This window comes from Saccharibacillus sp. O23 (genome assembly GCF_002205895.1).
Classification (GTDB): Bacteria; Bacillota; Bacilli; order Paenibacillales; family Paenibacillaceae; genus Saccharibacillus.
The window spans coordinates 1-57,671 of sequence record NZ_NJDE01000024.1 but is presented as its reverse complement, the minus strand read 5'-3'; the positions used below and the strand labels follow the sequence as shown (position 1 = coordinate 57,671).

General features: G+C 59.2%; 49 protein-coding genes, 1 pseudogene and 1 CRISPR repeat array (1 of these 51 running past the window's edge). Of the genes and pseudogenes, 17 read left to right on the top strand and 33 right to left on the bottom strand.

Annotated elements, in window-relative coordinates; all coding sequences use genetic code 11:
- From pgmB to CDO73_RS22445, 6 genes and pseudogenes are all read right to left on the bottom strand, one after another.
- Window positions 1–151, bottom strand: the 5' end (the start) of a protein-coding gene (pgmB, locus tag CDO73_RS22470) for a beta-phosphoglucomutase (RefSeq protein ID WP_088490765.1). Its footprint begins 2,843 nt before the window's first position; only the first 151 of its 2,994 coding nucleotides appear in the window; the start codon lies at window positions 149–151; its stop codon lies off the left edge, out of view.
- 1,754 nt (window positions 152–1,905) lie between these two features.
- A pseudogene (locus CDO73_RS27505) lies at window positions 1,906–3,339 on the bottom strand (glycosyltransferase family 2 protein); the annotation flags it as partial.
- Window positions 3,320–4,420 carry a HEAT repeat domain-containing protein gene (locus CDO73_RS22460; protein WP_143536170.1) on the bottom strand — a complete coding sequence of 367 codons (1,101 nt, stop codon included), beginning with the start codon at window positions 4,418–4,420 and terminating at the stop codon, window positions 3,320–3,322. The pseudogene CDO73_RS27505 and the gene CDO73_RS22460, both read right to left, overlap by 20 nt.
- A complete protein-coding gene (locus tag CDO73_RS22455) occupies window positions 4,417–6,303 on the bottom strand; it encodes a response regulator (protein WP_088490763.1) in 1,887 nt (628 codons plus the stop codon). Before CDO73_RS22455 ends, CDO73_RS22460 begins: the two co-directional genes overlap by 4 nt.
- A gap of 118 nt (window positions 6,304–6,421) precedes the next feature.
- Window positions 6,422–9,622 carry an ATP-binding protein gene (locus CDO73_RS22450; protein ID WP_088490762.1) on the bottom strand — a complete coding sequence of 1,067 codons (3,201 nt, stop codon included), beginning with the start codon at window positions 9,620–9,622 and terminating at the stop codon, window positions 6,422–6,424.
- Window positions 9,619–10,002 carry a response regulator transcription factor gene (locus tag CDO73_RS22445; RefSeq protein ID WP_088490761.1) on the bottom strand — a complete coding sequence of 128 codons (384 nt, stop codon included), beginning with the start codon at window positions 10,000–10,002 and terminating at the stop codon, window positions 9,619–9,621. The genes CDO73_RS22450 and CDO73_RS22445 overlap by 4 nt, the downstream gene beginning before the upstream one ends.
- Window positions 10,003–10,218: 216 nt before the next feature.
- Between CDO73_RS22445 and CDO73_RS22440 the strand changes: the two genes are divergently transcribed.
- Window positions 10,219–10,770, top strand: a complete 552-nt coding sequence (locus CDO73_RS22440) for a CcdC family protein (protein WP_088490760.1) — start codon at window positions 10,219–10,221, stop codon at window positions 10,768–10,770.
- Between the two features lie 593 nt (window positions 10,771–11,363).
- Here the strand turns inward: CDO73_RS22440 and CDO73_RS22435 are convergent.
- Window positions 11,364–12,803, bottom strand: a complete 1,440-nt coding sequence (locus CDO73_RS22435) for a glycoside hydrolase family 1 protein (protein WP_088490759.1) — start codon at window positions 12,801–12,803, stop codon at window positions 11,364–11,366.
- Between the two features lie 142 nt (window positions 12,804–12,945).
- Between CDO73_RS22435 and CDO73_RS27270 the strand changes: the two genes are divergently transcribed.
- Together CDO73_RS27270 and nagZ (CDO73_RS22425) are read left to right on the top strand one after the other, a co-directional pair.
- Window positions 12,946–14,205, top strand: coding sequence for a LacI family DNA-binding transcriptional regulator (locus CDO73_RS27270; protein ID WP_088490758.1), 1,260 nt, complete (start codon window positions 12,946–12,948; stop codon window positions 14,203–14,205).
- A 194-nt stretch (window positions 14,206–14,399) separates the two neighbouring features.
- Entirely contained in the window at window positions 14,400–16,310 is a 1,911-nt protein-coding gene (gene nagZ / locus CDO73_RS22425; RefSeq protein WP_088490757.1) for a beta-N-acetylhexosaminidase, read from the top strand.
- Window positions 16,311–16,553: 243 nt separating this feature from the next.
- Here nagZ (CDO73_RS22425) and CDO73_RS22420 read toward each other — a convergent pair whose 3' ends face one another.
- The gene (locus CDO73_RS22420; protein WP_088490756.1) at window positions 16,554–17,552 is read right to left on the bottom strand and encodes an NADP-dependent oxidoreductase; all 999 of its coding nucleotides are present in this window, start codon (window positions 17,550–17,552) and stop codon (window positions 16,554–16,556) included.
- A gap of 325 nt (window positions 17,553–17,877) precedes the next feature.
- Here CDO73_RS22420 and CDO73_RS22415 point away from each other — a divergent pair, with 325 nt between their 5' ends.
- Window positions 17,878–18,843, top strand: a complete 966-nt coding sequence (locus CDO73_RS22415) for an L-lactate dehydrogenase (RefSeq protein WP_088490755.1) — start codon at window positions 17,878–17,880, stop codon at window positions 18,841–18,843.
- A gap of 90 nt (window positions 18,844–18,933) precedes the next feature.
- Here the strand turns inward: CDO73_RS22415 and CDO73_RS22410 are convergent, their stop codons facing one another.
- From CDO73_RS22410 to CDO73_RS22390, 5 genes are all read right to left on the bottom strand, one after another.
- A complete protein-coding gene (locus CDO73_RS22410) occupies window positions 18,934–19,290 on the bottom strand; it encodes a hypothetical protein (protein ID WP_088490754.1) in 357 nt (118 codons plus the stop codon).
- A gap of 228 nt (window positions 19,291–19,518) precedes the next feature.
- On the bottom strand, window positions 19,519–20,268 hold the full coding sequence (locus CDO73_RS22405; RefSeq protein WP_088490753.1) for an ABC transporter permease: 750 nt from the start codon (window positions 20,266–20,268) through the stop codon (window positions 19,519–19,521).
- 1 nt (window position 20,269) lies between these two features.
- Window positions 20,270–20,989 (bottom strand): ABC transporter permease, encoded by a 720-nt coding sequence (locus CDO73_RS22400; protein ID WP_088490752.1) that lies wholly within the window; start codon window positions 20,987–20,989, stop codon window positions 20,270–20,272.
- Window positions 20,986–21,969 (bottom strand): ABC transporter ATP-binding protein, encoded by a 984-nt coding sequence (locus CDO73_RS22395; RefSeq protein WP_088490751.1) that lies wholly within the window; start codon window positions 21,967–21,969, stop codon window positions 20,986–20,988. Before CDO73_RS22395 ends, CDO73_RS22400 begins: the two co-directional genes overlap by 4 nt.
- A gap of 266 nt (window positions 21,970–22,235) precedes the next feature.
- Window positions 22,236–22,592, bottom strand: a complete 357-nt coding sequence (locus CDO73_RS22390) for a MerR family transcriptional regulator (protein WP_088490750.1) — start codon at window positions 22,590–22,592, stop codon at window positions 22,236–22,238.
- Window positions 22,593–22,703: 111 nt separating this feature from the next.
- On the opposite strand from CDO73_RS22390, the gene CDO73_RS22385 reads away from it, so the two are divergent.
- Window positions 22,704–23,480, top strand: a complete 777-nt coding sequence (locus tag CDO73_RS22385) for an SDR family NAD(P)-dependent oxidoreductase (RefSeq protein ID WP_088490749.1) — start codon at window positions 22,704–22,706, stop codon at window positions 23,478–23,480.
- Between the two features lie 110 nt (window positions 23,481–23,590).
- Here CDO73_RS22385 and CDO73_RS22380 read toward each other — a convergent pair whose 3' ends face one another.
- From CDO73_RS22380 to CDO73_RS22365, 4 genes are all read right to left on the bottom strand, one after another.
- Entirely contained in the window at window positions 23,591–23,782 is a 192-nt protein-coding gene (locus CDO73_RS22380) for a DUF4177 domain-containing protein (RefSeq protein WP_088490748.1), read from the bottom strand.
- 43 nt (window positions 23,783–23,825) lie between these two features.
- On the bottom strand, window positions 23,826–24,971 hold the full coding sequence (locus CDO73_RS22375) for a M50 family metallopeptidase (RefSeq protein ID WP_088490747.1): 1,146 nt from the start codon (window positions 24,969–24,971) through the stop codon (window positions 23,826–23,828).
- Window positions 24,972–25,032: 61 nt separating this feature from the next.
- Window positions 25,033–26,328 carry an ABC transporter permease gene (locus CDO73_RS22370; RefSeq protein WP_088490746.1) on the bottom strand — a complete coding sequence of 432 codons (1,296 nt, stop codon included), beginning with the start codon at window positions 26,326–26,328 and terminating at the stop codon, window positions 25,033–25,035.
- Window positions 26,325–27,221, bottom strand: coding sequence for an ABC transporter ATP-binding protein (locus CDO73_RS22365; RefSeq protein WP_088490745.1), 897 nt, complete (start codon window positions 27,219–27,221; stop codon window positions 26,325–26,327). Before CDO73_RS22365 ends, CDO73_RS22370 begins: the two co-directional genes overlap by 4 nt.
- A gap of 394 nt (window positions 27,222–27,615) precedes the next feature.
- Between CDO73_RS22365 and CDO73_RS26870 the strand changes: the two genes are divergently transcribed.
- Entirely contained in the window at window positions 27,616–27,759 is a 144-nt protein-coding gene (locus tag CDO73_RS26870) for a hypothetical protein (RefSeq protein ID WP_179218796.1), read from the top strand.
- Between the two features lie 385 nt (window positions 27,760–28,144).
- Window positions 28,145–28,710: a CRISPR direct-repeat array (repeat unit 32 nt; unit sequence GTTTCAATCCACGCTCCCGCACGGAGAGCGAC).
- A gap of 200 nt (window positions 28,711–28,910) precedes the next feature.
- On the opposite strand, the gene CDO73_RS22355 is transcribed toward CDO73_RS26870, so the two are convergent.
- Both CDO73_RS22355 and CDO73_RS22350 read right to left on the bottom strand, forming a co-directional pair.
- Complete coding sequence (locus CDO73_RS22355) at window positions 28,911–30,575, bottom strand: sensor histidine kinase (protein ID WP_088490743.1); 1,665 nt, start codon at window positions 30,573–30,575, stop codon at window positions 28,911–28,913.
- Window positions 30,572–31,249: a response regulator transcription factor gene (locus tag CDO73_RS22350; protein ID WP_088490742.1), complete on the bottom strand. Its 678-nt coding sequence runs from the start codon at window positions 31,247–31,249 to the stop codon at window positions 30,572–30,574. Before CDO73_RS22350 ends, CDO73_RS22355 begins: the two co-directional genes overlap by 4 nt.
- 270 nt (window positions 31,250–31,519) lie before the next feature.
- Here CDO73_RS22350 and CDO73_RS22345 point away from each other — a divergent pair, with 270 nt between their 5' ends.
- From CDO73_RS22345 to CDO73_RS22335, 3 genes are all read left to right on the top strand, one after another.
- Complete coding sequence (locus CDO73_RS22345) at window positions 31,520–31,909, top strand: hypothetical protein (RefSeq protein ID WP_088490741.1); 390 nt, start codon at window positions 31,520–31,522, stop codon at window positions 31,907–31,909.
- Between the two features lie 294 nt (window positions 31,910–32,203).
- On the top strand, window positions 32,204–33,970 hold the full coding sequence (locus CDO73_RS22340) for an alpha-glycosidase (RefSeq protein ID WP_088490740.1): 1,767 nt from the start codon (window positions 32,204–32,206) through the stop codon (window positions 33,968–33,970).
- Between the two features lie 168 nt (window positions 33,971–34,138).
- A complete protein-coding gene (locus tag CDO73_RS22335) occupies window positions 34,139–34,567 on the top strand; it encodes a hypothetical protein (RefSeq protein ID WP_088490739.1) in 429 nt (142 codons plus the stop codon).
- Between the two features lie 8 nt (window positions 34,568–34,575).
- Here CDO73_RS22335 and CDO73_RS22330 read toward each other — a convergent pair whose 3' ends face one another.
- Window positions 34,576–35,064 carry a GNAT family N-acetyltransferase gene (locus tag CDO73_RS22330; RefSeq protein WP_088490738.1) on the bottom strand — a complete coding sequence of 163 codons (489 nt, stop codon included), beginning with the start codon at window positions 35,062–35,064 and terminating at the stop codon, window positions 34,576–34,578.
- A 51-nt stretch (window positions 35,065–35,115) separates the two neighbouring features.
- Window positions 35,116–35,649, bottom strand: coding sequence for a GNAT family N-acetyltransferase (locus tag CDO73_RS22325; RefSeq protein ID WP_256972813.1), 534 nt, complete (start codon window positions 35,647–35,649; stop codon window positions 35,116–35,118).
- A gap of 215 nt (window positions 35,650–35,864) precedes the next feature.
- Here CDO73_RS22325 and CDO73_RS22320 point away from each other — a divergent pair, with 215 nt between their 5' ends.
- The 4 genes from CDO73_RS22320 to CDO73_RS22305 all read left to right on the top strand — a co-directional run bounded on the left by CDO73_RS22320 (window position 35,865) and on the right by CDO73_RS22305 (window position 38,538).
- Window positions 35,865–36,578 carry a serine/threonine-protein kinase gene (locus CDO73_RS22320; protein ID WP_088490737.1) on the top strand — a complete coding sequence of 238 codons (714 nt, stop codon included), beginning with the start codon at window positions 35,865–35,867 and terminating at the stop codon, window positions 36,576–36,578.
- 136 nt (window positions 36,579–36,714) lie between these two features.
- Window positions 36,715–37,251: a MarR family winged helix-turn-helix transcriptional regulator gene (locus tag CDO73_RS22315; protein ID WP_088490736.1), complete on the top strand. Its 537-nt coding sequence runs from the start codon at window positions 36,715–36,717 to the stop codon at window positions 37,249–37,251.
- Window positions 37,248–37,898 carry a hypothetical protein gene (locus CDO73_RS22310; protein ID WP_088490735.1) on the top strand — a complete coding sequence of 217 codons (651 nt, stop codon included), beginning with the start codon at window positions 37,248–37,250 and terminating at the stop codon, window positions 37,896–37,898. The genes CDO73_RS22315 and CDO73_RS22310 overlap by 4 nt, the downstream gene beginning before the upstream one ends.
- On the top strand, window positions 37,891–38,538 hold the full coding sequence (locus tag CDO73_RS22305) for a hypothetical protein (protein ID WP_088490734.1): 648 nt from the start codon (window positions 37,891–37,893) through the stop codon (window positions 38,536–38,538). Before CDO73_RS22310 ends, CDO73_RS22305 begins: the two co-directional genes overlap by 8 nt.
- A 107-nt stretch (window positions 38,539–38,645) precedes the next feature.
- Here CDO73_RS22305 and CDO73_RS22300 read toward each other — a convergent pair whose 3' ends face one another.
- Window positions 38,646–39,374 (bottom strand): amino acid ABC transporter ATP-binding protein, encoded by a 729-nt coding sequence (locus CDO73_RS22300; protein ID WP_088490733.1) that lies wholly within the window; start codon window positions 39,372–39,374, stop codon window positions 38,646–38,648.
- On the bottom strand, window positions 39,367–40,806 hold the full coding sequence (locus CDO73_RS22295) for an amino acid ABC transporter substrate-binding protein/permease (RefSeq protein ID WP_088490732.1): 1,440 nt from the start codon (window positions 40,804–40,806) through the stop codon (window positions 39,367–39,369). The genes CDO73_RS22300 and CDO73_RS22295 overlap by 8 nt, the downstream gene beginning before the upstream one ends.
- Window positions 40,807–41,338: 532 nt before the next feature.
- Between CDO73_RS22295 and CDO73_RS22290 the strand changes: the two genes are divergently transcribed.
- Window positions 41,339–42,469, top strand: a complete 1,131-nt coding sequence (locus tag CDO73_RS22290; protein WP_088490731.1) for an NADH-dependent flavin oxidoreductase — start codon at window positions 41,339–41,341, stop codon at window positions 42,467–42,469.
- A gap of 120 nt (window positions 42,470–42,589) precedes the next feature.
- Here the strand turns inward: CDO73_RS22290 and CDO73_RS22285 are convergent, their stop codons facing one another.
- A complete protein-coding gene (locus CDO73_RS22285; RefSeq protein ID WP_088490730.1) occupies window positions 42,590–43,435 on the bottom strand; it encodes an AraC family transcriptional regulator in 846 nt (281 codons plus the stop codon).
- 325 nt (window positions 43,436–43,760) lie between these two features.
- On the opposite strand from CDO73_RS22285, the gene CDO73_RS22275 reads away from it, so the two are divergent.
- Together CDO73_RS22275 and CDO73_RS22270 are read left to right on the top strand one after the other, a co-directional pair.
- Complete coding sequence (locus tag CDO73_RS22275; RefSeq protein ID WP_087798994.1) at window positions 43,761–44,135, top strand: BlaI/MecI/CopY family transcriptional regulator; 375 nt, start codon at window positions 43,761–43,763, stop codon at window positions 44,133–44,135.
- A gap of 9 nt (window positions 44,136–44,144) precedes the next feature.
- Complete coding sequence (locus CDO73_RS22270; RefSeq protein WP_088490728.1) at window positions 44,145–45,695, top strand: M56 family metallopeptidase; 1,551 nt, start codon at window positions 44,145–44,147, stop codon at window positions 45,693–45,695.
- 186 nt (window positions 45,696–45,881) lie between these two features.
- Here CDO73_RS22270 and CDO73_RS26995 read toward each other — a convergent pair whose 3' ends face one another.
- From CDO73_RS26995 to CDO73_RS22225, 9 genes are all read right to left on the bottom strand, one after another.
- Window positions 45,882–47,198, bottom strand: coding sequence for an anhydro-N-acetylmuramic acid kinase (locus CDO73_RS26995; RefSeq protein WP_373446998.1), 1,317 nt, complete (start codon window positions 47,196–47,198; stop codon window positions 45,882–45,884).
- The gene (nagZ, locus tag CDO73_RS22260; protein WP_306437542.1) at window positions 47,198–49,165 is read right to left on the bottom strand and encodes a beta-N-acetylhexosaminidase; all 1,968 of its coding nucleotides are present in this window, start codon (window positions 49,163–49,165) and stop codon (window positions 47,198–47,200) included. The genes CDO73_RS26995 and nagZ (CDO73_RS22260) overlap by 1 nt, the downstream gene beginning before the upstream one ends.
- A complete protein-coding gene (locus tag CDO73_RS22255) occupies window positions 49,162–50,394 on the bottom strand; it encodes an exo-beta-N-acetylmuramidase NamZ family protein (RefSeq protein WP_088490726.1) in 1,233 nt (410 codons plus the stop codon). The genes nagZ (CDO73_RS22260) and CDO73_RS22255 overlap by 4 nt, the downstream gene beginning before the upstream one ends.
- Window positions 50,391–51,092 (bottom strand): hypothetical protein, encoded by a 702-nt coding sequence (locus CDO73_RS22250; protein WP_179218795.1) that lies wholly within the window; start codon window positions 51,090–51,092, stop codon window positions 50,391–50,393. The genes CDO73_RS22255 and CDO73_RS22250 overlap by 4 nt, the downstream gene beginning before the upstream one ends.
- Before the next feature lie 40 nt (window positions 51,093–51,132).
- Entirely contained in the window at window positions 51,133–52,242 is a 1,110-nt protein-coding gene (locus tag CDO73_RS22245; RefSeq protein ID WP_088490725.1) for an ABC transporter ATP-binding protein, read from the bottom strand.
- Between the two features lie 180 nt (window positions 52,243–52,422).
- Window positions 52,423–53,235: a carbohydrate ABC transporter permease gene (locus CDO73_RS22240; RefSeq protein WP_088490724.1), complete on the bottom strand. Its 813-nt coding sequence runs from the start codon at window positions 53,233–53,235 to the stop codon at window positions 52,423–52,425.
- A 97-nt stretch (window positions 53,236–53,332) separates the two neighbouring features.
- Entirely contained in the window at window positions 53,333–54,247 is a 915-nt protein-coding gene (locus CDO73_RS22235) for a carbohydrate ABC transporter permease (protein WP_256972812.1), read from the bottom strand.
- A 277-nt stretch (window positions 54,248–54,524) separates the two neighbouring features.
- On the bottom strand, window positions 54,525–55,877 hold the full coding sequence (locus tag CDO73_RS22230) for an ABC transporter substrate-binding protein (protein ID WP_088490722.1): 1,353 nt from the start codon (window positions 55,875–55,877) through the stop codon (window positions 54,525–54,527).
- 103 nt (window positions 55,878–55,980) lie between these two features.
- Window positions 55,981–56,820, bottom strand: a complete 840-nt coding sequence (locus CDO73_RS22225) for a MurR/RpiR family transcriptional regulator (protein WP_088490721.1) — start codon at window positions 56,818–56,820, stop codon at window positions 55,981–55,983.
- A 251-nt stretch (window positions 56,821–57,071) separates the two neighbouring features.
- Between CDO73_RS22225 and CDO73_RS22220 the strand changes: the two genes are divergently transcribed.
- Window positions 57,072–57,671: BadF/BadG/BcrA/BcrD ATPase family protein (locus CDO73_RS22220; protein ID WP_306437541.1), on the top strand; the 600-nt coding region annotated here is incomplete at its 3' end.

Below are 57,671 nucleotides of genomic sequence, written 5' to 3'. Positions count from 1 at the left end.
ACCCTTCTTCGAAATTGGCCCGGACGCCGATATACCCGTTCGCCACCGCAAAGATCGTCTCGTCGCGCAGATTCTGTTCGGTATCCAGCGTATGTTCGGTTACCGTCCACGGTTCGTACGCATAGATCGGTCCGTCGGATGAATGCTTCATATCTTTTCCTCCCATTCCCATCGGTTCTCGATTGCACAGACTCCCGTTTTATTACCCACTCGGCTCGGGGTAAGTAACTCCGGCAGGGAAAAGACCGGATGCACGGGCGCACGAAAGCATAAAAAGAGAGCCTCCACCAAGGTGAAGACTCCAAGTCAGGGTTGTATTGAAAGGGCTTACACTTGCATTATAAGGGCCTTTCGCCGTTTTGTGAATCCCTATTTTACCAAAACGAGGACGAACTTTTACGCGTTGACGGAAAAACGCAAAAAAGAATGTCTTTTTCGATATTCGTTTGGAAATTACCTGTATTAAAAGGCTCGCGCACCCGTGCCTTGCGGACGCGGGGCGGCCTTACCATAACCAACCTACTCCGCCTCGACCTTGAGATCGGCCGCTTCGGCTAAGACTTTATCCATCATCGGCACATAGACATGCCAATAGAAAGCATCTTCGCTGTTGCGCGTATCGAGCGTGAACCAGCTCTTGAACGTCGGCCAACCGGCGTAACGCCGCCAAAACGGATAACTGGTACGGTCGGCGTAGTCTCCGGCGAAATAGTAGCTGACCTGCCCGGCCGCAGGCGAAGCGGTCGCCCCGAACGGTAGCGAAGCCTCTGCCGCTTCCGCCGAGGCTTCCCGGCGAATAACGGCCGGGAACTGCTCGGGCACGCCTCGCTCGGCAAGCACCGCGCGGCCGTTGGCCGTCAGCGGCAGATCGTATTCCGCCAACACCTCGCTGCCGCCCGACGCCGTCACGATATCGAACCAATAATTATATCGAGTCTTCGCGTCGAGGCCGAAGCGTTCGCGTCCGGCTTCCGTGAACGAGATCCGCGCGCCTCCGTCGGACTCTTCGCCGTCGCGCAGCACGAACACGTCGCCCGATTCGTGAACGAACAAGAATCCGCCTCCCGTATAATCCCAAGTCTGCCCGGTAATCTCGCGGTAGCGGCTCGGAACCCAGTCGGGAATCTCCCCGCCCTGCGCCAAGTTCGGGAAATATCTGGCCGTCCAGCCGGTCCATTTCATACCGAGCAGCGCGCCCGCGCGGTTGCGCACCGGCTCTTCGGTCGGCGCGGCCACGGAATTGAACTCCGCCACCAGCATCGAGCCGCGCGAAGCGGCCGTTTCCAACACGTTGACGTCGAGCGTCTTCATGCCGCCCTGCCGCGCCGTCGGTTCCTGTCCGCCCGCGTTGGTCGGAACTCCGGCATCGGGATCGTCCGCGATGCCGGTCTCGGCCGGGCCGTAGGTGTCCGCGACATAGATCAACTGCGTGTCCGGGCTGAGGTTAGCCATCGTTCGTTCCTCCGGACGTTCGCCCATCACGGCCGGATCGTATCCGTAATAATCGCGGTCGTACAAATATTTGCCGCCGCCGGGCATCCGGTATTTCTGTTGATTCAAGATCCAAAACAATCCTTTGTGCTCGCGGTAGCCGTCGTCGTTGACCGTCTTGTCCAGCACGGCGATCGACAGCGTTTTGGCCGGAGAAGCTTCCCAGACGATCCAAGGCGTCAAGAGAAGCAGCATCGAAGCGGCAAGTCCGGCCCAGAAACGCGGAACGGGCTTTTTGGCTTTGGCCGGAGCTTTAAGCGGAAGCTGCGGCGTTTCGGCCGTCGGAGCCGCCGCTTTTTTTTCGCTTTCCGCGGTTTGCTCGGCCGGGTTCTCCGGCTGCGCCGACACGACTTCCGCGGGAACGGCGATCGGGCTTGCGCCCGGACCGATCGCCGGCTTTTTGTTCGCGCCCAGCACGTTGACGCGGGTCATTTCGCCCCAGCCGTGCTTTTTGCCGCGAATCGCTTGGAACAAGCCGACCGTCCGCCACCATGTCATGAGCGGACGATACCAGAACGATTCGGACAGCGCGTAGAAGAACAGCCGGAACGTATCCGAGATCCGATTGTAGTTATGGAACCGCCATTCTTCGAACAGAACGCTCATCGTGGACATCAGCGAACCGAACAGCAGCATGACGAGCGCCAGCATCAGCGAGATCTCCACGTTGATCCGGTCGAGGAAAAATCCCAGCAGGACCGTGGCGTATCCCAACAATTCCACCAACGGCCCGAGCAGCTCGATGAACAAGAAGAAGGGCATCGAACCCAGTCCCACCCGTCCGTACCGGGGATTCAAAATCATGTTTTTGTGCGACCGCAGGCTCTCGTACAAGCCCCGATGCCATCTCGTCCGCTGCCTTTTCAAGATCGTCAGGCTCTCGGGCGCTTCCGTCCAGCAGACCGGCTCGGGCACGTAGACGATTCTCGCTTTGCTTTTCTTGCGGCGGATCAGCTCGTGCAGGCGCACCGTCAGCTCCATGTCTTCGCCGATCGTTCCCGTCTCGTAACCGCCGGCTTCGACGACCCAACTCTTCTTGAACACGCCGAACGCGCCCGAGACGAGCAGCAGCATGTTGTAGCGGCTGAGACCGATTCTCCCCATCAGGAAGGCCCGCAGATACTCCACGACCTGCATCACGACCAGCGGTTTGTTCGACAAGCGGACGCTGGCGCTGTTCAGGTAGCCGCTGTCCACGGTGCTTCCGTTGGCGATTCCGACGCTGCCGCCGGTCGCCACGATCTCTTCGCCGGGACGCGCATCCATGATCGGTTTGACGACTTTGATAAACGCGTCCGTATCGAGCACCGTATCGCCGTCGAGCGAAACGAAATACGGATAACGGCAGACGTTGATCCCCACGTTGAGCGCGTCGGCTTTGCCGCCGTTTTCTTTGTCGACCAGAACCAGATTGGGATGGCGCAGCGAACGGTACACGGCGCGGATCGGTTTGGTTTCTTTTTTGAGTCCGGAAAAAGGCACCCGCCCTTTCACTTCCGTCATGTCGAACTCCTGCAGCATGATGTCTACCGTCTTGTCTTTGGACCCGTCGTTGACGACGACGATCTCGAACTGCTTGTAGTTGATGCTCAGAAGGGAGCGTACGCTGCCGACGATATTGATCTCTTCGTTGTAGGCAGGCACGATAATGCTGAGCGGCGGAACAAGTTCCGTCTCCAGCACGGCGCTGTATTGAATCTCGCTCAAGTCCCGGTCGCGCCATAAGCTGAACGCTGCGGCAGCGGTCAAGAATAAGTATACGGCAGCCGACATCGCCACGTAGACGATGATGACTATGCCGAAAACACGGTGGATTTCCACCAATGCGTCAACCCACGTTCCGCTCATATGCCCTCCTTTCCAGCGTTTCCACCGCCATGTCCCGCGCGAAGCGGTCCGGATGTTCCTTCGCGATTCCGGCGATCCGATCCATGCCGCCGCGATACTGCGCCAAGGCAGAAGCCGCTTCGCGGCGCACTTCGTAAGAAGGGTCCGCCATCAGGCGTTCGAGATGCGGAGCGAATCGTTCTTCGCGTACCGCTCCGGCCAAACGGGCATGCATCAGGCGCTCGGGCCATTCGAATTCCGCGCTTCGGGCCATCGAAGACTCCAGCCAATCGGCGGCTTCCTCGGTCATATAGCCGAAATTCGCCAACGCCTTGAATGCCCGGATCCGCGTCTCGCGGTCTTCCGAACGGATGCAGCGCTCGAACAGCGCCAAGACTTCGGTCGTACGCACGTTGCCGATTCTCAGCGTGTCCAGCAAGCAGCGGCGAATCCGGATCGGAAGTCGATCGAAATCGCGCAGCAACCGTTCCAGCATCTCTCCGTCCAGCGGACGCAGCATCTGCAGCAGCTGAAGTTCGGAGAACCTTCGCGACGCGACTTCCAGATAGTCGAGCGCTTCTTCCGCATGCAGAGATGCCAGCGTACGAATCAGCAGAAAACGCTCGTCGTCGTGCTTGGGGCTTTCCGGAAGCCGCTCAAGCCTGCGCAGAAGCGAATCTTTGGCTCCGGACATCTTGAATTTCTCGATGTGCAGCAGCACGTTCATCCGATCGCTCCAACGGCGCTTGTTCAACAAACCTTCGTACTCTTCGCCGAAATAGTCCGCCGCGAACGCATAGATCCGTTCGCGTTCGGTCTGCGAAGCGCTGACCGTCAGGCGCTTCAACAGCGCTTCTTCCAGCGCTTCCCGGCGCAGCCCGTCGCCCGAAGCTTGCAGCCGTCGGGTCCGTTCGCCGCTGCCGAGATAATCCGACAGCGGCGAATCCGGCAGCGCGAACCATTCGACCGCTTGAGCCACTTCCTGCCGATAGCGGGCGCGCAGAAGCTTGCGTTCGACCAGATAGAACAAGATGAGCGCGATCAGCAGGATCAAGACCGCGGCTGCCGTCGCGAGCAGGCGAGCCATACCGGCGTCACTCATGTCGGGCCGCCCGCCTTTCCGAGCAGGCGGCGAACCCGCGCTTCGAGTTCGACCAGACTGAAAGGTTTGGTCATATAATCGTCGGTACCCGCTCGCATCGCTTCCGCGATTCCTCGTTCGTCGCCGACGCCGGTCAGCATCAGCACCGTATAGATCGATTCGTACCCGCCGCCGTGAAGTCGCGTCAGCACTTCCATTCCGTTCATTCTCGGCATCATCCGATCAAGGATGAGCAGATATCGGGCTCCCCCCGTATGCCAAGGATCGCTCAAGAACTCTTCGCCGTCCGCGAAAGAACGGATCTCCAACTCGTATTCTTCTTCCAGACTCTGAAGCTGGTTCTCCAAAATGCTGCGAATCAACGGGTCGTCGTCCACGATCGCCAGCCGGAGTTGACGCGAAGCCTCGGAAACCGGCGCTTCTGCCGTTTCGGCTGCTCTTCTTGCGCCGGCGATCGAGCGGACCGCCCCGGCCAGCACCTGCTGCCGGGACATGCCGGGCCCGGCGTCCGTTACGCCGTACACGCAGCTTACGTCTTCGGCATCGAGCGCGGCCCGCAGTTCCGGATTTTCCAGAATTCCGCTCAACCACGCCCTGCTTCGCGCCTGATCGATTCCAGGCTGAAGAAGGAAAAATTGATTGGCCCGGTCGCGCGCCCAAATATCCTGCGGACGCAGCCGCTTGCGCACTTCGTCCGAGAAAGTCTTCAGCAGCCGGTCTCCTTTGCGATAGCCCGTGCGCTCGTTGAGGCGCCGCAGGCCGTCCAGTTGGACCGCCGCGACCGCAAGCTTCTCTTCCCGACCGTCCAGAAGTTCGATCTGCCGGGACAATTCGCGCTCCAGAAAAGGCATGCCGTAAGCGCCCGTCGTCTGATCGAGCAGCAGCTGTCCGGTAAGCCGGCGGCGGCGGCGGATCAAACGGCGAATCCGCACGACGAATTCGTCGGGATTCACCGGCTTGGTCAGAAAATCGTCGACGCCGCTCTCGTAAGCGCGAATGCGGGTCGCGCTGTCGGTCTTGCCCGTCATCAACGCGACCGGAATCATGTAACGGTCGCACAATTCGCGGATACGCTCCATCAGATCGAAGCCGCTCTGTTCCGGCATCAACACGTCCAACACCGCGCAATCCGGCAGTCTTTCGTAGAACCATTCGACCGCTTTGTCGAAGCGGGGCGTCGCCAGCACGGTAAATCCTCGTTCTTCCAGCACGTCTTTGAGCCACGCGAGCAGCCCGACATCGTCGTCGAGCAGCAGCACGGTGCCTTCGGATTCCGAACTCTCCGTTCTCGGATTCATCGGATTCGCATCAGGCGCCGCGAGATCGGGGCGGGTCCCGCCGACCTGAGCGGCGCCGCCTGCCGATCCCGGCTGCGCCGCAGGCGCAGCGGCAGCGGACGAAGCGGCAGCCGCTTCTCCATCGCTCGGCGTCTGCGGACGATCCGACGCTCCGAGGCGCCTGCTCAACGATTCGCGCAGGCTGACGGCCGGCCGGCGCTCTTCGTCCGTTCCTGCCGCCGTATCCGGCTTCGAAGCGGCCGTTCCGGCGGCAGGACTGGTATCCGGACGGTCGGCGCGAAGCGGCAGCAATCCCCCGTCTTCCCGAGCGCGCTCTTGCCTGGCCTTCTCCAACAGTACCTCGAATTCATGCAGCTCCCGGTGTAAGTCTTCCCCCGCGAAAACGCGATCGCCGTGTTCGTCGAATCGCTCCAACAATCTCAGGGAAGCTTGATACCATTCATGCAGATCGATCGTTCCCGACGTGCCTTTGATCGAATGGATCATGCGATATACCGTCCGCTCGTCCGTCCGAACGCCGGGACGCAAAATGCGCTCCAGATTTTCTCCCGTCTGGTCGATAAACATCTTCTGGTATTTATTCATAAGGGTCCTCCCTAGTACTCTGTATCAGGTCAAATAATAGGCTTACGTTTGGACGAAATGCGCACGGGTCTAGCGCGTTTTGGACGAGCGTAACCTTACCTTTGCTTGGTACAGAGTACTACTCGTCCGTTCGGACTTCTATAATCGCGAAGTCCGGTCTTACTTCGATCTGCTGCGCATCCAGTCCGTTCGTTCGAAGCGCGGCTCTTGCCAACGATTCGCTCGGCACGGGGAGCGCAAGCGACAAAGCCTCGGTCGGTTTCTCGGTCAACCGCAGGCCCACTTCGAGCAGTTCGCGCACGCTGAACGGCTTGCGCAGGTACTTCTCTGCTTCGCTTTCCGCGTAATCGGCCGGCGGGTCGAGCGCCGACGAGACGATGACGGGAACCTGACGAAGATTTCCGTCCGCCGCGAGCCGGCGGATGAAGTCCCATCCGTTCAGGTCGCCGGCCAAAGACAGATCGACGATGCACAGCAGAGGCGTTCCCTGCTCTTTCGCGGCTTCCAGAGCGAGCAGCGCGCTCTCCGCCTCGTCGAATCGGCACACGCGCAACCCTTCCCCGACGAACGAATCTTCGACCAACCGCCCCAAGCTGGCATCGTCTTCCAATACCAGTACGGTTCCGGCCGGCGACGGCAAATGCAGCTCCGGCAGCGAGAACCGGAACGTGCTGCCTTCGCCGAGCTCGGAATCGAACGAGATTTCGCCGCCGAGCGCTTCGACCATCTCCTTGACGATCGCAAGTCCAAGTCCCGTGCCTCCGATCTGCCGCCTGTCGGAATTGTCTACCCGATAGAACTTGCCGAACAGCTTCGGCTTGGCTTCTTCGGGAATTCCCAGCCCGTAATCTCGGACTTCGACGATCCAGCGTCCGGCGTCGGCGGCCGAATCCCCCGAAGCGGACTCCGGCTGCGAACCGCCGCTCTGTTCGTCGGCCGGCTCGTATCGGATCGAACAGTCGACGAACTCCCGGCCCGGCGAATATTTGATCGCGTTGCTGAGCAGGTTATGCAGCACCTGCTTCAAGCGATCGCCGTCGCTGCGTGCCGCGCAGACTTCTTGCGGCAGATGCAGGCGAACGGCGTGGCCCGAACGTCCGTCCCACTGAGCCGCCACGTCCCGCGTCAGCGCCTTGAGATCGATCGGCAGCATCCGGTAAGTCTGCTTGCCGGCTTCGATCCGCTGGAGATCGAGGAAATCGCCGATCAATCCCGACAAACGCGTCGCCTCGCCGTGAATCGTGCTGAGATATTTCTGCGCCCGTTCCGGTTTGACCGTGCGGTGAAGCATGATTTCGGCAAATCCCAGAATGCTCGCGAGCGGCGTTCGCAGTTCGTGAGAGACGACGCTGACGAATTCGTCGCGCAGCCGATTGCTCTCTTCTTCCTCGGTCCGGTCGCGGAACACGAACAATCGAACGTCCCCCCAGACCACGTCTTCGATTCGCTGCACGTAGACTTCGAAATGACGGGTCGTTCGGCCGGGAGGATCGAACGTGTAGCGCGCTTTGGTACCGTTCAAGCCGTTATCCAGCGCCGCTCGGATTCGTTTTCCGGCATCGCTCTCGATGCCGTAACGCCGGTTGACTTCTTCCATGACCTCCACGAAGTTGGCTCCCGCCGAGAAGGCCGGGTCCAACAATTCGGCCGTTACCCGGTTGCTCATCAGGATCTCGCCCGACGGCAAGCAGACGACCAGCGCTTCGTAGATCGAATCGATCACCTGTTGGGTAGCGTCGCGTTGATGGCTCAGATTGCGTTTCTCCTGCTCCAATTCCCGATTCAGCCGTTCCAATTCGCGGCTCTGACGCTGGCGTTCCGATTGGGTCAGCTGCGCGAACAAAGCGCCGAGGAATTGGCGGACCATGCCGTCCGCCAACTCTTCTTCCCCTGCCAGCGCGGGGCGATCCCCGTAAGTCGTCAGCAGCAGGAAGCCGGCCGGACGGTCTTCTCCGTCTCCGCTGTATACCGGATAATACGTATCGATGGCGACCGAATACGCTCCGTGCGCGCCGACCTCCGCGCCCGACGCCGGACGCCGGCGGGTCAAAGGACGATTGGCCAACATCGCTTGCAGCGCGGGGCCCGCCGGCTCGCCGGTAAAGTTCTCCAGCGCCTCCAGCGGGTACCCGCTGCTGTACAGCATTTCGTATCCTTCTTCGCCGAAGCGCGAACGAATCGAATCGCCGCGGAGCGCATCCCGCGCCCCGAAATCCCGCGAAGCCTCGCCCTTCTCGCGTGCGGCAGGTTCGCCGCGCTTGCCGTCCCGCATGACGAGCATGGCGGCATCGCGCTCGGTAACCAACAAGAGCTGCCCGATCGCCCGTTTCAGAAAATCGTTCAAGTCCGTCAGCCCGACCAAAGACTGCTGGTACACGTTGATCGCTTCCAACTGACGCTCTCGGCTGGTCAAACGCTGGAGCGCCTGCTCCAACCGGCTTCGCTGATCGAGAATTTGCTCGTTCTGCGCTTCCAACTCGTCGTTCTGCGCTTCCAATTCTTCGCGCTGTTCTTCCATCTGAAGCAGATTGTTCTCAAGCTCCGATTGGCGGCTGCGAATGCCTTCCGCCATCCGTCCGATCCCGCCGAGCAGCCGTCCGATCTCGTCGTCGCGCCGAACGCCGTCGCCCGGATCGACGAGGTCTCCGCGTTCGATGCGGCCTACCGCCGCTTCCGCGGCCACGACGGGCGCGATAAAAGCTTTCTTCAGATAACGAATCAGCAGGAAAGCCGCCACGAGCGCCGCGATCAGCGCGAGAACGGGCACGATCAGCACGAGACGTCCTAACGTACGGATATGATCCGTCACTTCCAGAATCCGGCTGCGCTGCTGATCGACCAGATCCGAAAATTCCGTTTCCATCTGCCGCACCAACGAACTTCCTTGAGAGGCCGACAAATCGGCCATGCGCTCTCGATCCCCGGTCGCGATCCAACGCATCATCTGAATGGAGTAGCTATCGAAATTCGCGTTCAGCTCCTCCAATTCGCCGATCTCGGATTCGCCTTTATAGACATCGCGAAGCTGACCGAACAGCCGATCGTAATCCGTACGGGCCGACATCGCCTGGTCTTGCAGATCCTCCCGTCCGTAAGCCGCGTAAGCGCGAAGATACGAGACCGATTCCAGAAAAGCCCGCTCCGCTTCCCGCAGCTGGTTCATATGTTCGATCCGTTCCTCAAGCTCTCCCGATAACGAGGCGTACTGCCGATGCACCGTCAATTCGGCCGTCCCGAGCAATACGCCGAGAATCAAGAAAAAAGCCAGCGTTCGGTAAGCGATCCGGCGCGACATTCCTCCGGAAGACGCGCTTCTCATAAAACGCCGCCTTCGACCAGATCGCGCACGACGTCGGCCAGTTCCATCGGACTAAAAGGCTTGGAGATGAATTTGGACACCCCGACCTGCATCGCCAGATTCCGATCTTTCTCTTCGGCTTTCGCCGTCAGCAGAATCACGGGTTTGTTCGCGTTGACGCCGCCTTCGCTGCGCAGCCAGCGGCAGACTTCGATCCCTGTCGCTTCGGGCATCATGTAGTCGAGAATGATCAGATCGTAGTCGCCGTAACGCAGACTGTCCATCGCGAGCTTTCCGTCTTCCGCTTCGTCGATGTCGTAGCCTTCGTCCTCGAGCGTTTCCGTCAGCAAAAACCGCAGCACCATTTCGTCTTCAGCAATCAGAATTTTTTTGTTAGGCATCTCGGCCACTCCGTTCGGTGAAAGATTCCACGGCTGGAAGCCGTCGGGATTTGTTTCCATTCTCTATCTTATCTTAATCTTACCCTAAAATGGCGGCTTCGCGCCCGGGCGCTTTAAAAAGGAGGGGCACCTTGTGGTATACTGAAATCGCCGCCGCGACGTTCGAACAGACCGTTCGGCGCGTTTTTCGATTCCTTACAGAGAAGAGGCCTATAGATGATAGACTGGATCAACTCGATCTTCGATCGCTTTTTTTCGTTGAATCCCATTCTGCTCAGCGTATTGTTCACTTTGTTCTTCGCCGGAATGGCGTTCATGGCGCTGTTCATGCGGATGAAAGCCAGCAAACGGCCGCTTAGCGCCCGCAAGATCATGATGCCGCCGATCGGCATGGCGACCGGCTTCTTCATGTTCGTGATCCGCGATATCCAGATCCCGTGGATCGGCGCGCTCTCGGCCTTCCTGGTCGGCTGGTTCTTGTTCGCTTACCCGCTGATTCTCGGCACCAAATTCGAGCAGGTCGGCAGCGATCTGTTCGTCAGACGTTCCAAAGCGTTCTTGGTCATTCTCGTCGTGCTGATCGCGATCCGCCTCGCGCTGCACGGGTATGTGGAACGCTTCGTCACCCTGCCGCAGACCGGCGGCGTGTTCTTTATCCTCGCTTTCGGCATGATCCTGCATTGGCGCTTGAACATGCTGCTGCGTTTCAAACGCATGACGGGCGGTTCGGCCGGCGGCGAGACGGAGAGCGGAGCGGCGAAAGCGTAGCGGCCGCCCCAGACGCGGCAAAGACGCCGCCAGCACAGAACTGCTGCGGCGGTTGATCGCCGAAGGGCGGTAACGAAAAGGACGGCTCCCGTAGAGGAGGCGTCCTTTTTATCGAAAAATTCTCGACAGTCCATGCCTTTTCGCGAAAAGATCGGTGAGATCGACCTTCGGTTTCTAACGGATCGAGGTGACGCTTAGCGGGCATTTCGAACAGTTTTGAAATTCTAACGGAACCAGATGACGCTTAGAATGAAAATAGGCGGGTTTTCGTCCGGAAAAGAGGGCAATCGGACGGCTAAGGAATCGACGATCCGTTAGAATTTCGAAAAGGGTTGTTTGGCGGTTCTAACGAATCTACGATCCTTTAGAGCGTTACCTAAGCCCTTCGCGAGCTTACGGAAACGAACTGTTCTCCGAGTCGACTCTCTTTTACAGCCTGCGCGACTTTCGAACGCGGCTTCAGGACGCCTTCCTTTCGGGAGACGTCTTTTTTCGTTTCATCGCCGCTTATCGAACAAGACGCGAAAAAGCCGCCGGACAAGATCCGGCGGCTTCGCTTTATGCAGTTCGTGACGCAAGGCGCTTGAAGCGTCTTAACGCTTCAAACTTTTGCCGTTCGTCGCGATGACTTCTTTGTACCAATCGAACGATTTTTTCTTGTAACGTTCCAGCGTGCCGCTGCCGTCGTCGTGACGGTCGACGTAGATGAAGCCGTAACGTTTCTTGAGCTGCGCCGTGGAGGCGCTGACGAGGTCGATGCAGCCCCAAGTCGTGTAGCCCATCACTTCGACGCCGTCTTCGATCGCTTCGCCGACTTGAACGAGGTGATCGTTCAGGTAGTTGATGCGGTAATCGTCTTCGACCGTCTTCTCGCCCTGCTCGTTCGTGATCAGTTCGTCGACCGCGCCCAGACCGTTTTCCACGATGAACAGCGGTTTCTGGTATCTGTCCCAGAAATAGTTCAGCACGTAACGCAGTCCTTTGGGGTCGATCTGCCAGCCCCACTCGCTCGCTTGCAGATGCGGGTTCGGCACGCCGCCGAGCAGGTTGCCCGCGCCTCTGGCTTTCATCGCGGGGTCGGCCGTCTCGCAGATGCTCATGTAGTAGCTGAACGATACGAAATCGACGGTATGCTTCAGCGCTTCTTCGTCGCCTTCTTCGAACTTGATCGTGATATTATTCTCGCGCAGGTAACGTTTCATGTAGCCCGGGTAAGCGCCGCGCACGTGGATATCGGCGAACGCCATGTTCTTATGATCCGATTCCATCGCTTGAATCACGTCGTCCGGATTCGGCGTCAGCGGATAGATCGGCATGCTGAGGACCATGCAGCCGATCTTGAAGTCCGGATTGATCTCGTGTCCGACTTTGACCGTCTTGGCGCTCGCGACCAGCTCGTGGTGGATCGCTTGATACAGATCCTGCTTGCTGAGCTGCTTCTTCGGCGTGGAGATGCCTCCGCTCATGAACGGCGCTTCGAGGATCGAGTTGATCTCGTTGAACGTCAGCCAGTATTTGACTTTGTCTTTGTAGCGCTTGAACACGGTCGTCGCGTAATGCACGTAGAAGTCGACCAGTTTGCGGTTGACCCAACCGTCGTATTCGCGCGACAAGTGCAGCGGCGTCTCGTAGTGGGAAATGGTGACGAGCGGCTCGATGCCGTATTTGCGGCATTCGTCGAACAGGTCGTCGTAGAATTGCAGACCCGCTTCGTTCGGCTCGGCTTCGTCGCCTTTCGGGAAAATGCGCGACCAAGCGATAGACGTGCGGAAGACTTTGAAGCCCATTTCCGCGAACAGCTTCACGTCTTCTTTATAACGGTTATAGAAATCGATGCCGATCAGCTTCATATTGTCTTCGGTCGGGACTTCCGTGATCAGCGGGTCGCTGTCGTGTCCGTTTACGCCGATTCCGCCTCGCGGCGTCACGTCTTGGATCGACCAGCCTTTGCCGTCCGTCTGATACGCGCCCTCGAGTTGGTTCGCCGCTACCGCGCCGCCCCACAAAAAGTTCTCCGGAAACCGTGTGCTCATTATCGATTCACTCCTGTATGGTAGAATGGAAAAGAACTGCCCGGACAGGTCTTCCGCCGCCTCGTTCGAGCGCCCGGCGAACTGCCCTGAATCCAGCATAAATCGTGAAACGCGTTCCACGTCAACCCCAAGGAGCGATTCCATGTCCAATCTTGAAGAAATTGCGAAATTGTCGGGCTTCTCCAAAGCCACGGTCTCGCGCGTGCTCAATAAATCCCGCCATGTCAGCCCCGAGACTCGGGAGAAAATCCTGCGTGTCATCCGCGAAATGGACTACGTGCCGAACCGCAACGCCGTCTCGTTGTCCAAAGGGCGCACGATGCAGCTCGGCATGATCACGTCGGGCATCACGGAAGTCATTCTGCCGTTCATGACCAGCTTCGTCGAAGTCGCGGCCGAATACGGCTTCCAGACGATCATCTACACGTCGGATTCCGACCGGTCGCGGGAACTGTTGGCATTCGAAGACCTCAAGCAGAAAAGGGTCGACGGCCTGCTGATCTTGACCTGCGTCAACGATTCGGCCGTGGTCAGCTCTTACGGCAAATACGGCCCCATCGTCTCGTGGCAGCGCATGGACCACCCGGATATCCCGTCCGTGGCGATGGATCAATACGACGGCTACAAATTGGCCGTCGAGCATTTGCTCTCGCTCGGCGTCACGAAGATCGCCAACGCGTTCGGCCGTCCGAGCAGCTTGAATACGCATCGCCGGATTCAAGCTTACGAGGACCTGATGTCCGCGCGCGGCCTCGCGGCGCGCCGGGACTGGTACTTCAAGGCCGTCTACCATCTGGAAGACGGCCAGACAGTGGTCCGCCGGCTGCTCGGCTTGCCGGCGGGGCCTTCCGCCGCGCAGAGCCCGGCGCGGCGCGAAGCGTTCGCGGGCGAGCCGGGCATGCTCGCGGCCGGCGAAGCCGAAGGTCTCGCGCGGAGCGGCGCTTCCGCGGGAAGCCTGCCGGGCGAAGCGGCAGGCGACGGCCGCTCGGCGGACGAGCGGGCTTTCCGGCCGAGGCTGGAAAGCCCGGAAGCCGAGGCCGCGCCGGCGGAAGCGTTCGGCGGGCCGCACGAAGACGCCGTGAGCGGCGGCCCCGTACGGCCTTACGCCGACGAAGCGCCGGAGCCGGGCGAGCTGCCGCAGGCGATCGTCTGCGCGAACGATTATGTCGCGGCGGGCGTGTTGAGCGAAGCTCGGCGTCTGGGCTGGGACGTGCCCGGGAAGCTGCGGATCGTCAGCTTCGACAATATGCAGATCGCCGAGACGCTCGGCTTGACCAGCGTGCAGAACCCGATCCGCGATCAGGCGTATAACGCTTTCGCTCTGCTCTCGCCCGGCCTGCTCGGACGGCAGATCGCGCTCAAGCCGTTAACGTTCGGGCTGGTGAAGCGCGAGACGACCTGACGGAAGAGATCGGTCCGCCGAATCCGATCAGATCGGAATCGTATTTCCGGGTATGTTGGGTTCGCGATCGGATTTTCCGCTCTGCGTCTTCCGCCCGTGCAACCATTCGCCGCTTCGCGACGTCAACGATATCGCAGCGCTCAAGCTTCGCTTATTCGAATTTTATCCGCTTCATCGAAAGGAGCACTATAGCTATGCCCCGTACCGCCCGCAGTACCCGACATTCCCGCAAGAACCGTTCGAACCGTAAATTTACCGGAACTTGGTTCGCCGTATGCGGCATCCTGCTGGCGCTGATCGTCGCAGGCATTTTTCTGATTCTTAACCCGTCGGACCGTACGTCCGAGCCGCAGTCCGCGGATTCTCCGGCTCAGCAGAACGCGACCCAGAATTCGGCCGAACAAGATCCGGCTACGAGCGGCGCGCAAGATTCCGCCGCGGACGAGACCGCGAACGCTTCGGCGGCGGACCGCGTGGCCGCGATCGCGGCGCTGGCGAAGCAGGGCAAGATCGAAGGCTCGGACTTCGTCGTAGGACTCACCCGCGAACAAGAAGTCGAATCGCTGTGGCAGGCACCGAAGCGGACGTCGCAAAGCGGCGGTTCCGTCTATGCCGATTACCCGGCGCAGGATGCCACCGTCGGCTACAAGAAAGGCATCGTCGTCGATCTGCGTTCGGATCGCGACGATCTGCAAGAGATCCGTTACCGCGACATCGTCGATAAGCTGGGCGATGCCGACAGCGTCAAATCGTACCGGGACAACGACGTGGATCAAGCGATCCTCGGCTACAAGCTGCCGAACGGCTATACGCTGCGCTGGATTCTGTCCGGTCCGCTGCCGACTTCCGGCGCAAGCGCCGCCGCAGGCAGCGGCTCCGGCAGCAAAGACGAGAATCGCGACAACCCGGCGCTCGATCATCTCTCGCTGATCGGTCCCGTTCGGACGGAGAGCGCGCAAGCGGGCGATGGCGGCAGCGCCGCAGGCCAGACTTCGCCGAACGCTCCGTCTTCGAGTCCGTCCGCCTCGCCGCAGGCTCCCGCGGAGCCGTCGACGCCGGACAGCGAAACTTCGACGCCGAACGGCGCGGCCGACGACCTGCTCGCCGGCATGACGCTCGACCAGAAGATCGGCCAGATGGTGATCGCCGGCCTCGAAGGCACTTCGCTGCGCGAAGCCGACCGCGCCCTGATCCGCGATTACGGCGTCGGCGGCGTGATCTTCTACGCCGACAATATCCGCTCGGCGGCGCAGACCAAGCAGTTCGCCGCCGAAGTCCGAGCCGCGAATCCGCGCGGCGATCTGCCGCTCTTCGTCAGCGTCGATCAGGAAGGCGGCCGCGTCGCCCGGCTCAAAGGCGTCGACAAAGTGCCTACCGCCGCCGCGATCGGCGCGAAGAACGATCCGGCTTACGCCCGGTCGATCGGCGAACAGCTGGGCGAGCAGCTTCGCTCGCAGGGCTTCAATCTCGATTATGCGCCGGTGCTGGACGTGAACAGCAACCCGGATAACCCGGTGATCGGCGACCGCTCGTTCGGCAGCGACGCGAACCGGGTCTCGAAGATCGCCCTGCCCGTGATGGAAGGGCTGGAATCCAAGCAGATCATTCCGGTGGTCAAGCATTTCCCGGGACACGGCGACACTTCCGTCGATTCGCATATCGCGCTTCCGGTCGTGAACAAGAGCCTCGCCCAATTGGAGAAGCTGGAATTGATCCCGTTCAAGAAGGCGATCGCGGACGGCGCGGACGTCGTCATGATCGCGCATATCCTGCTGCCGAAGCTGGACGGGAAGTATCCGTCTTCGATGTCGAAAGCCGTCATCACCGACTTGCTGCGCGGCAAACTCGGGTTCGAAGGCGTGGTGATGACCGACGATATGACGATGGGCGCGATTGCCGAGAACTACGGACTCGGCGACGCGGCCGTCCGTTCCGTTCAAGCGGGCAGCGATATCGTGCTGGTCGCGCACGGCGCGGATAACGCGATCGAGACGATCCGAGCGATCAAGAAAGCGGTCGAATCCGGTCAGATCAGCGAGCAGCGCATCGACGAGAGCGCCGCGCGCATCGTCGCGTTGAAGCAGAAATATTTGTCGGCCAAATGATGTTCGACATCGGCCATCTCATAACGAACGAACTCGCCGCTTCCGGTGCTTTTCCGCAAGTCTACGCGCATCGTCCGAATAAAACGCATCAAAAAAGCAGCTTGTCCGATAGCGGACAAGCTGCTTTTTCGTGATCTATTGTGCCGCCGTGCAGCGTTCGAACCTCGCTTCGTCGATCGATATGCCTGCTTTTGCAGCGACCGCATCCGATCGTTTTTCCGCGGTCCGAGCCGTTTGTTCTTTTTACGCCTTAACCAACTGCTTGCCCAGATTCTCGCCGCTGAACAGCCCGATAAACGCTTCCGGCGTGCGTTCGAATCCTTCGATAATGTTCTCGCGGTATTTCAATTTGCCTTCTTGCAGCCATTTGGCCATCTCGGGAACCGCTTCGCCGTAACGTTCCGCGTATTGACCGACCAAGAATCCTTTGACCAGAGCCGTACGGGTCAGCAGCAGCGGAAGGAAACGCGGGCCCGGTTCGGGATTCTCTTCATTATAGAGAGAAATCTGTCCGCAGAGCGGAATTCGCGCGTTCGGATTCAACTGCTCGAGCACCGCATCGCTGATCGTGCCGCCGACGTTGTCGAAATACACGTCCACGCCGTCCGGGCAAGCTTTCTCCAGCGCTTCTTTGACATTCTCCGTCTTGTAGTTGATGACCGCGTCGAACCCGAGTTCTTCGAGCAGGTAGCGGTTTTTCTCTTCCGAACCGGAGATGCCGACGGCCCGCGCGCCTTTGATCTTCGCGATCTGGCCGACGATCATGCCGACCGCTCCGCCCGCGCCGGAGACGACGACCGTCTCGCCCGGTTTCGGCTGGCCGATATCCAGCAGGCCGAAGTAAGCGGTCATGCCCGTCATGCCCAGCACGCCGAGCGCCGTCTGGATCGGAGCCAAGTCCGGATCGACCGGATTCGCTTCTTCGCCTTTAAGGATCGCGTGCGTCTGCCAACCCCAACCGCCGAGGACGATATCGCCTTCTTTGTAGCGTTCGTGACGGCTTTCGATCACGCGTCCGACCGATCCGCCCGTGATGACGCCGCCAATTTCAAAAGGTTTGGAATAAGACTTGGCGTCTTTCATCCGGCCGCGCATATAAGGGTCGACCGACAGATACAAGGTCTCGACCGCGATCTCGCCTTCGCTCGGCGATCCGAGTTCTTCCGTTTTGAGTTCGAAGTTTTCGGGCGTAGGCGCGCCTTTCGGACGGCTCGCCAATACGAATTTTTGTTTTTGCGTCATTCGATCTTGCACCTCCGCTAAGTTTGTCTTTCTATCCTACTCTTTCATCGCGCTTCCTTCATCTTTTTACCCGTTCGCGGCCGATCCGCTCAGCTCGCTCGTTTTTGCGCCGTTGTTCTGTTCTCTGTCATCTGCGTTCTTCGGATCGACAAACATGTCATGTATCGTAACATATTCGCCGATTTTTAAGCTGACAACCGTTCTTTTTTCCGTTAAAATGAAAAAGGTTAAAAGTTTCTATATTTTTTCATGTAAGCATGTAAACGATAATTTCTTTCACTCTTATATAAAGTGATACAAATTTCTGATGACAGGGAGTGCGAACATGGGCAGAAAAAATCGAAAAGTCGCGATTATCGGATCGGGTCTGGTCGGATCGAGCTGCGCTTACGCCATGATTAACCAATCGATCTGCGACGAGATCGTCATCGTCAGCCGCAACCATGAACACGCGCTCGCGCAAGCGCTGGATCTGTCCCACTGCGCGGACTTCACCTCCACGCGGACGCGCGTGCGCGCCGGACATTACGCGGACTGCGCGGATGCGGACATCGTGGTGATGACGGCCGGAGCCAACGTCAAAGCCGGACAGACGCGCATGGACATCATCGCCGACGCGGCGGCGATCACGCGCGAAGTGACGACTTCCGTCATGGAGAGCGGATTCGACGGCATCTTCGTCGTCGCGGCCAATCCGGTCGACGTGGTCACGCATATCACCGCCCAAGTCTCGGGACTGCCGCGCCACCGGGTGATCGGCACGGGCACTTCGATCGACTCCGCCCGCCTCAAGACGCTGCTGGCCGACGTGTTCCAAGTCGATCCGCGCAGCGTTCACGGTTATGCGATGGGCGAGCACGGCGAGTCGCAGTTCGTCGCTTGGTCGCATGTCACCATCGGCGGCAAGCCGATTCTGCATATCGCGGAAGAGCATAAGCTGCGTTTCCCGAATCTGGATCTTCAAGATATCGCCCGCAAGACCAAAGACGCCGGTTGGGAAATCTTCACCCGCAAAGGCTCGACCCAGTTCGGCATCGGCAGCGCGATCGCCTATATCACCCGTTCCATCTTGAACGACGATCACCGGATCATCGCGGTCTCGGCGATTCTGGACGGCGAATACGGCCAGCGCGACGTCTGCGTCGGCGTGCCGGCCATCATCGGAGCGGACGGCATCGAAGAACTGATCGAATTCAATCTGAGCGACGACGAAAAAAGTTCGTTCGAACGTTCTTGCGAGATCATTCGCGCAGGTCTCGACGTCGTCGCTCAAGCGCCTGCTGTCGGTTAATCGCTTCTCGTCCATAGCAAAAAGCCCCGAATGTTCGGCAGTCTCATGCCGAGTTCGGGGCTTTTTTGCGTGAATGCGGCTGTCTTCCGCTCAATGTCCGCGATGCTTCTTTCTGCGCAGCGTCAATCCGAAGATGCCGAGCATCAGAGCCAGCGAGACGGCGAGCGAGATGCAGAATACCGAAAATCCTTTGCCTTCGGCACCGTTCGATTCCAACAGATTCGCGATGCTCGCTTCTTCGCCGACGATCTCGCCGTTCGCCGCGCGAAGCGTCTGCGTCTCCGCGGCCGCCGTCTGCACAGCGGCGGGAACCGCTCCTTCGACGACCGCGTAGGTTCCCGACATCTCCGCTTCCGATGCGGACGCCTGACTCGTCGTTCCCGTAATCAGCAGCGCGGCGGCGAACGCCGCGACCGCTGCCCGTTTGGTTATCCCTTCTCGAATCATGAATTACGCCTCCTTATGCTATAAACGCAGCGGGAGCACGATAGTTGGATTCGATGAGGTCCCCGCTTGAACATATTTTTTCCTTCTGAACCTTATATCGGATAAAGTCCTGCTTTCGCTCATCCTTATGGACGAATCCCGACGAATTTCCCCTGCGTTTTCTTTTCAAGTCCTATTATGCGTTCGACTTGTGTTTTTTATATGTCCGTTTATCATACGTTTGGGCCCTTATACCGGTTTCCTTACGAAATAAATCAGTCCCGCGGCCAAGAACAGCACGAAGCTTCCTCCGACCGTGATCATCAGATTCTCGAACGGCAGCGAAAAGGCTCCGAAATCGTAACCTCCGCCGCTCGGAAGCATCGCCAGCAGCGGCTGCACCCACGGATAATAAGGACCGAAAGTCGCGGAATTGGCGATCAGGATATTCGGCACGGTAAAGATCATGTTCAGTACGAGCGGCGCGGCGAAGCTGCTCCACATCGTCGAGACGAACAATTGCAGCGCCGCGAGCGGCAGGCAAGCCACGAATCCGCCGATCAATCGGGCAGACAGCACGTCCCACGGCACGCTTCCGAGATCGAAGCCTTTGACCGCGCCCACGATCAGCAGTCCGACCGAGAACAACAATTGAGACAGAGCCAGCGCGCCGGCCACGGTGAGCAGTTTCGCCATATACAGCGCCGAACGGGATACCGGCAGCGACAAGATCTGCTTCCATCCTCCGCCCGCGTGTTCGTAGCGGCAGACGAACGCCGAGAATATGCCCGTCATCATCGGCAAAAAGAACATGGCGTGCAGCATCGACATCGCCAGCAGCAGCCCTTCCCAAGCTTCCGCTTCGCTGCCCGCGCTGTCCAGATTCGCCAGAAATCCGATCAGCATGCTAATCAGCGGCGCGAATACGGCAAGCAGCAGAATCTGCGAGCGCCCCAGCTTGATCCGTTCGCTGCGAAGCGCCGAGATCCAAGTATTCATATCAAGCCACGTCCTTTCTCGAGAAATGAATCGAGCCGAGCAGATAGAGCACCGCGAACAGGGCAATGCCGAAGCCCGAGTACCGCAGCGCGGCTTCGCCGTTGGCCAAGACGACCGCCGGCCACGCGAGCGGCACGATCTCCGGCATCGAAGCCCCGAATACCGATACCAACGAAGCCGCGATGCCGAGCGAGATCGGAATCGCCTGATTGCGCAGCGTGAGCGTCATCCAGAGCATCAAGCCGAGCATCGGCAGCGAAGCCAACATCGGATACGCGCCGAGCGTCAGCAGATCGATGATCGGCACCGGGCCTTCGAATTTCAGAACCAGTCCGACGATCGCGACCGATGCGGCCAGCAGCACGCAGGCGACCAACAGTTGGATCAAGCAGGCCAGAAACTTCGACGCGAACACTTGCGAACGCCGCACCGGCAGCGCGAGCGTCTGCTTCCACGCATTCTGCCGGTTCTCGATATTGGCGATCATCGCCATCAACAGCGTCATCGCCAGATAGATGGCGATCGGGACGAACATCCCCGTCTCGCCGATCAACCCGGCCCATGGATCGGACGCGTAACGGTCTTGCACCAGATAGTCGTAACGCAGCCCGAAATTGAGCGCCTGCATGGCCGCAAGGCCGACAGGTCCGATAAAGACCACCCACCAGATGCCGGTACGCCGCATCTTGAGCAGGTCTGTCGACAATAGTTTGCCGATCATTGCGCGACCTCCTTCCGCAGCCCGGCTCCGCGCGGCGCGCCGCTGCCGATCGCCGCGATCTCCGATGCGCTTCCGCTTGCTCCCGACGTCATCGTCAGGAACAAGTCTTCCAGCGATTTGCGCCGTTCTTCGACCCGGTAGATGCTGTGACGCGCGTCGACCAGAGCCGATACCAGACGGGCGATCTGTCCGTCGTCGATGCCTTTGAAGATCAGCTTGCCTTGATCGAGGCGGGCGAAGCAGCCCTGCTCGCGCACCGTGATCATCGCCGCTTCCGCGTCCGACAACGCGATATGAATCTCGCTGCCCGCTTTGCGCTGAAGATTCGAGATGCTGTCTTGGAAGATCATTTTGCCTTGATTGACGATTCCGACGCTGCTCGCCATCTGTTCGATCTCGCTCAGCAGGTGGCTGGATACCAACACGGTAATGCCCTGCTCTTGCGGCATTTTTTTGATCAATTCGCGAATCTCCAAGATCCCCGACGGGTCCAGCCCGTTCGTCGGTTCGTCCAGAATCAGCAGTTCCGGGCTGCCGAGCAGCGCCGCCGCGATCCCTAGACGCTGCTTCATGCCGAGCGAATAGCCTTTGACATGGCGCTTCGCGTCCTTCGTCAGTCCGACGGTATGTAACACTTCGTCGATCCGGGTCTTCGGCACGTTCAGAATCCGGCGAATCGTCTCCAGATTCTCGACCGCGTTCAGATGTCCGTAATACGACGGATATTCGACCAGCGAACCGACGCGGCGCAGAATCTTGATCCGGTCGCGCTTCAAGTCCTGCCCGAAGATCTGCACCACGCCGCTCGACGGCCGGATCAGGCCCAGCAGCATGCGGATCGTCGTCGTTTTGCCGGCTCCGTTCGGTCCGAGGAAGCCGTAGATTTCGCCGCGGGGAATCGCCAGATTCAGCGCGTCCACCGCGCGGGTCCCTTTATACTTTTTCGTCAAATTTCGGGTCTCGATCATCATTTCGTTCATGTCCCTCACCTCTCGCGTTGGTCTCGTTGCTTTATATGATAGAGACGCCAGGTTAAAGGGAGAGCGACCTCAAGTTTAAATTCCGTTTAAAAAAAAGACGTTTCCCGATACCTTGTCAACTCTTAAGCCAAGGTTTACATTCGACTAAAACGCTCATGCTTCAAGGGCGGTTTAGTCGAGCGTAAACCTACAGCTAACGTTGAGAAGGTATTTAAAAGGAAACGTCTTTTAGAATCTTGCGATCGGTTAGGTGCGGTCTACTCCGTTCACGAATGGATAAAAGTCCGGTAGCCGGCGATCTTGCGTTCCAGCATCTCGTCCGCCGCTTGAAGCGTCTCGAGCTGGGCGCGGATCGAACGCTTATGTTCGGCCAGCAGATTCAGGCGGTCTTCGGACGTATGGTCGCCTTCCGCCGCAAGCGCGGCGTATTTCCGGATCGCCGCGATCGGCATCTGCGTTTCTTTGAGCTTGATGACGAACTTCAGCCAGCCGATATGCGATTCGTCGTAACGCCGATCTCCGCCCGGTTCCCGGTGCGGCACGACGATCTGTTCTTTCTCGTAATACCGTAAAGTATGAGCGCTGATGCCTAACAATTCCGCCGTTTCGCCGATGGTGAGCATGGTCGTATGCCTTCTTTCTTGTCCGACTTGACTTAGAGTACGCTCTAATCAATATAATCGACTCATGGACCGACGGCAACTATTCTATGGATGCATACAGGAGGAATCGAGATGAAGTATACGGTGATTACCGGCGCGAGTTCCGGAATCGGTTACGAAGCGGCCTTGGCGTTTGCGGCACGCGGCAAGAATCTGGTACTGGCGGCGCGGCGCACGGAAGAACTGGAAGCGCTGAAAAGCAAAATCGCCGAGATCGACGGCAGTCTGGACGTGGTGATCCGCACGGTCGATCTGTCCGTCGCCGAACGCGTTCACGAGTTCTACGAGAGTCTTCAAGGCTATGACGTCGAAACGTGGATCAACAACGCGGGGTTCGGCAACTTCGCTTCCGTCGGCGAGCAGCACCTGCCGAAGATCGAGCAGATGCTTCATCTGAATATCGAAGCGCTGACCATTCTCTCCTCGCTCTACGTTCGCGATTACGCGGACAAAGAAGGCACGCAGATTCTCAATATTTCGTCGGGCGGCGGCTATACGATCGTGGCGAACGCGGTCACGTACTGCGCGACCAAGTTCTACGTGAGCGCCTTTACCGAAGGACTCGCGCAGGAACTTCGGAGCAAAAAGCTCCCGATGCAGGCCAAAGTGCTCGCTCCCGCCGCGACGGAGACCGAATTCGCGCAGCACGCATTCGATCTCGACGGGTTCGAGTACGGCACTTCCGTCGCAAAGTTCCATACCGCCGCCGAGATGGCCGGCTTCCTGCTGGACCTGTACGACAGCAATAAAGTCGTCGGCATCGTAGACGGACTGACGTACGAATTCAAGCTGCAAGATCCGATCTTCCCTTATGCGGATCGTGCGCAGACTAGCAAAGACGAAGCGTAAGACGCGCGTTAAAGGCTCGGCTCGTTGCGCTTAGCCAGCCTACGGTCGGCCCATAAAAAAAGCCCCGTTTGCCTTAGAGAGGCAGACAGGGCTTTTTCTTTTGCGTTTCTTTACTTTTTGATCTCGCGTTCGAAATACAGCTCCATGAACGTCGCCGTGCCGTAACCGGCCGCGGGCGGAGCGAACAGATGCACCAGCCGCCAACCTTCGCGGGCGTGAGCATGAACGATCTCGTGGTGATCCTGCTTCGGTTTGCCTTTCCAGCCGCTCATCTCGATCTGGACAATATCGTATTCATACATTCTTGTTCTCCTCTTTCGAAATTTTTTCGATGCGTTATTCGTTTTAGGCCAAGCCCGCTTGCTGCAGGCGTTTCCGATCCAGTTGGCGAAGCGCTCCGAACGAAGCGGCATCGCTCGACAAAGCGTCCACCGAAGCTTCGTACTCGCGAATCGCTTCTTCCGAGCGTTCGATATAAGCCCGAGCTTTCAGCAGCAGCGGCGAACGTTTGCTTTGCGAGCCGCCGATCTTCGCGTATAATTCTTCCGCCGCTTCCCGTTCTCCCGATTCGCAGAGACGTACCACTTCCTCGCTCAGCGCCATGTCCAGCGCGTCGCGCCGCATCTTGGCAAGCTTCCCTTCTCGGCTCCGTTCCGCTGCGGCTTCTTCGGTCAACGCGATCTCCGGCTCGGATACCTCATGTTCTTCCCGCATCAGTTTGACGTAATAGAGCAGATACAGATCGTAGAGGTCTCTTCCTTTTGCTCCTTTATTCGATCCTTGGGACGAAGCAGGAGCGGATGCGGCCGCTTCGGCCAGATACCGCAGGCTCGCTTCCGTCAGGAACGCGCGGCGCTTCTCGTCCAGCCTCGCTTCTTGAATCAATAAGCTCCAAGCCGTTACCAACGCGAAATTGCGTTTGCCCAGCATGACAGCCGCCGCGCCGTCGCTGACCAACGTCGCCAGACCGATCCCGACGGAGATCAACCCGTAGCCTCCTGCGATGCTCCACAAGCCCGGCGCCAAGATCCAAGCGGCCGCGCCCGTCGCCAGACTGAACGCGGGTCCCGCGCCATAGACGATTCGCTGCGCCCGGATCGCCCGAGCGAACGACGCGTCGTCGGCGTATGGCCGAATCTCGCACTGCATCGCGCCGAAGAAAAATTTGCTGCGGAAATCGAAGCGCACGCGGCGTTCCGGAAACAGGAAGATCCACGGTCCCCAATACAAACGGGTAATCCGGCTGCCGACGACGACCGCGCCCAGCATATGGCCGAATTCGTGCAGCAGGATCGTGAACATGACGAGCAGCGCCAGACCCAAGATCAGCAGAACGGCCGGACCGAACCCGGACACCGCGGGAATCCCTTCGCCGATCCGGTCCGTCAGCGAAGCTCCGGCTCTCCGGTTTACCGACAATTCGACCGCGGCCCAAGCCGCGGCGCCTCCTGCCGCCGCTCCGATCAACAGCGGCATGATCTTCTTGAACATCGCGTGCGCCTCCTTTTTTTCGATATGCGCGGCTTCGGGATTGCGCCCGCAAGCTTCTCCTTTATGCCGCGCCGTTAGCTCCTTTTGTACCCGGCTTGGCTTGCGAATGAACCTTTTTGCCGGACGTGCCCAACATCTTCAGCATCGTGCCGACCGAAGGCTTCTGCCCGTAGAGCAGCACGCCGCCGCGGTAGATCTTCGAAGACAACCAGCCGACGATCAGTGTCGAGACGGCCAGAATGGCGATCGGAATCGCGATCTCCATCAGCGCCGGATCGCCTGCGCCGACTCGGGTCAGCAGCACCATCGGAGTCAGGAACGGAATGTACGAACCGACCGTGGCCAGCGTACCGTTCGGATCGTTCAGCACGATCATGGACAGGAAGAACGCGGCCATCAGCAGCATGGATACCGGCATCATGGATTGGTTCAACTCTTCGCTGCGGCTCACGATCGAACCGGCGGCCGCGAACAGCGTCGCATAGAAGAAGTAGCCGAGCACGTACAGAATCGCGCAGACGATCAACGTTTGCCCGCCGAGAATCGACAGATCGAACGTGATGCTGCCGATCGTCAACGCTTCTCCGGTTCCTCCGACATTCATCAGCAGCGCTGCAAAGGCGACTACGATCCCGAATTGCAGCATGCCGGCCATCCCTACTCCCACGACTTTGCCGGCGAGCAGCTGTCCCGGGCTGACTTTGGTGATGAGAATCTCTTGAATGCGCGAGCCTTTCTCGACCGCGACCGACGTGGCGACGTTGCCCGCGAACAGGTAGATCATGAAGAACATGACCATCAGCAGCGCGTACACCGGCATGAACGTCTCCGCGGTCGATTTGCCGCCGGCGTTCAGTTCTTTCCATTCAAACGTCGGCTGCGCCGTCAAAGTTCCGCTCTGCTGCGCCGTCAACCCCAGTGTGCCGACCTGCGCGTTCACGTTCAGACGGTCCACGTAAGCATTCAGATTCTGCGCGAAACTTCCGTCTTCTTTATGATTGACCGACAATTCGATGCTCGGAGCGGGTGCCGCTTCCGTACCCGGCGCGATCGCGACGACCGCCGTCAGATCTTCCTCGCGGAGCTGCTGCGTCTTGGCGGCAAGCTCGCTCTCCGGCACGATCTCCCAGTCGTAAACGGGAGAAACGGCGGTCTTCAACCCTTGCGCGTCGATCGGCAGGCCGGACGTGTTGACGACGGCGACTTTGCCGTTCGTTACCGCTTGGCCGCCCGTGAATCTCGGGATCAGCACGATCGCGGCGACGATCGCGACCAGCAGCAGCGTCATCCACATAAACGATTTGGAGCGAATGCGTTCCTTGAACGAATAACCGAAGACGATTCCGAAAGTTTTCATACCGCTTCTCCCACCTTTTCAATAAAGATCTCGTGCAGCGACGGCTCTTTCAATTCGAACTTGAGCACCGGCACTCCGGCTTGGCCGAGCGCCCGCATCAGTTCGTGCGCCTGCGCTTCGTCTTTCACTTTGAGCGTCCATTCCTGCGCGTCCCGCCGGATGTCCGCGAGTCCGCGCCCTTCGAGCAGCGACGTCAGATCCGCTTCGCTGCGCAGAATCAGGTTGCTGCGTCCGTACGAACGCTTGATATCCGCCAACCGTCCGCCGATTTGCGCCCGGCCTCTTTTGAGGATGCAGATGTTCTCGCAGAACTGCTCGACCTGCATCATCTGGTGGCTGGAGAACACGAGAGCTTTGCCGAGCGCGATCTGTTCCTTGACCACCGAAGCGAGCAGGTCCGCGTTGACCGGATCGAGACCGCTGAACGGTTCGTCCAAGATCACCAGCTCGGGATCGTGAATCAGCGCCGAGATGATCTGCACCTTCTGCTGATTGCCTTTGGACAACTGCTCGACCCGCTTGTTCTCGTGCTCGGCGATGCCGAGACGTTCCAGCCAAGTCTTGAGCGCTTTGTGCGCGTCGCCGCGCTTCATTCCTTCCAGACGGGCCAGATAGATCAACTGCTCGCTGACCGTTTCTTTGGGATATAATCCGCGTTCTTCCGGCAGATAACCGATGCTCGGCCGATTCTCGAGAAAAGGACGACCGTTCCACAGCACTTCGCCTTGATCGTATTCCAGCAGTCCCAGCACCGAACGGATCGTCGTCGTTTTGCCCGCCCCGTTGCCGCCCAGCAGCCCGAACGCTTCGCCCGCCTTCACAGTCAGCGATACGTCGTCCACGACTTTCTTGTCCCCGTAGTGCTTGCCCAGATGTTTGATTTCCAATGTCATCCTGATCTCTCCCTTCGAATCTTGCGAACGCGATGCCGCGCCGTGCCGTGTATAGATGCAATTGAAGTGTGTATGAACAGTGATTAGTGTGTATGTCTATATGCACACTATATTTGCAGGAGGGGGATTTTGTCAACGGTTTGGGCGGAAAAAGATTTCGGCGGGTGGGATCCAGGCGGCGCGGAAAGGAGAGAAAAGCGCGTGGTTGCGGGGTTTTGAGCAGCTAAATCTAAGGGGGAGGGTGCAGAGAGAAAACTGCGGAAAGTGTGCTTAATGAGCAAATCCGGACTGTGCGAGGTGTGCTTAGGTGTGTATAGAGGTGTGCTTAGGCGACGTCTATCGGTGTGCGCAGATGCGCTTGGCGGTTCGAGAGTTAGGCGAGCGGACGCAGCCGATGATCGAAAAGCAGATATGCAAAAAAGCCGAAGCCGACTCCAAAGAGTCGTTTCGGCTGTTCGAAGCGTTCAAAGCGGTCGAAGCGCCGGACGCCGGCTCGAACGCGGTCCGAATCTATGCGGATTTGACGATCGGTCGATGAGCGGGTCGGATTGCCGATCCATGTCTTTATATTTCCGAAAAAACGTCGGCCAGGCAACCCGCTCCGATACGTTCGCCGGACCGAATCGCTGTCGATCCGCTTGCTTCTCGCTCTAACGGAACGAGGCGACGCTTAGAACGAATATTCCCGCCGCATGGGCACGCTAACGGAACGAGCTGACGCTTAGAACGAGAAAAGCGCACTTTCATCCGGCTTTTCGGCCTTTCGGAGACGGCTAACGGTTATACGTTCCGTTAAAAATAAAAACAGCCCTGAAAACGGGCTGTAACGGATTGGTGTTCCGTTAGGGGGTGTTGGGGTGGTGTTGGACGCTCCTGCGTGGGGGCGACTTGAGGAAATAGACCGCCTGAACACCGTAATCACCGTTTCAATCCACGCTCCCGCATGGGGAGCGACTTGTCGGTACTCTGAATCCCTGACGCCTCGATCTGTTTCAATCCACGCTCCCGCACGGGGAGCGACGGACGAGCAGGATCCAGGATCCGTAAATGCCCAGGTTTCAATCCACGCTCCCGCGCGGGGAGCGACTTGGGTACAGACCGAAAGACGCTCATTAATTATGTTTCAATCCACGCTCCCGCGCGGGGAGCGACAAATGCGCACGGGTTATCTGGCCTTAGAACGTCGAGTGGTTTCAATCCACGCTCCCGCACGGAGAGCGACAAACACCAGCGATGCGATCCCACATCAAAAGACTGGTTTCAATCCACGCTCCCGCACGGAGAGCGACCGGCCCACAAAATTGTGTCGCTTTTTCGGTTTACGTTTCAATCCACGCTCCCGCACGGAGAGCGACTCGGCAAAGTCGAATTTACAGCAACGTCTTCGACGTTTCAATCCACGCTCCCGCACGGAGAGCGACTTCCCCGCCTTGATCCGGATCGTCAAAAGTTCCTGTGTTTCAATCCACGCTCCCGCACGGAGAGCGACTGTTCACCCTCTCAGCCCTTACCACATAAGGGCTGCAAACATCAAAAGTGCGAACCTCGAAATCAGCCTATCGAAAACCGGACAAAAACGCAACCAAAATCCCATAAACCCTGATGCGGCGCGGGGTGCGAACCTCCCGGGGATTACATGGGAGCTTGGGGTTCGCACTTTTTCTTCGCTCAGCACTTAGGTTAGGCGTGTCACTCGCCGGGCGGCCGAATCGTGATGACCGTTCCGGTCTCTCCGCTGTCGATGCTCCAGCTCATCCCCATCTCGCGGATCATCAGATCCACGATCGACAAGCCGATGCCGGCTCCGGCGGCCGGGCTAAGACCTCCGGCTTTCGCTCGGCTGTCGCTTGAGTCCGCGCCGGAATTCCCCGCCGGGCTTGATCCGCCCGGCAGTCCGCTCCGCGGCAGCGAACCCGCCGACTCCTCCCGCTTGTTCGCTCTATCCGCCTCCGCACTCGGCGCTCCGCCCGCCTTCCCCGCCTCCGCAGCCGACGGCCCCTCTGGCCCTACCGTGGCCGGCCGAGTCTCCGTCCGGGCAACCCGAAGCCCCGGCCCTTTGTCCCGGACCTGAAGCGAGCGCCGCCCGCCCGGCCCTTCCGGCCCGAGCGACAAGCCGATATAACGGCCGGCTTTGGCGTGGCGCACCGCGTTCTGGAACAGATTGTCCAAGATGCGGACCAGCCATTCGCGGTCGACGCGCCAGATCAGCGCTTCGTCGGGCAGATCGGCATCGACTTCCATGCCGGCTTTCTCGAACACGGGATACCACTGCGCGGCGGCGGCGCGCACGATGCGCAGCACGTCCGTTTCTTCCAAACGCATCGGATAGCGCCCGGCCGCGATCAGCGTATACGACAGCAGGTTGTCGATCAATCCGCCGAGATCGTCGAGCTTGCCCGCCATCAGCGCGAGCGACTCGCGTCCGCGCTCGCCGAGCGGTTCGCTTTCCAGCGAATACGCATGGCTGCGGATCACCGTCAGCGGCGTGCGCAGATCGTGAGACAGATTCGCGATCAGCTTCTTGCGCAGTTCTTCTTCTTCGCGCTCCCGCTCACGGCTGTCGCGCAGCTTGCCGACCATCTCGTTGAACGTCACTTCGAGCGCGGCGACTTCGTCCCGCTGCTTGCCCGGTCCGATCGGCATCGGCATGCCGGCTTCGTCGTAAGCGGTCATCGCTCGCTGAAGCCTGATCAGCCGTTTGCGGATTCGATAGAAGAACGTCCAAGACATGAAGGCGAACAGCAGGAACAGCAGCAGGAAGATCAGCACGGCGGCGACCTGCGAGAAACGCGCCTCTTGATCCGGCACCGCCGAGACCGTCTGCGCCCGGGAGACTTCCGCGATCAGCAGACCTTGACCGCGGTCCCGCGTGTCGTCTTCTTTTTCGCCGACGAACGCCACGACCGAAAAGTTCGGCGCGCCGTAAGCCGTCGCCTGCTTCATGTACTCCGCCATCCGGCCGGGCGTCCACGTTTCGGGCAGATTGGACGTTATCGGCTCCCGAAACAGCGTCTTCCCTTGCGCATCAACGGCCGCGACGGAGACCAGCGGATGGCCGGCGCGAAACGTCTTCATCGCCTGCACGATCTCTTCGGCCGATGCGCCGTCCAGCGAAGCCGCCAGCTTATGCCAATCATCGGCCAGATCCGACGTAGAGACGGTTCCTTCGGGAACGGCCTTCGGTTGAGTCGGCAGCCAGACCAAATAGGTATAGCCCAGATAGAAGAGCATCACCACGATCAGAATCAAAGGCAGCAGAAAAATGGCGGAGCCGACCAGCATCAAATAACGAGCCATCAACGATTGGCGGAACTTGACGCCGCCGGCTTTGTTTTTGCGTTCGCGCCGTTTCATCCCCGCACCCGATAACCGATCCCCCGGATGGTCTCCACGATCTGCGGATTGCCGGGATCGCGTTCGATCTTCTCGCGCAGATAGCGGATATGAACCATCAAGGTCTTATCTCCTTCAAGATACGGCTCGCCCCAGACCGCTTCGTAGATCTGCTCTTTGGTCAGGATCTGACCGAGGTGGCGCAGGAAATACATGAAGATATGAAACTGCTTGCCCGTCAGCGCGATCTCTTCGCCGCTGTCCGCGTCCGCGACGCGATTCTCGCGTTCGTAGACGAGCAGATGTCCGATCCGGCGCGCTTCGGGTTCGGCGGGCGCGCTGCGGCGCAGCATCACTTCGATCCGCGCGGCCAATTCGTCCGGGTGAAACGGTTTGGTCAGATAATCGTCGGCGAATTTCAACGCTTCGAGCTTATCGTCAAGGGCCGTTCGTGCCGATAACATCATTACAGGCAGCGACGCATGATCGCGTTTGAGTCTCTGCCCCACCGTAAATCCGTCCAAGCCCGGCAGCATGATGTCCAACACCGCGACGTCGCATCCGCCGGCCGCTTCCGACGCGCCGTCGCCGCTTTCCAGCCACACGACGTCATACCCGCGTTCTTCCAGATTCCGTACGACCCATTCGCCGATCTGCCGCTCGTCTTCGATGTACAACACCTTTTTTTTCGTCATTCGTCCAGTCCTCCAGCTTCCGGATGCCGCACGGCGAAGGCCGGTTCCGCCCGTATCCGTCTTAGCGTTCATGATACCAGCTTCCTTACCGCAAGGCATAGTACGAACGCTCTCATTGAAGGCTTCCCGGCGCAAAAAGTCCCGTTTCTTGCCGCCCTGCATACGGGTAATAAGGGATACGATTCGGGTCCCTTTCAATCCGTCGCAGCTTTTTCAGCCGCTTGAATATAGCTTGTCCAATCCAATCATCTCATCGAGGAGGAACACGTTATGATGCCTATCGTTCTCGCGCTGACGCTCGGAGCCGCCGTATTGGCGGGCGCGGCCGCCTTGCTGTTTGCCGTCCGTTCCAAGCGGCGCCGTCTGGTTCGCAGCAACCTCGTCGATCTCGCTTCGGCGCGCCGCCGCAAACTGAGAGAAGCTTCCGGCAAGGCTCCGTCCGAAGCGGCCGCCGACCGCAAACGTCCTCTTTCGCCGCCGGGCGGCGCGGAGATCCGCAAGTTCGTTCCGAAGACCGGCGACGGACGCGTACACTCTTGTTCCCGCTGCCAGAAGAAGAGCGATTCGGTCGGCTTTTTCGTCGACGAGTACGGCCATCTGGTCGGCGTCTGCAAAGAATGCCGCAAAGCGGCCAAGAACCGCGACTTGATGCCGCTTTGAGCGGTCGATCGGCTCGGCGTCGCGTTTCGCTTCACGTGAAACTTTTTCCGCCTCGTCTTCGTAAGACGGACAAGCGGCCCGCTTCCCCTGCGCCTTGCGGGAAACGGGCTTTTTTTGCGCGCCGAACGTTTTCCCTGCCGTTTCTGTTTCTCGTTTCCCGCTTCAAGGGTATACGTTCTTGTCGGTATGCGGCCGCGCACGGCCGTCCGCGACTTGTCTCGACGTCAATAAGACCGGTCGCTTGCACAAACGATTTCATTATTCCACCAACCAACACTCGAGGGGGACCAACCGATGCTGCTTGAAGCGATTGAACACCGGCCGAAGATGAACTGGGCTTACACGGTCGACAAAGAAACGATCCACCTGCGCCTGCGCACGAAAAAAAACGACGTGGAGCACGTGGATGTCGTCGGCGGAGACAAATATGCGTGGGATCGCACCAAAACGGAGATTCCGATGCGGGTCTTCGCGTCCGACGCGCTGTTCGACTACTGGGAATGCGAGGTCAAGCCTCCTTATCGCCGCTTCAAATACGGGTTTAAGCTGCAAGGCGGCGGCGACACGGTCTGGATGAACGAAGACGGCTTCCATTTCACGGAGCGCAAGAATTCCGACGATTTCTACGAGATCGCTTATATCAATCCGGAAGACGTCATCAAGACGCCGGAATGGGCCAAAAACGCCGTGTTTTATCAGATTTTCCCCGAGCGTTTCGCCAACGGCGATCCGTCGCGCGACCCGGAGAACGTGCAGCCGTGGGGCGGCAAACCGGAAGTGGACAGCTTTTTCGGCGGCGATCTGGAAGGCGTGCGGCAGCATCTCGATTACATTCAGGATCTGGGCGTGAACGCGATTTATTTTACCCCGATCTTCAAAGCGCCGAGCAACCATAAATACGATACGGAAGATTATTTGCAGCTCGATCCGCACTTCGGCGATATCGACACGCTCAAGAAGCTGATCGAAGAATGTCACGGACGCGGCATCCGGGTGCTGCTCGACGCGGTATTCAACCATTCGGGCAAAACGTTCAAACCGTTCGTCGACGTCAAAGAAAACGGCGCCGATTCCGTTTATGCCGATTGGTTCCACGTGCGCGAATATCCGATCGACGTCAAAGACGGCATCCCGACGTACGAGACGTTCAGTTTCGAGCCGAACATGCCGAAATTCAATACCGGACATCCCGAAGTCAAAAAGTATCTGCTCGAAGCGGCCCGTTATTGGATCGGCGAAGTCGGCTTCGACGGCTGGCGGCTCGACGTGGCGGACGAAGTGGATCACCGCTTCTGGCGCGAATTCCAGACCGTCGTCAAAGAAGCCAAACCGGACGCGTACATCGTCGGCGAACTGTGGCACGAAGCGACGCCGTGGCTGCAAGGCGACCAATTCGATTCCGCGATGAACTACCCGTTCACTTACGCGGTCCGCGATTTCGTCGCGCTCGGCAAGACCGATGCGCGCAAATTCTCTTATTCGTTGTCCGCGCAGCTCGCTCGGTATCCGCAGCCGGTCAGCCACGCGGCGTTCAACCTGCTGGACAGCCACGACACCGAGCGCATGCTGACCGTAGCCGACGGCGACAAAAACAAGCTCAAGCTCGCCGTCGCTATTCAGATGACTTATCCCGGCACGCCGTGCGTGTATTACGGCGACGAGATCGGCATCGACGGCGGCGCGGACCCGGACTGCCGCAAATGCATGGAATGGGACGAGTCGAAGCAGGATCTGGAGCTGCGCGGCTTCTATAAACAGATGATCGCTTTGCGCCACGAATACGCCGCGCTTCGCACCGGACGTTTCGACATCCTGCATGCCGAAGAAGGCGAGCGGACGCTGGCGTACCGCCGCGAAGACGACGAAGCGACGCTGATCGTCGCGCTGAACGCGTCGGACCGGGCAGAAACGATCGAGATCGACGCGGGAACCGCTTCGGCTTGGGAAGTCCTGCATACGGGCGAAGCGGAAGCGCAGCAAGACAAAAAGCTGAAGGCTTCCGGAGAACGGCTGACGATCGAGCTGCCGGCTTACGGATACGTCGTGCTGAAAGCGGAGTAAGAACCTTTTCTCGGAACAAGTCCGCTTGCCTCGATTGGCTGCGTTAAAAACGTACGAAAACAAGCCCGCGCGCCGAAAAACGGCTGTTCGGGCTTGTTCGAGTCGCGCAGGATTGAATTTTGGGCGCTTTGCCGTTATTTCGTTCGATATTCGAAAGGAGCCTTGCACATGTCTTTCTCGCACGATTCTATGCGCATCAGCCTGCCGGCGGAATTTCGCATCTCTCGCGGTATTTATCTATTAATCGCGGCCGGAGCGGCCGCGGGAAGCTTCGCGATCGGCAGTGGGCTGCCGTCTTCCGACGAAGCCGCCGCTCGCCCGGCGGTCTGGATCATTGTCGGCGTGCTCGCTCTGGCCTTCTCCGCTTATTTTTTCGTGCTCGCTCGCCGCTTCGTTTTCGTCGTGTATGAAGACCGCGTTCGTTTCCGAAACCTCGGCGCATGGACCGAAGTTCCGTTTCGGCAGTTGGAACTTGCGGAGCGTCGGGATTTTCTGATGCTGATTTATCCCGGCGGCCGGTACACGCTTCCCTGGATGGTCAAAGATTACGCGCTGTTGGCTTCGCTGCTGCGGAATCTGCGTCCGCCCACGCTCTGACCTTCCTTTTATTTCGTCTCGAACATCTGAAACCGCCGGTCTTCCTCCATCTGCTGAAGCAGCGGAGGCGCGCCGGTCAGGTCCAGAATCACTTTGTCCCAGAACTTCTGTGCCGGGAAATTGTTCGCCAGTTGATGCAGGCCCCAGCGGCCTTTTTTGGTACGGAATACGAGCTTGGCCGCTCTTATGCCGACGCCGGAGCGGCGGTATTTGCGCATGACGAAGAACTGCGAGAGGTAAGCCGCTTCGTTCTCCCAGAACTCGTGCACCATCGCGAATCCGGCAATCTGTCCGTCCGCGAGAATCAGGTACGCGAAGTTGCCGCCCCATTTTCTCCAATACAGCTCGAATTCCGGGAAATACGGGTACTTCCCGTCCAAGCGCAAATCCATATTCGTGAACTCGCTAAAATCGTACAAATACAGCTGCCAGAGCTGTTCGAACAACCCTCGTTCCGAGGGACGCGCTTTTCTGATCTCTACGTTGCCGATGTTCATCGCTTAATCTCCCCGATGTCTGATAGATGGGTTCGTTCCGAAGCCGAGTGCCTATGTATGACGCGGGCGCTGCTCGCCGGTCTTGATCCAATACGTGCAGGAACCTTCTTCAAGCTTCTCCAACCGGCCGCCGCAGCGCTCGATCACCCGCCGCGAAGCCGTATTGTCCGCGTTGCAGGTCAGCATGACTTCGTCGATTCCGGCCGCCGCCGCTTCTTCCGACAGTTCTCGAAGCATCGCGGTGCCGTAACCGTGACCGCGTTCGGACGGGCGGATCGTATAGCCGATATGCCCGCCGTGCAGGCGCAGCGCGTCGGTCAACCAATAGCGCAGTTTGCCGCAGCCGACCGGACGGTCTCCGTCGTACAGCCAATAGACCTGCTGGCGCACATACCCTTCGGGCAGATTTTCTCCGCTCGCGATCCGAACGTTATCCGCCAGCTTCTGCCGGTATGCTTCTTCGCTCTCCGCGTACAGGCCGTTGACGAAGCCGTTCTCGCCCGGGCCGATCTCGCGGATCATGTCCCGAATTTCGTCGCTCTCTTCCGCTTTCAATCGTTTGAGCCGAATCGAATGATGATGCACCGCCTCGCCTCCTTGTCCGTTTCCGATGTACCCTCTAATTTACCAAACGCTTTCCCAAAAATCCATTCGCGAGGCCGAACCGCCGATCCGTCCGCCGTACGATGCGGCGTCGCGGTCTCCGTCTTAAGACGGTTGTCTCGGAGGTTCCGGCAGACTATGATAGGAAAAAGCCCGCAGGCGGACTCTATCGCCCAACCTCATCAAGGAGTGATCGCATGATTCGCAGCGTCGAACAAGAACCGGCGATTCGATTGATCGAAGAAACGCTGCTGCCGGACGTCGTGATCGAAAGCGTCGATCCGTTCGATCCGGTAGTCGTTCGTCATACGCCGCCGGGCTGGAAACTGCTCGGAGCCGGCAATTATGCCGCGGTGTTCGAACATCCTTCGCTGCCCGGCAAAGTCGTCAAGATCTACGCCCCCGGACGTCCCGGTTGGCGGGAAGAATGCGACGTCTACGAGAAACTCGGCTCGCATCCGGCCTATTCCGCGCTGTACGCGGCGGACGTCTTCGGCGACAAATCCTATCTCGTGCTCAAAAAACTCGAAGGCAAGACTTTCTATAACTGTCTGCGCGACGGCGTCTACATTCCGTCCAAAGCGGTGCGCGACGTCGAGCAGGCGCTGGATTACGCCCGCTCCCGCGGTCTGAATCCCAAAGACGTCCACGGCAAAAACGTCATGCTCAAAGACGGACGCGGTCTGGTCGTGGACATCTCGGACTTTCTTCAGGAAGGCCCTTGCGTGATGTGGAAAGACTTCAAGAAAGCTTACTTCAAGCTGTACAAACCGCTGATGCCCAAAAAGCGCACGTTCCCGATGCCCGATTGGAGCATGGATCTGATCCGGCACGTCTACCGGCGTCTGCGCAAAAAAGCGCGGCTGGACGGACGGCTCTCGAACGGAGCCGACCGCTCGCGCGTCGACTGAATCCGATATACCGGCAAGACCTTCCGTCCGGAAGGTCTTTTTTTTATGAAATAATAGTTGATTTCCGCAACCATTGGGTTTATATTAGTTGCAAAAGACAACCATTAACGAAAATCCGAAACAAGGAGAGATTTTTATGAATAACCATCCGAATGATCGCGATCGGCAGGATGCGCCGCCTTTTTCGAACGTCTCCGATCCGGCGCTGGACGCTTTCGATATCGATCAAGCGCTCGGATTCGTCGTCAACCGTACCGCGATCGTCATGCGCCAGCGGCTCGCCGCTCGGTTTCGCGCCGTCGGTTACGAGATGTCGACCGAAGAATTCGTGATCTTGGCCCGTTTGTGGGCCGAAGACGGCATGTTCCAATCCGACGTGGTCGAGCAGACGTTGAAAGACAAAACGCGCGTCACCCGGCTGCTCGGCGGCATGATCATGCGCAATTGGATCGAAAAAAGAACCGACGAGCGCGACCGGCGCAATTACCGCCTCTATCTGACGGAGGAAGGAAAATCGCTCAAGCCCGTGCTGCTGCCGCAGGTCATGGCCGTGATCGCGGCCGGTTCGGCCGATATTGCCCGGGAAGACTTGGATACGACCGTGCGCACGCTGCGCAAAATTTTCGACAATCTTAGCGGAGCTTCCGATCCGAAAGGAGAAGATCGATCATGAACACGATACGAACCGCCGTCGGCAAAGACGGCGAAATTACGGAGAACCCCCAGTCTAAGCAAAACGCCGGAGAGTTCGCGGGAACCGCCGAACGGCTGACTTGGCTGACTTGCGCGCTCTGCCTGCTCGTCACCGGAACCGCCGCCGTCTACGAACTCGCGGGTCCGATCTGGGCCGTGCCGGTCGGCTTGGCCGGCCTGCTCGCCGCGGCCGGTTGGCAGTCGGCGGAGGCGCGAAACATTCGCGTGCCGGTCTCGTTCGTCGTCCCTTATCTACTGCTGGTCATGAGCCTGCTTGCCCAACAAGCGGCGGAATTCGCCGGACGCGCGGCGGAAGCTTCGGCTCCGTTCAGCGTATCGGGGTTCGCCGTCTACTCGATCGGAGCGGCCGCGGCGTTCATGCTCGGCGCTTCCGCTCTGACCTTGAGGCATCCTCTCGGCGATTGGGCCGCTTGGCTGGTCTGCGCGTGGAGCGTGCTGCAAAGCCTCGCCCATTACGCGTATCCGATCGCCGCATCCGGACATTACGCGCACGCGCCCGTTCAGCTTCTCGCTTGGCTGCCGCTCGCGATCGGCTTGTACGGATTGTTCCGGCTGTGCCGTCCTTTCGGAAATTCCCCGCGCCGAGGAGGCCGTTCCCATGAATGAGACGAGAAAAGCCAGCAGAAAAACGTACATCGCCGGCATCGCGCTGTTCATCGCCGTATATGCCGTTCTATTCGCTTCTCAAGCCGGGCTGCGGCCGATGCTGATCGTATGCGGCTCGATGGTCGGCGGTCTGGTGCTGTGGCTCAAAACGACGTTCCGCACGCCCGTAGAGACTTCCCGCCTTCTTCCCGTTTATCTATTGACCCTCTCCTTGTTTTTCCTGCATATCGCCGAAGAGTTCATCACCGATTTCCCCGGCGGCATCAATTCGGTCTTCGGTTCCGTCTGGACGATGCGCGATTTCGCGCTGCTGATCGCCCTGCTCGGCCCCGCGATCTGGATCGGCGGCGCGATCGGCCTGTATTACCGCAATCCGATCGGGTATTATCTGGCTTGGTTCGTCTTTTTCGGAATGCTGATCGGCGAACCGACGCATTATCTGGTGTTCCCCGTCGTGCAGAGCGCGCAGGGCGGCGGTTACGCTTATTTCTCCGGCATGTGGACGGCGCTCTTCCCGATGATCCCGGCCGTATACGGACTCGTCCTTACGCTTCGGGAAGTCAAACGCCAGCGGGAACGGGAACGGAGCGCGGTCGAGTCTGCCGGAACGCTCGCCGCTTCTCGGCCGGCCGGACGTTAACGGGAGCGGCTTCGGGCGTCGCAGCGTGCCGTTCGCCGATTAAAGCGACTCCGATACGCGCAAAAAAAGCCGGCTCCGCATGATGCGAAGCCGGCTTTCGTGTACGATTACAACACTTTCTCGAGGAAACTGATCGTGCGCTCGTGCTTCGGATTGCCGAACACTTCTTCCGGCGTTCCTTCTTCCACGATATAGCCGCCGTCCATAAAGATCACGCGGCTGCCGACTTCGCGGGCGAAGCCCATCTCGTGCGTGACGATGATCATCGTCATGCCTTCGCGCGCCAGATCCTGCATGACGCCGAGTACTTCGCCGACCATCTCCGGGTCGAGCGCGGACGTCGGTTCGTCGAACAGCATGATATCCGGATTCATCGCCAGCGCGCGGGCGATCGCCACGCGCTGCTTCTGTCCGCCCGAGAGCGAAGCCGGATAGGCGTTCGCTTTGTCGGCCAGACCGACGCGTTCGAGCAGTTGAAGCGCCTGTTTCTCGGCTTCCGCCGGCGTTTGCTTTTTCAGCTCGACCGGAGCGAACGTGATATTTTTGAGCACGCTCATATGCGGGAACAGATTGAAATGCTGGAACACCATGCCGATGTTTTCGCGAATCTTGTTGAGATCCGCGCCTTTATTGCTGAGGTCGTGATCGTCCACGACCACTTTGCCCGCGCTGATCTCTTCGAGCAGGTTCAAGCAGCGTAGGAACGTACTCTTGCCCGAACCGGAAGGACCGATGACGCATACCACTTCGCCTTCTTGAACTTCCATATCGATGCCTTTGAGAACCTCGTTGCTGCCGTAGCTCTTTTTAAGACCGGTCACTTTAACTTTATCCACGGCTTACTCTCCTTTCGAGACGATCCGCAATCTTCGTGAGGATCGTAATGACGATCAGGTACATGATGGCCAATACCAGATATACGGTAAACGTATCGTAAGTACGCGCCACGACCAGCTTGCCGGACTGCATCAATTCCACCAAACCGATAACGGACATGATCGACGTATCTTTGAGCGTGATGACCATCTGATTGATGAACGAAGGAACCATAACTTTGATTGCCTGCGGCAGGATGATCTTGCGCATCGCCGTGCCGTAAGGAACGCCGAGCGAGCGAGCCGCTTCCATCTGCCCTTTGTCGATCGACTGAATGCCGCCGCGAATGATCTCGGTCACGTAGGCGCCCGCGTTCAGCGACAGAGCGATAATGGAGGCGAGCCATACTTGCATCGTAAACCCGAACGCCTGCGGAATCGCGAAGTAGACGAACGAGACGAGCAGCAGCAGCGGGATCCCCCGGAAAATATCGACGAATACGGTCGCTATGCCTCTCAAGAACTTGTTGTGGCTGACTTTCATCGAGCCAAAGATCAAACCGATGATGAAAGCGAAGAACAATGAAACGATCGTGTAATACAGCGTCCATCCCATACCCTTGAGGAAAGCAGGCATCGAGCTTGTGATGACCTCCCATTTGGTCTTGGGAGCACTAGCCGTTTCATCCAGGTATTTATCACGGATCTTCTGATATTCTCCGTTTGCTTTCAGATTTGCCAAGCCTTTGTTGAACATTTGCAGCAGTTCTTGATTCTTGCCTTTGTTAACGGCAAAACCGTAAGAGCCGCCCGCTTCTTTATCCGTCACGGTCTTCATTCCGTTACCCTGTGCCACGCCGTAAGCGAGTACCGGATAATCCTCGAAATAAGCGACCGAACCGCCTGCTTTTACATCGTCAACCAGCTGCGTGGAGTCGTCGAACGTGGCAATCGTGAATCCGTATTTGTCCTTGATGGAAGCCGCGAATGTCGCGCCTTCTGTTCCGGTCTTGACTGCGACACGCTTGCCGCGCAGATCTTCATAACTCTTGATCGTGTTATTATCCGCTTTGATCCCCATTGTCGGACCTGCATCAAAATAAGGATCGGAGAAATCAAAAGTTTGCTTGCGCTCGTCTGTAATGCTCATGCCGGCGATTACGCCGTCCACATTACCGGATTGCAGAGCTTGAAGTGCCGCATTGAATCCAAGCGACTTGATGGTGACCTCAAATCCTTGATCTTTGGCGATGGCCTTCATGAGGTCGATGTCGATCCCGACGAAATCACCATTCACATCCTGGAATTCAAACGGCGCGAACGTCGTATCCGTCCCGATGACGTACGTTTTTTTCGCGTCCGATGCGTGCGCCGATGGCACCAAACTTCCCACGAAGGAGAAGAAGAACAGCAAGAGAACCATAAACCCCGTAATTTTTTTCTGAATACGCATAATTTCCTCCAGTCGCTTCGCGCGGCTTTAGAATTTTCTCTCCATTTTACATGACCTGTGAACTATTGACTACGCTTATCCATTAAAAATTTTAATAAGCGGCATAAAAAGCGTTAATGCATATCCGGCGAACCATTAGGTGACATGCTATGTAACTTGGATACGGAAAAAGATAAGGTCAGCATCGATTCTGCACGTTTTTATCCCTTTTTCTGCATGAATATCATATGTTCATCTTTACATTTGCCGAGACTTTGCATAATATAACGAAATCGCTTGAATGTTTCTCTAATTTATAATGAAAGAATTCTTCAAGCTTTGTCGTCTCCTACTGGAAATTTAAAGCGTTATCTTGCTTAAGAATCATTATTTTTTATTTTAAATTGATCGTAATTAAGTTTTTTGAAATTTCTTTCGCGAATCGTCTCGTTAGGCATTGAAAATCCGAAACCTTGTTACTATAATATACTTATGTGCTTTTGATAACGAATGATCGAACCCCATAACTTTACAAACGAGAGGATGTTTTTCCGTGACCAACGCCAAATTCGCCAAGCTGTTCGAACAAGTCGAACTTCATGACGGCATCAAGCTGCAAAACCGTATCGTTCTTGCGCCGATGACGCATTCTTCGTCCAATCCGGACCTGAGCGTATCCGACGCCGAATTGAGCTACTACGAGCGCCGTACCGACAAACTCGGCCTCGCGATCACCGCGGTTGCCCACGTTATGCCGGGAGGCATCGGCTTCCAGAACCAATTCGCCGCTTTCGGTGAAGAAAATCTGCCGGGCCTGACCAAATTGGCTGCTTCCCTCAAAAAAGGCGGAGCCAAAGCCGTGCTGCAAATCTTCCACGCCGGCATTCAAGGCCCTCGCGCCCTCGTTCCGAACGGCGACGTCGTCGGACCGAGCGCGATCGAGCTGAAAGACGGATCGCAGTCCCGCGAACTGACGAACGAAGAGATCGAATCGATCGTGACCGATTTCGGCAGCGCGACCAAGCTTGCGATCCGCGCGGGCTTCGACGGCGTAGAGATTCACGGCGCCAACGGCTACTTGATTCAACAATTCTTCTCCGGTTGGTCCAACCGTCGTCAAGACAAATGGGGCGGCAGCGTCGAAGCTCGCCTGACCTTCCCGCTGGCCGTCGTCGACGAAGTGCAGCGCGCCGCTGCCGAAGGAACCAAAGAACCGTTCATCGTCGGCTACCGCTTCTCGCCGGAAGAACCGCAAGAAGAAGGTTTGACGATGGAGCACACGTTTGCCCTCATCAAAGCGCTGAACGACAAGAACCTGAGCTACCTGCACGTCTCGCTGATGGAATACGCGTCCAAGCCGCGCCGCGGCGGCGACCTGAACCGTACCCGTCTGGAGCAGATCGTGGAAGCCGCATCCGCGCCGGTCATCGGCGTCGGTTCCGTGCACACGCCGGAGCAGGCCGTCGAAGCGATCGAACTCGGCGCCGCGATGGTCGCGCTGGGCCGCGAGCTGATCGTCGAACCGGATTGGGTGGAAAAGGTCGAATCCGGCCGCGAAGCCGATATCGCGCTCAGCCTGACTTCGGCCGATCAAGAGCGCCTGGTCGTTCCGGATCAACTCTGGGGCATGATCATGGGCCTGCCGGGCTGGTTCCCGGTGGTCGAAGCCGAAACCGCCGAATAATTCCGTTTTGCGGACCCTTGCGCCGCATCGACTCGTCGAATAAAAGAACCGCAGCCTCGCCGATCCGGGCGTCGCTGCGGTTCTTTTTTGCGTATGGGGCAAATGTCGTCGTTCTTCGCTTCAAGCCCGCCGGGTCGCTTCGTATTTGCCCGGCGAGACGCCGGTCAGCTTCTTGAACGTGCGGATAAAGTTGCTGTAATCGTTAAAACCCGATAAGCCGCAGGCTTCGGTAACGGACGCTCCTTGCGACAGATGCCGCTTGGCCGCCGCGATTCGTTTGATCAGCACGTATTGGTACAGCGTGCTGCCCGTCCGCCTTTTGAACTGATGGCTCAAATGCGACGGATCGACGGCGAAATGTTCGGCGATCTGTCCGAGCGATAACTCGTCCGACAGCCGTTCGTCGATATAGGCCATGATCTCCGCCACCATCGCGTGCGCGGGACGTCCGGCCGGGTCGTGCTCGTTCTCGCCGAACCGCTGATTGATCCAGACCAACAATTCCGTCAGATAAGCGATCGTCAGCACGTCGCTGCCGTAACGCCGGTTCCGCGAGACTTCTTGCAGCTTGCGCCCCGTCTCCCGCATGTACGCGATCTGTTCTTCGTCGATTCGCACCACGTTCCGATGGCCCGGAGGCCGATTCTGGAAACAGCCGAGCAGATTGGTAAACGAAGTCGACAAGCCGCGAACGAGCCGTTGATCGAAACGGATCGTCATCCGCTCGTACGGAACCTTGCCGAAATGGCAGATCCGATGCAGCTCTTTGTCGTTGCACAGAATCAGATGCCCCCGCCGCAGGCGATGCATCGATTGTTCCACGTAGAATTCGACGTCGCCGCCGAGAAACAGATAAATTTCGTAATCGTCATGAAAATGAAAAGCGGCTTGAGCAGGCCCTTCCGATCTCGCGTGTTCGATAAACAGCGAGTCTTGCAGAGCCAAGCCATGTTGTTCACGATTCAACTTGAACGCTCCTTCCGTTCGAGTCCGGCAGTCGCTCGCCGGACAGGCGGAGCGCGCCGATCGGGCTCTCTATAGGGACAAACGCAAGCCGAAGCCCGAATATCGCGAAAAAAGCCGATTTTTTCTGCAAACCGCGCTTTCGAAGCCGATTCGAGATCCGCGGAAAGCGTTTTGCGAAGCATTCGACGAAACGAAATCCGCATAAGCCGAAGCCTTCTTGACATTCACTACGTCGTGTAGTAGTTTTATATCACTACAAGCTGTAGTTATTAAGCCTGCCGCGGACGCGCGGCTCGGCATCCCCACGCATAAGGAGTGTCGAACGATGACCCGGGTCCAAAAATTGTCGGAGACCGAATTGGAATTGATGAGAGAAATCTGGTCGTGCGAGCCGCCGGTCACTTCTGCCGATCTGCTGCGAATCTTCGCGGAAAAAGGCCGGGAATGGAAAGGTCAAACGATGTCGACTTTCCTTTCCCGATTGGTGGAAAAAGGCGCGCTCGAAGCCACCCGGCACGGACGGACCAACCGCTACGTGCCGATCGTCTCGCCGGAGGAATACAAACTGCTGGAGACGCAGCACGTCTTGGACGGCCTGTATCAAGGTTCCGTCAAGAATCTGGTCGCCGCCATGTACGACGGCAAAAAGCTGTCGGGCGACGATCTGGACGAGCTGCGCAAATGGTTTTCCGAAAAGTAGGTGCCGAACATGAACGCATTGAACATCATGCTTGAACTGCTGCTCGCCCTTACCGCGGCCGGAAGCGCCGTGACGCTCTGCTTGCTGCTGCTGCGCACGCTTCCCGACGAAGCGATGTCGGCCCGCTGGCGTTATCGGCTCGGCAAGCTGGCGCTGGCTTTCTACCTGCTGCCGATCTCGCTCTTGGCGGCGAGGCTGACGCCGCCTTCGGCTTCGCCGGCCGCCTCCGATGCGGCGGCCTTCGCGGGAGCCGCCTCCGAAGCGGCGGCGGGGATCAATCGCACGGGACCGGAGCTGCCGCTCTGGGCGGCCGCCGGGCTGCTCGGCATCTGGGCAGCCGGCGCGCTCGGCTACGCCGCTTGGCAGCTGATCGCGTACAGGAAGTTCGCGCGGCTGCTGCGCGCGTCAAGCCTGCCGGTTCCGGCGGGCGACGAAGCGCATGCCCGGCTGCGCCGGGTTCGACGCGAGCTGGGGCTGAAGCGCGAAGTGGCGCTGGCGTACAGCCCGATGCTGCGCGGACCGATCTTGGCCGGGCTGCTGCGGCCGGCGGTGTATCTGCCGACGCCGGAGCGCGGCGCGATCTCGGGCGCGGCGCTGGATATGGCGCTTCGCCACGAGCTGATCCATCTGCGGCGCGGCGACCTTCGGGTCAAGCTGTTGGCGCTGGCCGCCTGCGCGCTTCATTGGTTCAATCCGCTCGCGCATCTCGCGCGGCGCGATCTGGGTCTGTGGAGCGAACTGGCTTGCGACGCCGAAGCGGTAGCGAACATGTCCCGGGAAGAACGCAAACTTTACGGATTGGCTTTGATCGGAGCAGCGGGCGGCCCGGAAGGCCGACCTTCGCGCTTCGTCGCTCCTCTGTCCGGAGACGGTCACCAACTGCAAAGGAGACTATCCCTTATGTTAAACGTCACGAAGATCAAGAAAAAAACCGCCGTTATCAGCACGGCCGCCGTATTGGCGATCGCCGCGCTCGGCACGACCGCCGCCGCTTGGGCTTCGGAGAATACGCCGACCGTTTCGGAAGCCGTGCCGGTCGCCTCCGTACCTGAAAAAGGCGTTAACATCAGCGAAGATTCGATTTCCGTCGAACCCGCAACGCGCGCCAGCAGCAGCGAGGATTCGATCTCCGTCGAACCCGCAACGCGTGCGAGCGGCAGCGAAGACTCGACCTCCGTCGAACCCGCAACGCGCGCGAGCGGCAGCGAAGACTCGATCTCCGTCGAACCCGCAACACGCGCCAGCGGCAGCGAAGATTCGATTTCTGTCGAACCTGCAACGCGCGCGAGCAGCAGCGAAGACTCCGTCGCGGCCGAACCCGCAGCGCGCGCTAACGACAGCGGATCGCGCTCCGCGAGCGAACCGGCGCCGGTTCCGTCCGAGACGCGCGGCTCCGCTTCCGATCAGGCGATCGCAGAAGCTTCGCCGGTACGACCGGCCGCGACGTCTTCCGAATCGCGCACGGTGCCGAGTGCCGCATCGACCGAACCCGCTCCCGCGGAACGCTCGGCTTCCGAGCAAGCCGCTCCTTCGGTAATGCCGGATTCCGCGCGCAAATAATCCGTTCCGGTTCCGCTTTCGGGCAGACCGGACCGGAAATTCCGCGGCTTCAACGCGCCGCTCACGTCAAAAGGCCTTCCTCTCCGCGATCGGCGGAAAAGAAGGCCTTTTTTCTGTGCGGCGAACATTCGTAATCTTGCATCCCGACCGCGCATTCAACCGTTAAGCGACGGGCGAAAATACGGGTCAAGGCAGCGCCAACTTGCCCATGACCGTCGGACGGGAAGCGCCCGTGGCGGACGGCAGGTTATTCGGCACGCCCCGCAGGAAATCGCTGCCGAGCAGCGCGAAGATCACGGCTTCTTTGGCGTCGTCGTCCACGCCGAACTCGGCCGACGAACAGACCCGCTGCTCCGGCAGCAGCTCTGCCAGCATCTTCATCAAAGTACCGTTGCGCGCGCCGCCTCCGGAGACGATGACCTCGTCGATCCGGCAGCGCGGGAAGACGAAGTCCCGGTAAGCCGCCGCGATCGAACGGGCGGTAAACGACGAGGCCGTCGCCACGATATCGGCATCGGCCAGGCCGCGCCCCCGCGCCCGATCCACGAATTCGGCCGTATAGACTTTGCCGAATACTTCGCGTCCGGTCGACTTCGGCGGAGCCAGCCGGAAATACGGATGTTCCATCATCTCGTCGACCAGCGACTCGTCCGGCGTGCCGGAAGCCGCCCATTTCCCGCCTTCGTCGTAAGCGCGGGCTCCTTCGCTCAGCAGCCATACCGTCTGATCGATGACCATGTTGCCCGGTCCCGTATCGAAAGCGAACGTCTCTTCCGGCTTCGCGGCGGCTGGCAGCGCCGTGCAGTTCCCGATGCCGCCGATATTCTGAAGCAGCCGTCCGAGACGCTCGTCCCGGAACAAGATCAGATCGCCGTAAGGCGCAAGCGGCGCGCCTTGCCCGCCGACCGCCATATCGGCGGGACGAAAATCGCCGACGACCGGCACGCCCACGCGCTTCGCGAGCATAGAGAGGTCGCCGATCTGAAGCGTGGAGCGAAAACGCGTGGGATCGACGGATTCCAGACCCGACGAATCTGCCGCGCCCGGAGCCTTCTCCCCTCGATCGGAGCTTCCGTCGGACGTAACCTCCCGAGCGGCTCCCGTCTTCGAAGAAGTTCCGCGATCCGACCGGCCGAAAAGCTCCGGCTCCCGTTCGCCCGGAATATGCCAGATCGTCTGCCCGTGCGAACTGACGAAATCGATGTCCGCCATCGACATCCCGGCTTCGCGAACCGCCGAGAACGCCGCTTCGGCGAAGATCTCCGCCAGCAGCGCGTTCATGCCGCAGATCTCGTCGACGCGCGAGCGTTCCGGCACGCACAGGTCTTTGAGCCGCTCGCGCAGCGCGTCTCCGTAAGGTCGGCTGTACGCGTGCAGCAGTTCCGCTCGCGCCGTAAGGCCGCTGCCTTCGATCCGGACGACGGCCGCGTCGACCCCGTCGAGCGACGTGCCGGACATCAGACCGACCGCCAGCGCGGAATCGCCTTCGAAACTCAGCCGGATCATGTGCGCAGCCCCCAGCCCGCCGGATAATCCGGTCCGACCGATACCGGCAGGCGTCCTCGGAACGGAATCCGGCCGAGCAGCGCCGCCGCCGCGCTTCGCAGCGCCAGCGGGCGGCTCTCGTAGACGGCCGCGTAAGCCGGCACGTCCGGGAAAGCCAGCAGATCGTACGGATCGCGCAGCGCCACGACCGCAAGCGGTCTTCCCAGCGCTTGCAGCCGCCGGACCAGTTCCGCCTGCGCCGGATTGAACTGCGCGTTGTACGTTCCGACGACGATCTGCTTCACGTCTTCGCGCTCCGCTTCGGCCAGCAGCGCTTCGAGATGCGCCGCCACTTGACCAGCGTCCACCACGCGGTCGACCACGTCGAGTCCCAGTTCCGCCAATTCGCGCCCGAGTCCGCGCGTGCTCGCGATCGATTCGTCGACGAACGCCGTGACGTTCGCCGAGCAGGTGATCGCCAGCGTCCGCGCCGGGCGCAGCGGCACGATCTTCCGCTCGTTGCGAACGAGCGTCGCGCTCGCTTCGCTGATGCGGCGCGCCGTGTCGAGCGCTTCCGGCGCGCGCAATCCGGCAAGCCCGACCGCGACCGCCTTCTGCCGACTGCCGTCGACAAGATCCCCTTCGCCCGCGCCCGAGACATCGGCGGCGTCCCCCGATGCCGTCTCCTGCTCCGCGCTCCAGCGAAGCGGCTCCGATTCACTCGGCAGTTCCCCCGCCGTACTTCCGATCCCCGTCCCCCCGGACTTGACCTCGATCGGTTCGAATTCCCCGCTTTGGCGTTCTTCTTCCCTTGCTTTTTCTCCGTCCGTTCGCGTACCGGTTTCCGTCGCCGCTTCCCCAAGCAGCCGCGCCGCCGATCCGCGCGTCAAGATGCCGCGTTTCCATTTCATCCGCAGCAGCCGGCGGACCGAATCGTCGATGCGCGCTTCGGAAATGCGGCCTTCGTGCACGGCCGCTTCGAGAGCCGCCAGCGCCGCGCCCTGCCGGTCGGAACGATGGCTGACCAGAATCTGATCCGCTCCGGCCAATACGGCCAGCACGGAAGCTTCCGCCACGCCGTAATGTTCGGCGATCGCGTTCATCTCCATGCAGTCCGTCGTGATGATCCCTTCGAAGCCCAATTCTTCGCGCAGCAGTCCGGTGAGTACCGCAGGCGACAGCGTCACCGGCAGCTTCTCTTTCTCCAGCGCCGGAAAATAAATATGCGCCGACATCACGGCATCCACCCCTTCGGCGAACGCCCGCTTGAACGGCACCAGCTCCACCTTGTCCATCCGCGCCCGGTCATGCGGCACGGTCGGCAGATCCAGATGCGAATCGACGTCGGTATCGCCGTGCCCCGGAAAATGCTTGGCCGTCGCCGCCACGCCCGCGTCTTGATACCCCCGCACGGCCGCGGCTCCGAATTCGGCCGCCGCTTCCGGCGATTCGCCGAACGAGCGCACGCCGATCACGGGATTCAGCGGATTGTTGTTCACGTCCAGCACCGGCGCATAGTTCAGATTGATGCCGATCCGCCGCAGTTCGCTGCCGCTGACGTAAGCGGCGCGGTACGCTTCCTGCGCCGACCCGGCAGCGGCGATCGCCATCTGGCCCGGCATCAACGTGACGCCTTCGGTGATCCGCGCCACCATGCCGCCTTCTTGGTCGATCGAGATCCACAGCGGCGGCACTCCGTTCGCGGCGGCCGCTTCCTGAAGTTCCCGCGTCAAATCGGCGAGCTGCCCGGGCGACGATACGTTGCGCGAGAAATAGATGATGCCGCCCGTCCGGTACGCCGCGATCAGCTTCATCGCTTCGGTAGTCATCTTCGTGCCGTCGAAACCGCCGAGCAGCATCTGCCCGAGCTTGCTTTGCAGGTCCATGCCGCCGAGCAGCCGCTCGATCGCCGCCGACGCTTCCGCGTCGATCGGATTCGCCGCTGCGGAAACCCTCGGTTCCTCTTCGAATGATTGCCGCGTCATGCCGATCCACTCCCTTCCTTCTGTTCATCCTGTGCTTCATACAGCAAATAGGCCCGTCTTCGCCGCAGCCATTCTGCCGACTCTTCGCGCCACGCCGCCGATAATTGCTCCACACCGTCCGGCTGTCCGATCCGTTCGCGCAGTTCGTGTCCTCCGGCGAGCAGATCGATAAATGGACGCCGGCCTCCGGGCGGAGGTTCCAGCCAGCGGAAGCGGTCGGGGTGCAGCCGCATCGCCGCTCGCAGCAGACGCAGCCCGGTCTCGACCGAATCGAACGCCTGCCGATCCGTCACGAACAACCGCACGCCTCCGCACAATTCCCCGGCATGTTTCGAGAAAGTCGGCGTCTGATACACCGCGTGAAAACGGACGCCGGGCAGCTTTTCTTCGTTCATCGCGTCCGCCAGCCGAGATCCGTCCAGCCACGGCGCGCCGATCCACTCGAACGGCCGGGTCGTGCCCCGGCCTTCCGACATATTGGTCCCTTCGAAAAAGCAAGTTCCCGCGTACACTCTGACCGTGTCGATCGTCGGCATGTTCGGCGAAGGCAGCATCCACGGCTGGCCGGTATCGCCGAATTCCATGCTTCGGTTCCACCCGTCCATCTCCATCACGCCGAGTTCGCAGCCGCTGCCTGTGAGATCGCCCGCCATCCTCGCCAGTTCGCCGATCGTCATTCCGGTGCGGATCGGCATCCGCCAAGCCCCCACCATCGACTCGTAGCCTTCGCGCAGCAAGCCGCCTTCCGCTTTCGATCCGCCGAGCGGATTGGGGCGGTCGAGGACGAGCAGCGCTTTGCCGCAAGCCGCGCAGGCTTCGATCGCGTACAGCAGCGTGGACAGATACGTATAGAAACGCACGCCGAGATCCTGCATATCGAACACCAGCGTATCGACCGTTTCGAGCAGCTCCGGCGTCGGCTTTTTCCGCTCGCCGTACAGGCTGAACACGGGAATGCCGAGCTGCGGATGAACTTCGTCGCCGAAACGTTCGCCCGCCTGCCGCTGGCCGTACAACCCGTGTTCTGCCGCGAACAAAGCGGTCAACCGCGCATCCGGCAGCGAAGCGCATACGTCTACCGCCGTGCGGAAATCGGCCGTGATTCCGGTCGGATTGGTGATCAATCCGATTCGGCGGCCCTGCAGCAGCGGATGGGTCTCTCCGTCCGCCAAACGATCCAGCCCGGTGCGCACGCGAACTTTTCCTTCGGCCGCAGAGGTCCCGCTCATCCCGCGTTCCCCGGCAGCGTGCCCAGACCTTGCGCCTGCTTCGTTTCTTCGTCTTTGTCTCGATCGGGATTCAGCACGTTATCCGCCGCCTGATGCAGATACACCGCGAGCACGCCGGAATAGATCGCCAGCACGCCCACGACCGTAACCGTCAGCAGCAGTCCGAGGAAGAACGCTTGGAAAAAAGCGCCGATCGTATACCCCGGATGGCGCAGCATCAGCTTGACGCTTTCGCCCATCGCGCGGAAGATGCCCATGTCTTTTTGCAGGACCAATTGAAGCGCATAGAACTGGGATACCAGCGCCATCGCGACGAAATACGTCTGGAACACCGCGATCGCCATGTACAGCACCCCGCTTTTGCCGCCGTAATACCACCACGTCGAGACGAGGATCAAAGCCAGCAGCGAGCAGAAGAATCCGAACACCGCCGACGGAACGAATCCTTTGACCGCTCCCCGGAACACGGCGCGCACGCCGTTCGGCTCGCCCAGCGTTCGCATATGGTAAGCGTAGAACGCCCCGTAGACGAGCGGCATATAGATCAGCGGCAGCAGGATCATCGAGACGGCCACCGGCAGGAAGATCAGCGCGGGAACCAGAATCGCCGAACCGATCAGCGTATGCACGACCGCCGGCACGATCTCGTAGAACGCCTCCCGTCCCGTTTTGACCAGAATATCGTTCAGTTTGCGCATGTCGGAACCTCCTTGTGTCCTTGTGGAAAATAGGCTTGCGCTACATCTCGATCCGCTGTTCGCTGTCCGGGTCGAAGAAATGGACTTTGCGCATGTCGAAAATGAACGGCTTGTCGAGGCCCGGGTAAGCGCGGGTCTCCGGGTGGACTTTCGCGGTGACGAGGCGGCTGCCGATATGGAAATACAGCAGATTCTCGGAACCGAGATGCTCGACCACCTGAATATGCGTGTCCATGCGGTGCGGCGACGTCTCCAGCCCCGGCGCGTAATCTTCGCCGTGGATGTCTTCCGGACGGATGCCGAGAATCAGCTTGCGGCCGGCGTACGGCGCGAGCGCGGCCAGCTTCGCTTCCGGAAGTTCGAACGAACCGCCTTCGACGACGACGCGGCCGCCTTCGATCGAAGCGTCGATGAAGTTCATCGGCGGCGAGCCGATAAATCCGGCTACGAACATGTTCCGCGGCTTGGCGTACAATTCGGTCGGATTGGCGATCTGTTGAATGATGCCGCGGTTCATGACGACGATCCGCTCGCCGAGCGTCATCGCTTCGACCTGATCGTGCGTGACGTAGACGATCGTCGCGCCGAGGCGCTTATGCAGCTCGCTCAGTTCGACGCGCATCTGCACGCGCAGCTTGGCGTCGAGGTTCGACAGCGGTTCGTCGAACAAGAAGACCTGCGGATCGCGCACGATCGCGCGGCCGAGCGCTACGCGCTGGCGCTGCCCGCCGGACAGTTCGCGCGGCTTGCGCCCGAGCATCGGCTCCATATCGAGGATCGACGCCGCTTCTTTGACCTTCTGGTCGATATATTCTTTGGGTTTCTTGAGGTTCTTCAGTCCGAACGAGAGATTGTCGCGGATCGTCATGTGCGGATACAGCGCGTAATCTTGGAAGACCATCGCGATATCGCGGTCTTTGGGATGAAGATTGTTGACGACCCGATCGCCGATCAGGATATCGCCGCTCGTCTGGTGTTCCAGGCCGGCGATCATGCGCAGCGAAGTGGTCTTGCCGCAGCCCGAAGGGCCGACGAACACGACGAACTCTTTGTCGTTGATCACGAAGTCGGAACCGGCGACGGCGGTAAAGCTTTCTTTGCTGTGGTCCTGAAATTCTTTGCGTACGTTGCGAAATTCGACGCGTGCCATAATCTGCCTCCTGCCCGTGGCCGGCTTGCCGTCCGCTTCGCCGCCCGAATGCGGCGCGGAGCGGGCACGGCCCGTGATTGATAGTGAACCTTTGCCCGGCGCCGGGCGTTCCTCGCGACCTGACTGCGGGAACGCCGCGCGCCGGGCGACGTTTTTGTCCAAGCGAGTATAGAAATCCGTTCAGCCTTTGACCGCGCCGATCGTGATGCCCTGCAGGAAGTAGCGCTGCAGCGAGAAGAACAGGATCATCATCGGCAGCGCCCCGATCGTCGCGCCCGCCATCATCGCGCCGAAATCGGTCGATTCCGCGAACACGAACGAAGCGAGGCCGACTTGAATGGTGCGCATATCGGTCGAGCTGGTGATCAGGAACGGCCAGAAGAATTCGTTCCACGACGCCACGAACGTAAAGATCGCGAGCACCGCGAGTCCCGGCTTCGCCAGCGGCAGGATCACGCGCCAGAAGATGCGGAATTCGCCGCAGGCGTCGATCCGCGCCGCATGGATCAGCGAGGTCGGCAGCGAGGACATGTACTGCTTCATCAAGAAGATGTTGCCCACGCTGACCGCCGTCGGCAGAATGATCGCCGTATACGTGTCCTGAAGCTGAAGCGTGTTGACCATCAGGATGTACAGCGGAATCAGGGTGACTTGAGCCGGAATCATCATGGTGCTGAGCAGAATCCAGAAGATCGCGTTGCTGCCGGGAAATTTGAGTTTCGCGAACGCGTAACCGGCCAGCGAAGCGAAGAACACGTTCGTGACGGTCAGCACCGACGAGACGAGCAGCGAGTTGAACAGCCAGCGCCAAGCGGCCGTTTTGGCGAAGAATCGCTCGTACGGCGCCAGCGACAAAGCTTCCGGAATCATCGCCGGACGGAACGAAGCCGAAGCCGCCGAATCTTGCAGCGAGCCGACCAGCATCCAATACAGCGGGATGATCGTCAAGATCGTCCACAGCAGCAGGAGAACGCCGGCGACCGCCAATAACATATTCCGGGAACGGGCTTGTGGATGGGATTGCAAAAGAACTCACCTCCGCGCATGAAAATCCGTTATTTTGCACCATCGAATCGACGTACGAAGCGCCTTAATATTCGACGTCGCTCGAAAAAGCTTTGAATTGAAGCACCGAGACGATGATGATCAGCAGCGCCAGCACGAACGACTGCGCGGACGCGAGGCCGAATTCGTAGAATTGGAACGCCGTCTGATAGATCAGGTACGCGATCGTCGTCGTGGCGAAGTTCGGGCCGCCCTGCGTCATCAGGTACACCGAGATGAACACCTGAAACGACGTGATGATGCCCGTGACGAGCAGGTACAGCGTCGTCGGCTTGAGCAGCGGCCAAGTGATGCGGGCGAACTTCGTCCAACCGCTGGCGTGGTCGATATCGGCCGCTTCGTACAGCGACTTCGGCACCCCGCCCATCGAGGCCAGATACAAGATGATGCCCGCGCCGTGCGAGCCGAGCCAGTTCATCAGGATCAGCGAGAACAGCGCCGTGCTCGATTGTCCCAACCAGATTACCGGATCGATGCCGAGCAGCCCGAGGAACCGGTTAAGCAGGCCCGAGTCGGTCGGATCGAAGATCGCCAGCCAGACGACCGAGATCGTGACGCCCGACGCGACGGCCGGCAGGTAAAGCGTGGCTTTGAAGAACGTTTGCGCTTTGTTTTTCATCTGGAAAATGAGATACGCCAGCACGAACGTAATCAGAATGTTGACCGGCACGGTGGCGATCGTGAAGACGACGGTGTTGCGGATCGATTTCCAGAAGACGTCGTCGCCGATCATGTGCTTATAGTTGTCGAATCCGATCCAGGTCGAACCCATGACTTGATACTGCTGGAAGCTCATCACGAACGCCGAAGCGACCGGATAGAGCGTGAACACCAGAAACAGCAGCACCGGAGCCAGAATGAACAGGTATGCCCAGCCGTATTCGCGCCAGAATCGGCCGGAGCCGGAAGGGGCTCGTTTGGGCGAAGCGGTGGTTTGCAAGCGGGTTCCCTCCTTCATGTGAAAAGGCCCGCCGCCGAAGCGGCGGGCTTAAGCTGTCGAAAAAGTCACGTAGGCACTAGAAGCGATCCGGCTCCGAGAGAATTTCGTTCCGGTCGCGTGTTGAAATCGAGAAAAGGTTTGAATTTTCAGCGGAATTTTCTCGATTTCAAAGGCGAACGCTAGCGCTCCTTCACTGAATTTCTCTCTCCGCCGGCTCGCTTCTAGCTACGTTGAACTTTCTCGACGCATTAGGCTCGACGCTCTAAAGCCGGCGGCCTTATTGCCCGAACGACTGCGAACCTTTGGATTTGAAGTCGTCCGCGATCTGCTCCGGCGTCTTCTCGCCCGAGTAGAGCGCCTGCATGTTCGGCTTGACGACCTGCTCTTTGAACTGCTTCTGTTTGGCGGCCAAAGCGGCGTCGAGTTTGAGCGTCACCGGCATTTCGGCGTTCGCGGCCATCTTCTCGGCGGCGGCCAATGTCGTTTCGCTGCCCAATTCTTTGCCCGCGAACGCTTCGGCCTGCGATTTGCGAACGAACGGAAGCGCGAGCTGGTTGGACGCGCTGCCGGCTTCGGCATCGCTCAGGTATTCCATGACCATGAACGTGTTTTTGGCATGCTGCTCGCCTTTGTCGTTCTTCTGCTTGAACGCCACGTACCCTTCGCCGCCGGTCGTCGTCTTGGCCGGAGCGTTGTCGTTATGCGGCACCGGCAGATAGACGAAATTGATCTTCTCGCCTTTGACCGTGCCCGCGTCGATGTCTTTGTTGCGCGTCGCGAGCATCACGTCGTAGTAAGGAATCGCTTTGGAGATGATCGCCGCTTGTCCGGCGTAGAACATGTCCGTGCGTTTGGTCGGATCGAGCGCGGCCGTTTCTTTCGGCATGTAGCCGGAGTCGAGCAGCCCTTTGATGAAGCTCATCGTGTCGAGGATGCGCTGGTCGTTCCATTGGAACTTGCCGCCGTCGTCGAGCACGTCCGGCATGCCGTTGTTGCGCGACAGCATCTCGATGAAGTCGAGCGAACTGCCGTCCGTCACCAGCGCGTACTGCGGCGCGCCGTCGGCGGTCTTGCCGGTCAGCTTGGCCGCCGCCGCTTCGAACTCGGACCACGTCCAACCTTCGCTCTGGATCTTTTTCCAATCGATGCCGGCTTCGTCGAGAATCCGTTTGTTGCCGCCCCAGCCCCATTGGAATTGGTACAGCGGCAGACCGTACTGCACGCCTTGGATCTGTCCGAGTTCCAGCGTGCCCGGCAGATAATCGTTCTTGATCTCGTCGGTCATGTACGGCGTCAGGTCAAGCGCGAGCTTGGTATTGACGTAAGTGCCGTCGACGCTGTGGAAATACAGATCCGGCGGATTGCCCGCGTTCAGCGCCACGTCGAATTTCTGCGGGCCTTCGGCCCAGGAGAGCATTTCCGTCTGCACGGTGATGTTCGGATGTTCGTTCTGGAACTTCGCCACGCGGTCTTTGAGTTCGGTCTCGTATTCCCCGTAGACCGGATACGTCCAGACCGTGACCGTGTCTTTGTCGTCCGGTCCGGCGGTTTTGGAACCTCCTCCGCCTCCGCAAGCGGTCGTGACTCCCATCAGCAGCGCCATCGATAACAGCAAACTTTTTCTTTTCATCTTTATGCCCTCCCTTTCGGAATTTCGTCGAACGGCCATGCATATGCAACGATCGGCGGAATCCGCGCGCGGCTCCCGTCCGTTCGGCTGTTCTTCGGCCTGCTTACAATTCCTTGATCGCCCGGCGGCTCTTGTCCAGATAACGGACCGAATGCTCGTAGTCCCGGCTGGCGACGCTGAGATACAGAATATCGATCAGATTGAGCTGCGTGATCCGCGACGCCATCGCGCCGCTGCGAATCTCGTTTTCCGTCGACGCCGTGCAGAGCGGAATATCCGACGCTTGAGTCAACGAGGAATGGCCGTATTTCGTGATGCCGATGACGGGACAGCCGTTTTCTCTCGCCAGCTTCGCCGCTTTGAGCACTTCTTTGGTCTCGCCCGAGTACGAGATGCACACGACCGCGTCTTCCGGCGAAGCCGTGAGCGCCGCCGTCAACTGCACATGGGGATCGGCGAAAGAAAAGCTGCGTTTGTCGATGCGGAGAAACTTCTGCTGCGCGTCCATCGCGATCAGGTTCGAAGCGCCGACGCCGAAAAAGTACAAGTTGCGCGCCGAAGCGAGACAATCCGCGGCCTTCTCCACCATCTCCTCGTCCAAAATTTTCAGCGTGTCGCGAATCGATTGAATATTGTTCGACGATACGCTGCGGATGATCGCCGAGACGCTGTCTCCGGGCCGGATCTCCTGATACCCCTGCGTTTCGCCCGATCCTTGAAGATCGCCCGCCACTTTGATCTTGAGATCTTGGTAGCCTTTGAAGCCCATCGTCTTGCACAAGCGCACGATCGCGGCTTGACTGGCTCCGCTGCGCGAGGCCAGCTCGGCGATCGAGTACTGAATGGCTTCTCCCGGTTCTTTCAATATGAACTCCGCAATCTTGCGTTCGGAAGGATTCAAGCCTTCAAGTCCTTCCCGCAGACGGATCAAGCCGCCGTTCATGTCCGTTCCTCCCCCGTGCTTCGAAATGAAGGTTTCTCCGGATGCCGCGAAACCTTTTCAACCCGTTTTCTGCAAAATGGCATTACGTTACTAAAACTTACACAACAGGTTTTCTTACCTGCCAGATGTTTGAATGTGTCCATTATAGAATTGGTGAAATAAAATTTCAATATATTTTTTATTTCTGAAATTTTGTTTTACATCCTTTGTCATTTCGCCTATACTGAGAAAAAAATAAAGTGGGGAAAGCGATGAATTTCTATGCGGGAATCGACGGAGGCGGCACGAAGACCGAAGCGGCGGCGATCGACGAACAAGGCGTCCTGCTCTGCCGCGTTCGCGGCAAATCGACCAATCCGCACGCCGTCGGCTTCGAGAAAGCGTTCATGGAGCTTACATCCATTTTCAGGATTTTCTTTGATCATCCGCAGCTTCAATCCAAGAAATGCCTCGGTATCTGTCTGGGCATGTCAGGTATAGACAGTTCCGACGAACGTTCCAAGCTCTCTTCTTATTTAAAAGAAGAGCTGATCCGTTTCGGCGCAAACGTGCCGTTCGAGATTCGAACCGAAGGCGAGATCGCGCTGACCGCCGCGCTCGGCCGGCCTTACGGCCTTCAGGTCATCGCCGGAACCGGCTCGATCGTCTACGGCTTTCTGCCGGGCGAACCCCGGGTACGCGCAGGCGGCTGGGGCCATCTGCTCGGCGACGAAGGCAGCGGCTACCGCATCGGCCTCGAAGCGCTGCGCTTCACGGCGCGGGAGTTCGACCGCGCCGCGCACTTCGCGCCGAGCGGCGGTTCGCCCGTCGGGCGCGCCGCAAGCGCGCCGCCGGGCGGAACCCTGTCCGCC

Coding starts and splice junctions, on each gene's coding strand:
- CDO73_RS22230 (WP_088490722.1), bottom strand. CDS start 55,877: ATGAAAAGAAAAAGTTTGCTGTTATCGATGGCGCTGCTGATGGGAGTC.
- CDO73_RS22225 (WP_088490721.1), bottom strand. CDS start 56,820: ATGAACGGCGGCTTGATCCGTCTGCGGGAAGGACTTGAAGGCTTGAAT.
- CDO73_RS22375 (WP_088490747.1), bottom strand. CDS start 24,971: ATGTTCAAGAAGATCATGCCGCTGTTGATCGGAGCGGCGGCAGGAGGC.
- CDO73_RS22445 (WP_088490761.1), bottom strand. CDS start 10,002: ATGCCTAACAAAAAAATTCTGATTGCTGAAGACGAAATGGTGCTGCGG.
- CDO73_RS22355 (WP_088490743.1), bottom strand. CDS start 30,575: ATGAAACGGCGCGAACGCAAAAACAAAGCCGGCGGCGTCAAGTTCCGC.
- CDO73_RS22255 (WP_088490726.1), bottom strand. CDS start 50,394: ATGAGCGGGACCTCTGCGGCCGAAGGAAAAGTTCGCGTGCGCACCGGG.
- CDO73_RS26870 (WP_179218796.1), top strand. CDS start 27,616: ATGATCGAAAAGCAGATATGCAAAAAAGCCGAAGCCGACTCCAAAGAG.
- CDO73_RS22385 (WP_088490749.1), top strand. CDS start 22,704: ATGAAGTATACGGTGATTACCGGCGCGAGTTCCGGAATCGGTTACGAA.
- CDO73_RS22435 (WP_088490759.1), bottom strand. CDS start 12,803: ATGAGCACACGGTTTCCGGAGAACTTTTTGTGGGGCGGCGCGGTAGCG.
- CDO73_RS27270 (WP_088490758.1), top strand. CDS start 12,946: ATGTCCAATCTTGAAGAAATTGCGAAATTGTCGGGCTTCTCCAAAGCC.
- CDO73_RS22295 (WP_088490732.1), bottom strand. CDS start 40,806: ATGCGTATTCAGAAAAAAATTACGGGGTTTATGGTTCTCTTGCTGTTC.
- CDO73_RS22395 (WP_088490751.1), bottom strand. CDS start 21,969: ATGAACGAAATGATGATCGAGACCCGAAATTTGACGAAAAAGTATAAA.
- CDO73_RS22455 (WP_088490763.1), bottom strand. CDS start 6,303: ATGAATAAATACCAGAAGATGTTTATCGACCAGACGGGAGAAAATCTG.
- CDO73_RS22310 (WP_088490735.1), top strand. CDS start 37,248: ATGAACACGATACGAACCGCCGTCGGCAAAGACGGCGAAATTACGGAG.
- CDO73_RS22275 (WP_087798994.1), top strand. CDS start 43,761: ATGACCCGGGTCCAAAAATTGTCGGAGACCGAATTGGAATTGATGAGA.
- CDO73_RS22450 (WP_088490762.1), bottom strand. CDS start 9,622: ATGAGAAGCGCGTCTTCCGGAGGAATGTCGCGCCGGATCGCTTACCGA.
- CDO73_RS22440 (WP_088490760.1), top strand. CDS start 10,219: ATGATAGACTGGATCAACTCGATCTTCGATCGCTTTTTTTCGTTGAAT.
- CDO73_RS22350 (WP_088490742.1), bottom strand. CDS start 31,249: ATGACGAAAAAAAAGGTGTTGTACATCGAAGACGAGCGGCAGATCGGC.
- CDO73_RS22330 (WP_088490738.1), bottom strand. CDS start 35,064: ATGAACATCGGCAACGTAGAGATCAGAAAAGCGCGTCCCTCGGAACGA.
- CDO73_RS22415 (WP_088490755.1), top strand. CDS start 17,878: ATGGGCAGAAAAAATCGAAAAGTCGCGATTATCGGATCGGGTCTGGTC.
- CDO73_RS22245 (WP_088490725.1), bottom strand. CDS start 52,242: ATGGCACGCGTCGAATTTCGCAACGTACGCAAAGAATTTCAGGACCAC.
- CDO73_RS22270 (WP_088490728.1), top strand. CDS start 44,145: ATGAACGCATTGAACATCATGCTTGAACTGCTGCTCGCCCTTACCGCG.
- CDO73_RS22340 (WP_088490740.1), top strand. CDS start 32,204: ATGCTGCTTGAAGCGATTGAACACCGGCCGAAGATGAACTGGGCTTAC.
- CDO73_RS22335 (WP_088490739.1), top strand. CDS start 34,139: ATGTCTTTCTCGCACGATTCTATGCGCATCAGCCTGCCGGCGGAATTT.
- CDO73_RS22345 (WP_088490741.1), top strand. CDS start 31,520: ATGATGCCTATCGTTCTCGCGCTGACGCTCGGAGCCGCCGTATTGGCG.
- CDO73_RS22460 (WP_143536170.1), bottom strand. CDS start 4,420: ATGAGTGACGCCGGTATGGCTCGCCTGCTCGCGACGGCAGCCGCGGTC.
- CDO73_RS22315 (WP_088490736.1), top strand. CDS start 36,715: ATGAATAACCATCCGAATGATCGCGATCGGCAGGATGCGCCGCCTTTT.
- CDO73_RS22365 (WP_088490745.1), bottom strand. CDS start 27,221: ATGACATTGGAAATCAAACATCTGGGCAAGCACTACGGGGACAAGAAA.
- CDO73_RS22410 (WP_088490754.1), bottom strand. CDS start 19,290: ATGATTCGAGAAGGGATAACCAAACGGGCAGCGGTCGCGGCGTTCGCC.
- CDO73_RS22405 (WP_088490753.1), bottom strand. CDS start 20,268: ATGAATACTTGGATCTCGGCGCTTCGCAGCGAACGGATCAAGCTGGGG.
- CDO73_RS22240 (WP_088490724.1), bottom strand. CDS start 53,235: ATGTTATTGGCGGTCGCCGGCGTTCTCCTGCTGCTGTGGACGATCTTG.
- CDO73_RS22390 (WP_088490750.1), bottom strand. CDS start 22,592: ATGCTCACCATCGGCGAAACGGCGGAATTGTTAGGCATCAGCGCTCAT.
- CDO73_RS22400 (WP_088490752.1), bottom strand. CDS start 20,989: ATGATCGGCAAACTATTGTCGACAGACCTGCTCAAGATGCGGCGTACC.
- CDO73_RS22370 (WP_088490746.1), bottom strand. CDS start 26,328: ATGAAAACTTTCGGAATCGTCTTCGGTTATTCGTTCAAGGAACGCATT.
- CDO73_RS22250 (WP_179218795.1), bottom strand. CDS start 51,092: ATGCGCAAACTGAACGATATTCTGGTCAAAACGGGACGGGAGGCGTTC.
- CDO73_RS22320 (WP_088490737.1), top strand. CDS start 35,865: ATGATTCGCAGCGTCGAACAAGAACCGGCGATTCGATTGATCGAAGAA.
- nagZ (WP_088490757.1), top strand. CDS start 14,400: ATGCCCCGTACCGCCCGCAGTACCCGACATTCCCGCAAGAACCGTTCG.
- nagZ (WP_306437542.1), bottom strand. CDS start 49,165: ATGACGCGGCAATCATTCGAAGAGGAACCGAGGGTTTCCGCAGCGGCG.
- CDO73_RS22420 (WP_088490756.1), bottom strand. CDS start 17,552: ATGACGCAAAAACAAAAATTCGTATTGGCGAGCCGTCCGAAAGGCGCG.
- CDO73_RS22380 (WP_088490748.1), bottom strand. CDS start 23,782: ATGTATGAATACGATATTGTCCAGATCGAGATGAGCGGCTGGAAAGGC.
- CDO73_RS22305 (WP_088490734.1), top strand. CDS start 37,891: ATGAATGAGACGAGAAAAGCCAGCAGAAAAACGTACATCGCCGGCATC.